Source organism: Pseudaeromonas sp. HNCC25DJ180, from assembly GCF_055413345.1.
In genome coordinates this window covers 115,344-173,014 of record NZ_JBVAYF010000006.1, presented here as the reverse complement: position 1 = coordinate 173,014, position 57,671 = coordinate 115,344, and the positions used below count along the sequence as shown (strand labels likewise).

The window sequence follows — 57,671 nt, the reverse complement described above, 5'->3', positions numbered from 1 at the left end:
ATATGCGATTGGGCGCGAGCCCGCTCCACAAAGCCGGCGACTCTATCCCGGTGGGCGCCATAAATCAGCGGGCCCAGCTCTGTGGTCGGGTCATCTTGTAATCCCATCTTGATAGTGCTGACGGCACTGCCCAGGTCGGCGACCAGTTTGTCGTAGATCCCCTTCTGGGCGTAGATGCGGCAGGCGGCGGTGCAGTCTTGCCCCGCATTGTAGAAGCCGAAGGTGCGGATACCGGCTACCACCTCGTCGAGGTTGGCGTCATCGAGGACGATCACCGGCGCCTTGCCGCCCAACTCCATGTGGGTGCGTTTCATGGTCTGGGAGGCGATCTCCACCAGTTTGCGCCCTGTGGCGATGGAGCCGGTCAGGGAGACCATACGCACGCGTGGGTGGCTGACCAGCGGCATGCCCACCTCGCCACCTCGGCCATGCACTATATTCACCACGCCCGGCGGCAGCAGCTCGGCCAGCAGTTCGCCCAGCGCCAGTGTGGTCAGCGGTGTAACTTCCGAGGGTTTGAGCACCACGGTATTGCCTGCCGCCAGGGCGGGCCCCAGCTTCCAGGCTGCCATCATCAGCGGGTAGTTCCAGGGAGCGATAGAGGCCACGACGCCCAGCGGGTCGCGGCGGATCATGGAGGTGAAACCAGGCAGGTACTCTCCGGCCGCCGACCCGCCCAGGCAGCGACAGGCCCCGGCGAAGAAGCGGAAGGTGTCGGCTATGGCCGGGATCTCGTCATTTAACGCGGCGCTGTAGGGCTTGCCGCAGTTGAGGGATTCCAGACGGGCGAAGTGTTCTCCCTTGGCTTCGATGGCATCGGCTATGGCCAGCAGGCGGGCGGCGCGCTCCCGAGGCGGCGTGGCGGCCCAGCCCAGAAAGGCGGCATCGGCGGCCGCTACCGCCGCCATGACCTGCTCCGGGCTGGCTTCGGCTATGGCGATCAGCTCACTACCGGTGGCGGGGTTCATCACCGGGATCGCGGCACCTGTCCCCGGGGTTAGTTGACCGTTGATCAGAAGTTGGGTCTGCATCTTATTCGCTCCAGTATCCATATCCATGCCTCTAAATGGTGGGCGATGGCTCTGCGCTCCGATGTGGAGCAGTGGCATGAGATCGCCTCTTGATTATGGAAACTATCCAAGGGCTGTGCCAAGAGTCGGCTTTAGGGTCATAAGCGGGCGCCATACGCCATGGATGCTGGAACGTCGTGAGGCTGAAGAGGAGTGATGCTTCGTTACCACAAAGAGAGTGCTTGATGGTTAATAGATTGATTTATAGACTTAAATATCCTGTTTGATGCCAAGAGGCGGGATGAGCAAGGGCATCTCATCTGGCTACTCTGTGGTATGGTCAGATTGGGGTGAACGGCCTAGGGGCGGCGAGGGGTGCATCATTTCTGTGCATGCCGCTGGCGATGCACCGCTATGGTGCTGGTGGCTGACGATCGGGTCAGTATGATTATGAGGAGAGCAGAAATGAATCAGGGGCTGAAGGCCCCCGATCTCTGATATCACACGGCTTACAGCTGCCAGCGGCGGTGTTGAATGGCCCGCAAAGAGAGGTTGCAGTTCTCCATCTCCCGGCTCATGGTGGGAACATACTCCTGCAGCATATGGTCAACACCGAGCACCAACTTCTCTTTGACTGAGACAATGGGCTCTTTCCAGGCATGTTTGCAGGCGTGCTCAGGGATCAGTAATAACCGATACTCTTGCAGCAGCGCATCCGGCCAACGTTCCAGTACCAGAGCGTGACAGTCGAGATAGGCGTCCAGCGGCCCACGGACAAACAGGAACTTCACCTCTGCCAGATCCCGCTGACTCAGCGCCTGATCGTGAATTTGGCAGGTCTGCTGACGTCCATTCCGGATGTTTTGGAACAGACCCCGTTGCCGACACTCGACAATCCGGTACCAAGGTAGTGGGTCAGCTTCGGCATACCCATCCAACTCCCGTTGCAACCACTGCTTCAGGCTGAGTTCGAGGGTGGTTTGGTGCAGCCATTTCAGGCGTTCTACCAGTTCACCGCATTGGATGGTTGATACAGTACCCATAAGATCATCCTCCTCTCCTTTAACAAGTATGGTTGCAGCCGAGACAATGGTCGTTGTGACTCATTGACGGTGGTCAAAGTTTAGTCGAAAAACAGGCTTCTTGCTGTCTCTCGCGGGGGTGGTATCCCGTTGTTTGACCCGTTGGTCCCACCTGGTTCCCCTCTCGCCTCTGTGTCTGTGGTGAATTCGCCTCCTCATATGCCGTTGGTGTTCGTGGTCGCATCGCTCTACAATAGCCGCCCTATGATCCCCGCCTTCGACGAGTTGCCTACGGGCACATATCTGCCTTCGTCACCCACACCTTTGCAGGTGTTACGGGAGGTGTTTGGTTATCAGGAGTTTCGCCCAGGACAAGATAGGGTTGTGGAGCACCTGATAGCAGGCCGGGACGGCTTAGTGATCATGCCGACAGGGGGCGGTAAGTCACTCTGCTATCAGATCCCCGCATTAGTTAGACCGGGTTTAGCGGTAATAGTTTCACCACTCATTGCTTTAATGAAAGATCAGGTGGATGCCCTGCGTGCTAACGGGGTGGCGGCCGCCTGTATCAACTCCTCCTTGCCGCGCGAAGAGCTCTACACCATCTACAACCAGTTGCGACAGGGTGAACTCAAGCTGCTCTATGTGGCGCCTGAGCGTCTGCTGCTGCCGGATTTTCTGCAGCGGCTGGCCGAGCTGCGGCTCTCGCTGTTTGCCATTGATGAGGCCCACTGCATCTCTCAGTGGGGCCATGATTTCCGCCCTGAATATGCGCAACTGGGCTGCCTGAAACAGCGCTTCCCGCAAGTGCCGCTGATTGCCCTCACCGCTACCGCCGATGATGCCACCCGGCAGGATATTCTGGCGCGGCTGGGGCAACAGGATCCGCTCATCCATTTGGCTAGTTTTGATCGCCCCAATATTCGCTACAGCCTGCTGGATAAGTACCGGCCCAACGAACAACTGGCGGCCTACGTCGACAAGCAGCAGGGGCAGTGTGGCATCGTCTACTGCACCAGCCGCAATCGCACCGACGAGGTGGCGCGCTTTCTGCGAACGCGGGGAGTGCGTGCCGCCTGTTACCACGCCGGGTTGCCAACGGCGGAGCGCGGGAGCGTGCAAGAGGCTTTCCTGCGCGACGATCTGGAGGTGGTGGTGGCCACTGTGGCTTTTGGCATGGGCATAGATAAGCCCAATGTGCGTTTCGTGGTGCATTACGACATGCCGAAGAATATTGAGGCCTACTATCAGGAGACAGGCCGTGCCGGTCGTGATGGGCTGCCAGCCGAGGCGCTACTGCTCTATGATCCGGCCGATACAGAGCGGTTGCGTCGTATGCTGGCGGGTGCTGAACCCGGGAATAATTCCGAGCAGCAGAAGGTAGAGCAGTACAAGCTCAACCTGATGGCGGCCTTCGCCGAGGCGCAGACCTGCCGTCGCCAGGTGTTGCTCAACTATTTTGGCGAGTACCAGAGTGAGCCCTGCGGCAACTGCGATGTCTGCCTGGATCCACCCCGTACCTACGATGGCAGCGAGGATGCGCGCAAGGCGCTCTCCTGTGTTTACCGTATGGGGCAACGCTTTGGCATAGGTTATGTCATTGATGTGTTGCGTGGTGCCCAGAGCCAGCGCATCCGCGAACAGGGTCACGACAAGCTCTCTACCTATGGTATCGGCAAGGAGCAGAGCCATGAGCACTGGCTCTCGGTGTTTCGCCAGCTGATCCATAAGGGGTTGCTCAGCCAGAACATCACCCGACATCTGACGCTGCAGCTCACCGAGGCGGCCAGGCCCATCCTCAGAGGTGAGCAGGCGCTCCAGCTGGCGGTGCCGCGTTTGCAGATGGTCTCCCAGAAAAAAGGGCGAACCCGACGCAGGGAGGAGAGTGGGGGCGATTACGATGCCGAGTTGTTGCGGGAACTGAAAAAGCTGCGCAAGCAGATCGCCGAAGAGGAGCAGATCCCCCCTTATATCGTCTTCAACGATGCCACCCTGATCGAGATGGCCCAGCTTCTCCCGCGTGATGCCAGCGCATTGCTGGGGATCAACGGGGTGGGGCAGCGCAAGCTGGAGCGGTTTGGCGAACTGTTCCTAGAGTGCATCGCCAGCTATCGCTGCTTCAACCACCAGTAAGCCTGCTGTGGCTGGGTGCTTGCCACTGCCGAGACAGTGGCCGTCTGGTGGGTCATTTGCCGCAGCCAGGCCATGGCCTCACTCCCCGATTTGATACGGCTTTCCTGTCGGCATAGCGCCCAATCCACTCGGGCTTGGGGCCCTTTGCGCCATTGGGGACGTTGGCTTATTTTTCGGCAGTAGAGCCGCATTTTGCCTAATGGTTTCTTCTGATATTGAGTATTTTACCTATTCCTTTACCCGCCTATTTGATGCTGCGCACGAAATAGCGCTGGCTTTCATGATGCAGTGGGCGCGCTTTCGCACGCGCCATATAGGCTTGTTCTCAATTGAACACATGTAACCTACTGATAATTTAATAAAAATAATAAATGGCTTTCTGTTACAAGTTTCCGGTACGACGCCTGAAGGTAGGCGCTCAGATCGCGCTTCGCTGATGAGGTCGGCCTCCAGTGGCCCGGTATGACGGTCACAGGGCGGAATAATACTTTAGTGTTGAACGGGATATGATTTTTCAAATGGAGTTCATGATGAAATTCAAGCCAATAGCTCTCCCTGCCGTCATGGTTACCGCCTTGCTGACTACAGCTTGCGGTGGTGGGAGTTCATCATCGACCTCAATTAAAACCACAGAGGCCAGCAGTAGTCGGCTTAGTGGCATGGTGGCCAAGGGCATGGTGCAGCATGGTCTGGTGGTGGTGTCAGAATGGGTGAATGGCAAGTGGATCACCCGGGCCGAAACCGAAACCGATGATGCGGGAGCTTACGCGGTTGCGCTGACTAACTACCAGCAAGGGCCACTGAAGTTGGCCGCCTTTGCTCGTAGCACCAGCAGAATGAAGTGTGATGCCGAGTGGTGCGGTTCGGTGCCATTTGGCGAGCCTGTTGCGCTTTACTCCTCGGGGAGTACCACCTTTGAGATGGATACCATCATTCCTGGTCCGGTATCGACGCCCATCCCTGTGACGCCCTATACCCATATGGTGGCCGCTTATCTGGAGCAGTTGGCCGCAGACAAGCCTGCGGCGCTGACTAGCCAGGCGATTGCGGCGGTGGGGGATGGTCTATCGCAATTTACCGGCTTTCCCGTCTTGACCACGCCGGTTATCGATATTACCAACCCGGAGACATTTGCGGCGGCAGCGCGCAACCAGCAGTTGGCCGGACTCTTGGGGGCTGCTGTCATCAAGATAGCCAACCGCCAGGCGACATCCCCGGCCGATGTACTGCAACAGTTGGCGCAGAGCTACCAGAATGGGCAGTTTGACGCCGATGATGCCGTACCTATCAATAGCCTGCTGGAGGCTTGGCGAGAGGTTGCCTCCGATCCTCAGTTACTGAAGGTGGTCGCCGCGGGCAAACAGGATGTGATTGGGCTGCTGAAGAGCCAGATCATGGATGTAGCCGGGCAGTGCCAGGTGACCAACAGTTGTGCTCCGCTGGTGGTGGATAACAGCAGCAAGAGTGATCTGCAGAAGGCCAAGGAGCTGGTGGGCAACAGCCGCAGCTTCATCTACAACCTGATTGAGGCGAATTCGGATAAGGCGCTGAAGAATTTGGGTGGTGAGCTCAATAATTCGTTCTTCGAGCGCAACTCGGCAGCCATGGTCCAGTTGATGGGGACAGTGGTGGGCAAGGTGGTCACTACCCTGAGCAGCGATAGTGCGCTGCAAGATGAGATAGTCGAGATGCGCAAGGGCCATCGCGACAGCGTGGTGCGCACCATAGAGATCAAAGCTGCAGATGCGGTGCTGGGAGCGTTAACCTTGACTGCAACTCAGGACACCCACTTCAAGGTGGCGGTGACGGGGTCATTGCAGGGGGATAAGACCGCCGGTCGTGAGGTGGCCATCAATCTAGCCGTGACCACGGATTTTGACTTGCTCTCCTTGATGTTGACTACCGCAGCCGATGAGACCTTCAAGTTAGGATTAAGCGGTTCGCTTAGCGATTCTACCTCCTCGCTTACGATCAATGGCGGGGATGTGCTGGCAAGGATTAATGGACCGGTCAGCAGCAACAGTGATAGCTCCTTGCTCAACTCCTTGCAGCTACAGGATCTGGCGCTGACCCTGCGCAGCGCGACCGGGGTCTTGAGCGGTAAGGCCGATGTGGATCTGGTGGCAGTAGATAAGAGTCTGCTCTCCAGTTATTTCTATGATGGCTTGCCCCCCCTGTCTTTGGCGCGCCTGGCGGTAGATGGCGATTTGAGTACGACCGCCGGCACCAAGGTCAAAGCCAATTTTGAGCTCACCCTGGATGAGGCCGACAAGTTGGACATGTTGGCCTATCTCAATGGCGAAGAGGTGGTGGAGTACAAGCGCAGTAATGTCTTGAGTCAAGCCGAGATCCGCGCTCTTCGCAACAAGAGCCTGGCACTGAATGTGCCCGGTAATTGGGCCATCAACTACGGCGAGAGCAACGTAAAGGAGGGCTCAGGGGCGATAGTCCATCAGGAGTATGCCGAGTCTCTTGATGTGGCACAGGAGTTGAGCATGCTCGAAGAGTATGGTGCCTTTAGCTCGGTGTTTGATCTCACCACTCAGTTGAGGAGTGAGTTTGTATCCGTTCCGGATCTGCGGATCCAGAAGGTTCGCATGCATGTGACCGGTAAGGGCAATACAGCAACTGGGAGCACCCTCTCTGGCCGGATCAATTTGGGCGCCTATGAAAACGACAAGCGCTTTCTGAAGGCGGAGTTGACCAGTAGTCTGGATCTTGCCGGTATTGATGAGTTGCCGACGGCCAAGCTGAGCGCCTGGGTTAAACGCGATAAGCTAAAGGGCGGCAGTCTCAATCTCTTGGCCCGTTGGGAGGGTAAGACCTACAACTTCTATCTGCAGGACCTGGACTTACGGAATAATAAGTGTGCGCTGACGGTTAGTGATCCCTATGGCAGCGAATTGGTGCTCGACAGCATAGACTTCGATAGCGGTAAGGGGAGTGGTGCCATTTATGTCTCCGGTAAGAAAATGGCGGATGTAGAAACCATCAGGCGTGTCTTGAAGATCAGTTATATCGACGGCTACTTTGAAACCTTGCAATAAGTGGTGACTCTTTTGAACTCTGTATTTCCTTTTCGTGCTTATGTTAGTGGGCGCGTATTTATCGCCCTGGCCTTGGGAGTGTATGGCGCGGCGGCACAGGCCGAGTGGCGCCCCTATTTTCTCAGCGAAGCCTTTGCCCGTAGTGAACCGATCTCGGTGATGGATGCTGTCGACAACTGGAAAGGGGATTATGAGGGGGGGGAGCGGCAATATCTGTGGAGCCGTTTCGAAGCCGGGGTGAAAAGCGACCATTGGGGCATGGGGTTACAGTACCGCCGCGATTATGGCTTGAAGTTCACCTCAGATACGGCCGAGCTGTATGGTGCCGTGCGCAATGATGACAATCTTGAAGCTGGCCGGGTCTACGATGTCGATCTGGATGCCAATATCATAGAGACCACAGGCTTGCGCTTTAGCTGGCATGATTTGATGTTGCCTACTCTTAAGACCGAGTTCGGCCTCACCCTGCTGCGCAGCCATTACATGATGGATGGTACGCTAACCGGGCAAGCAACGGCGACCAGCGACAAGTCATACACCTACTCAGCTTGGGCCGATTACGCCTATACCGAGGATGTGCTGTTTGGTCGTGAAGTCGGCCCGCAGACAGGGTATGGTTTTTCGCTGGATGCCCATGTGGATTGGCAGTTCCAGCCTCAGTGGCGTATGGATCTGCAATTGCGCGATTTGCCGGGCTGGGTATGGTGGGATGATCTGCCCTACACCCAGGCCACAGCGCAGAGTAAGCGTACTCACACCGATAGCAATGGCTTCACCCATTGGGATCCTCTGGTTTCCGGCTATGAGAAAAATTACGGCACCTACCGCCAGACTCTGCCACTGAAGGCCATGGGCGATCTCTACTATTCCGGTTGGCCTCTGACCGTGGCGGCCGGGACCAGTTATCAGTTCGAGGATCTGGTGCCTCGTCTGGGGGCGGGCAAAGAGCAGGGGGATTGGAGTCTGTTCTGTTGGTATTGGCCCAAGGATCAGGCTCTGGGAGTGGATCTGGGTTGGCATGATTGGAAGGTGGGTCTCTCAATGGACGACTTCCGCTGGGATGATGCCCACTTCATCAATGTGACGCTGGCTTATAACTATTAAAGACATGAAGTGGGGGCTCATGTATAGCCCCGGCAAACCCCACTCTGGCCCTGGGGGAATTTACCTTCTGACCTCTTAGTCCTTGTGTAGCAGAACGTGGATGTTAGGCTCAGCCTCGATTCAGGGCTGAGCCTTTTGTATTTTTGTGGCAGAGTCATGATGTTTTTTTATTCCTTGCCATGGAATGTGAAGCGGATCGCTAGATAGCGAGCAGTCATGTCATGCCTAAGTCTGATTTTTAATTTCATAGTGCCTTTGTCAGGTGAAAGTGAAAGTGCGTTCGATGCTATTCAATGGTTGGAAAATAGAGCCGTCTCGCACTTTAGATCTAATTATTTCGCCTGATTCCTCTAACTATGGCCAGGGTTATTCCTCCTGTTTTTACATGCATGACTCATGCATAGACATGGTTGTCTATCTCATAAACCCCGTCATCATCACCTGCTTGTTCAGTAAAAAAACAATAATTATCAATGCGATACTGATTTATTTTGCCAGGGATTGATTTTGATGTCATCAGCGTAATGCAGCGCGTTCTGATGATTAGCCAGAGTGTTATGCCGTATCTTCACAATAAATTTTTGATAAAATATTAGGCGGGTTCAGCATGACATATGGGATGTTTAATATCTGAGCATGGCTTTTCTGTTAAGCGAAAAGCATGGGTTTTATGTACGAAATTAGCAGGGGGTGAATATATCCATCACTGCAGCTTGATTGTTTATTATGCGGCCGATTGTTTATCATGTTGCCTAATAACGCTTAATGCGTCATGCCGAGTAAATCTATTTAACGGAGTTAAAACATGGAATTCAGGAAGATTGCCTTACCGGCCGCCATTGCGGCTGCTCTGCTGACCTCAGCTTGTGGTGGCGGTGGCTCTTCAACCGCCCCCCATATAGATCCAGTAACCCCCAATACCAAGACCCTCTCCGGTATGGTAGCCAAGGGGATGGTCCGTAATGGTGCGGTGAGTGTGCTTGAGCTGGTGGGCGGTTCCTGGACTGAACGTGGCACGGGTCGTACCGATGCATCCGGTCAGTACAATATTCCGTTATCTAATTACCAAGGCGGCGCCCTGAAGGTGTTGGCCAAGGCGGATGATGCAACCCGCATGAAGTGCGATGCCGAGAAGTGCGGCGATACGGCGTTTGGTAAGGAAATAGCGCTGAGCAACAGCTTTGTCATGGAAACCATAATTCCGGCTTTTGTGGCGACGCCGGTTCCGGTTTCGCCCTATACCAATGTGCTGGCGGCGCGTCTGGAAGCCCTGAATGCTAGCAGCAAGGGAGGCGTAACCAAGGCACAGATCGAATCTGCTGCTGCCACCTTCAGCCAGTTTACCGGTTTCCCTGTGCTGACAACTCCGGTCGTGGATTTGACCGATAGCAAGCTGTTTGCTGCCGCAGAGGATAAGCAGAAGCTGGCGGCCCTGCTGGGTGCGGCCATCATCAAGATGGCGGCCACCAATAAGCAAGATCTGGCCACCGCCCTGAGCAACCTGGCCAAGGCCTATGAGGATGGTTCCTTTGATGGCGATGGGGCAACCATCAAGAGCCTGCTGGATGCCTGGGGCACGCTCTCCAGCGATGCCGAGCTGAATAAATTGCTGACGGCCAACAGCGCCGCTCTGGGGCTGCTGAAGACACAAGTTCAGGCCATTACCGAGCTCTGTACCAAGAACAAGTGCACCCTGGATCCTCAGCAACAAGACAAGGCTGACCTGGAGAAGGCCAAGTCACTGGCGCGTAACTCCTACAGCTTTATCGATAAGCTGATCAACACCAATTTTGAAGATCCGCTGAACAAGCTGGGTAAGAATCTGAGCGATGCCTTCTTCGATCGTAATGCGACTGGTATCACCCAGGTCATGGGCGCCTCGCTGGAAGGCGTGGTCACGGCCATGGTGGATGACAAGGAGTTCAAAGATGAGCTGTTTGCTATGCGTGATGCCATCAATACGGATAAGAATAGTACCCAATCGGTAACTCGTAACATTGAAATCAAAGATGATGGTGAGTTGCTGGGGACGCTGACTGTGGTGGCTGACTACAGCAAGGCAACCAGCACCAGCTCTGCCCGCTATTTTCAGATGGGCGTTAAGGGTGCACTGAGCGGTACCAATACCGATGGCCGTACTGTGAATGTGGATCTGGCACTCAAGGGTGACTTCGATCTGCTGGCTCTTATTGGAACAGATATCAGTGATAGAACGCTGAAGATGGCCGTGACCGGCTCCGTCAAGGATGCCATCACTGCCCTGAATATCATGGGTGGCAGCTTCCAGGCACGGGTCAATGGCCCTGTGGACGCGAATAGTAGTGCTTCTGTTTTGTCTAGCCTGAGTCTGAACGATTTGACCATGACCCTGAAGGGGCCCAAGGGTGACTTCAGTGGCCAAGGTGGCTTCAAGCTGGTCAGCAATGCCGATGCCCTGCTCTCCAGCTACCTCTATGAGGGCAAGCCCAAGCTGAGCCTGGCCCAAATCACTCTGAATGGTGGCTTGACCACGACAGATGGTAAGAGCATCAAGGCCAAGAGCACACTGGATGTGAGCAATGCCGATAAGCTGGATCTGCTGGCCTTCCTCAACAGTGAAGAGGTCATCGACTTCAGCCAGTCCTCTGCACTTACCGATGCCCAGGCTCTGGCCGTGCGCAAGGTGAGCTCGGTAGCCCAGGCGACGGGGACCTGGTCTCTGGGTTATGCCATCGATACCGCTGGTGTTATGACTACCAGCTTCAAGGATGGCGCTAACGACACCCAGAAGGATCTGGATGCGTACTCGGTACTGGCCGCTCAGTTCGAGCCTGTGGCTCAAATCAAGGCCCAACTGCAGAGTTTCCCCAATGCCGATGTGAAAGATGCTCGCGTCTTCATCAAGGGTAAGGGCGACACCATCACCAGCAGCACCCTCAAGGGTAAGGTTGATCTGGGCAGTTACGAAACCGATAGCAACTTCCTGCAGGCGGAGTTGACCGCTTCCTTCGACTTTACTGGCGTGGAAGGTTTACCGAGCCAGATGAATGCCTGGATCAAGCGTGACAAGTTGAATGGCGGCAGCGCTAACATCCAGGCCACCTGGAACGGCGAGTGGTACAACTACGCTCTGCAAGATGCCGATGTGAAGAAGAACCTGGGTAGCCTGACGGTGACCGATGTGTATGGCACCAAGTTGCTGCTGGACAAGATCAGCTATGATGATCGCATCAGCAGTGGCGTCATCTATGTGGGTACCAAGAAGATGGCCGAGGTGACCACCAATAAGGGTGTGGTGGATGTGACCTACAGCGATGGCTCATCCGAGCGCCTGCAGTAATCTTCCTCTGTAGTAACTGATACTATCTGGTGCCCACTTCGGTGGGCACCTTGTTATCTGGGATTAGCCGAAGTGTGTTGCGGTAATTGCAACATGCTGTTTCGAATATATCATTTCAGGCAACGCTGGCCATTAGGCTATAGTAGCCTGGTCGCGGCCCATAGTGGGCGCCAGGAATCACCGCTTTTTTACGGAGCTAACATGTCTAACTACTTCAACACCCTGAATCTGCGTCAGCAGCTGGCCCAACTGGGCAAATGCCGTTTCATGAACCGTGATGAATTCGCCACCGGTTGCGATTTCCTCAAGGGCAAGAAAGTCGTCATCGTTGGTTGTGGCGCCCAGGGGTTGAACCAGGGTCTGAACATGCGTGACTCCGGCCTGGATGTCTCCTATGCCCTGCGCGCTGAAGCCATTGCCGAGCGTCGCAAGTCCTGGCAACAGGCGACTGCCAATGGTTTCACCGTCGATACCTACGAAAATCTGGTTCCAACCGCTGACCTGGTGGTGAACCTGACTCCGGATAAACAGCACACCAGCGTGGTCAAGGCGGTTATGCCGTTGATGAAGGAAGGCGCTGCGCTGGGTTACTCCCACGGCTTCAACATCGTTGAGGAAGGTACCCAAGTCCGTAAGGATCTGACCGTGGTCATGGTCGCTCCCAAGTGTCCGGGTACCGAAGTGCGTGAAGAGTACAAGCGTGGTTTCGGTGTGCCGACCCTGATCGCCGTGCACCCGGAAAACGATCCGCGTGGCGAAGGCATGGCCATCGCCAAGGCGTGGGCTGCCGCTACCGGTGGTCACCGTGCCGGTGTGCTGGAATCTTCCTTCGTTGCCGAAGTGAAGTCTGACCTGATGGGCGAGCAAACCATTCTGTGTGGCATGCTGCAAGCAGGCTCCATCCTCTGCTACGACAAGATGGTAGCCGGTGGTATCGATGCCGGTTACGCCAGCAAGCTGATCCAGTTCGGTTGGGAAACCATCACCGAAGCGCTGAAGCAGGGTGGTATCACCACCATGATGGATCGCCTGACCAACCCGGCCAAGCTGAAGGCCTTCGAACTGGCTGAAGAGATGAAGGATCTGTTGCGTCCGCTGTTCCAGAAGCACATGGATGACATCATAGGTGGCGCCTTCTCCTCCGGCATGATGGCCGACTGGGCCAACGACGATGCCAAGCTGCTGGGCTGGCGCGAAGAGACCGGCAAGAGTGCTTTTGAGAACTCTCCGACCTTCGCTGGCAACATCAGCGAACAAGAGTACTTCGACCACGGCATTCTGATGGTTGCCATGGTCAAGGCCGGTGTTGAACTGGCGTTCGAGACCATGGTCTCTTCCGGCATCATCGAAGAGTCTGCCTACTACGAATCACTGCACGAACTGCCGTTGATCGCCAACACCATTGCTCGTAAGCGTCTGTACGAGATGAACGTGGTGATCTCCGACACCGCTGAATACGGTAACTACCTGTTCGCCAACGCCGCTGTGCCTTTGCTGCGTGACCATATCATGCCTAAGGTGAGCCTGGATGTGATCGGTAAGGGTCTGGGTGTTCAGTCCAACGGTGTGGACAACGTGGTACTGGTGCAAGTCAACGACAGCATCCGCAACCACCCCATCGAAGCGATCGGCAAGGTGCTGCGTGGCTACATGAAAGACATGAAGCGCATCGCCGTCGGCGGTTAACGTTTCTTCTTACCCTGTTTATTCCCTGTGGCGGGTTGTCGTTGAGCTGACCCGTCACATACCCCAAAAGGGTTTCTTGACCGCCTAATCCAGGCGGTTTTCTTTTTTCTTATCATCCGGCTACAGCCTACGCCCTTGGCCTCAACCCCCAGACTCCATCCCCCCTGTCGGTTGCATTCGCTCCTGGCTTGGCGTCTAATCCGCATGCAAGCTCTTCTCATCTTCACTCTGCATTCAGGTATCACATGGCTGAGACTCATACCCAGCCCAGGTCACTATTCAAGCTGACCTGGCCGCTATTTATCGATCTGGCATTTCACTTCCTGACCGGGGCGCTCAACACCTTCATGGTGGGCAAGGTCTCCTACCAGTCGGTGGCCTCCCTGGCGGTGGGTAACCAGATCTTCGACCTCTGTATCACCCTCTTCAACTTTATCGGCATCGGTTCCAGCGTGGTGATAGCCCAGTATCTGGGGGCCGGGGATAGGAGTATGGCTCGCCGCGTCGTGCATACCGCCATCGGTTTCAACCTGCTGGTGGGGGCTATCACCACTGTGGTGGTGATAGTGGGGGCGGATAATCTGCTTCATCTGATGAATATGCCCGACGACCTGATGGCCGATGGCCACACCTACCTGACGGTAATTGGCCTCTGCCTCGTACCCGAGGCGGCGACCCTCTGTATGGCGGCGGCGCTGCGGGCTCACGGCCACACCCGGGAGGCCATGTATGTGACCATGGTGGCGAATATCATCACCTTCGCGGGTAATGCCTTGCTGCTGTTCGGCTGGTTCGGTCTGCCGAAGATGGGGGTGGCCGGGGTGGCCTGGAGTACGGTCGTTGGCCGTCTGGTGGCGCTGGGGCTGATCATCTATCTGATGCAAAAGCGCACCGGCATCCGGCTGCTGCTGCGCCAACTCTTTGTCTGGCCACGCGAGGTGCTGGGCAAGATCATGCATATCGGGCTGCCGGCCGCTGGGGAGAACCTCTCCTGGATGTTGCAGTTTATGGTGGTGACCTCCTTCGTCGCCCTGATGGGGGACAAAGCCCTGGCGACGCAATCCTTCTTCTTCCAGATCTGCCTGTTTATCCTGCTGTTTGGTCTCTCCATCGGTCTGGGGACCGAGATACTGGTGGGTCATCTGGTGGGGGCGGGCAAGTTCGAGCAGGCCTATCGCCAGTTGTTACGCAGCCTGAAGCTGGGGTTGCTGGTGACCGCCGTGGTGGTGGTACCGGCGGCACTGGGTGGAGGGCGCTACCTGATGAGCCTCTTTACTGATGACAGTGAGATAGTAGCCCTGGCCAGCCAGCTGTTTCTGGTCAGTTTGATCCTGGAGCCGGGACGCACCTTCAATATTGTGGTGATCAACTCACTGCGTGCCACAGGTGATGCCCGCTTCCCGCTCATGATGGGGCTCATCTCCATGTGGGGGCTGGCCATTCCGCTGGCCTGGTTCCTGGGGTTGCATCTGGGGTGGGGTCTGGTGGGGATCTGGCTGGCCTTCGCCGCCGATGAGTGGACCCGGGGCCTCGCCATGTACTGGCGCTGGAAGAGCCGGCGTTGGGAGAAGAAGGTGCTGGTGCAACTTAAGCCCGATGCCGTGCTGCAGGAGCAGGGTTGTCACGGCTAATCTGACTTGAGCCCGCAAACGACGCAAACGCCTCCAGATGGAGGCGTTTGTCATTCTGGGGGTCAGGCGGCCTGGTGGTGACTCCACTCCAGCAGCTTGCTCTGCTCCTCGCCCTCAGCGAGCGGGTGCAGCGCCTGTTCCGATCCCAGCTCCGCCAGATGCGGCGGGTGCAGTAACCGCTCACCATAGTAGCGATGGGCCAGGACCAGGGCACGGCTGGCGGGAGCCATATTCGGGGTCAGCACCAGAGGCAGCAGCTCGGCAAAGCTGGCATCCAGCTGCCAGCGCTTGAGCATGGCCAGCCCCAGGGGCTGGCGTAGCTCCTCACACCAGCGCAGCAGGGTGGCACTATCCGGTAGGGTCTGGTTGAGCATCACCTGCCGATCCAGTTCGGCCAGTAGGGGCAGGCAGCCAATGTCCAGCAGCACAGAGGCCAGCATGATGAAGTCGGCGGCCTGTTGGGCGTGGTTAGGGGAGATCTCATCACACAGCGTCAGGGCAAAGCGACTGATGTAGATAGCCTTATGCTGCAGTTGGCGGCAGAGCTGGCATACCTCTGGCGAGTAGAAGATGAAGAGTTGGTGCATGGCCAGCGCCAGGGCCACGTTCACCGTGCCCTGCAGCCCGATCCGGGTGACTGCTATGGGCAGGGTGGTCACCGGATTGGTCGGATGGCTGTAGCGCATGGTCTGGGCCAAGCGGATGATTTGGCTGGCCATGGCCGGGTCGGCGGCCAGGGCATCGGCTATCTGCCGCAGGCTGGAGCGGGGATCCGCCGCCAGGCTCTGCACCTGCAGGGCCACCTCCGGCAGGCTGGGCAGCACCAGTTGGTCCCGTTGCAGCTGCAGTAGCAGGCGCTCTTTAAGATCGGCAAATAATGAGCTTTCGGTCACGATGGCATCCTATGGCAGGCGAATGGTTCCATTAGGACCGATCCACCATGAAGTTGGCAAGTATGAGAGCTGCAAAGTGCTAAGCGGGCAACAGTCGCTCACCTCGCCATATGCATGGCTACTAGGTTAACTGACTCTTGCTCCAGGCCAGCAGTTGTTCCTTGTCCTTGCCGCTGGGCAGGGGGCTCATGGCCTGCTCCATAGTGACGGGGATCTGCAGCCGCGGGCTCGCTTGCTGCTGCTGTAGTTGATAGTAGCGGCGGGCCTGCTGCAGGGCGCGCTCCGCGGGGGAGGCACCCTCCCGTTCATCCAGCGGCAGTATGGTGGCGAAGATGGGGTTAAACTGCCATTTATGGACCATGGCCTGGCCCATGGGCACCCGAATGGTCTCGCACCACTCCCGCAGAGTCGAGGGAGCCGGCAGGGTCAGAGAGCTGGTGGTCAGGCGATCCAGCTCCGCCAGCAGAGGCAGGGAACCCACCTCCAACAGCACAGCCGCCAGCATGATGAAGTCGGCATCCTGAGCCGAACGGGCCTTCCATTCATCAAACAGTGTGAGGGCGAAGCGGCTGATATGGCCACTCTGGTGTTGCAGCTCACGGCAGAGTTGGCAGATCTGTGGTGACTGGAAGATGAAGAGCTGATTCACCGCCAGGGAGAGCATGACGTTCATGGTGCCGCGCAGGCCGACCCGCACTATGGCTTCGGGTAGGGTGGTGACCCGATTCTGGGGGTGGCTGTAGCGCAGGGTCTGGGCCAGACGCAGCATCTGACTGGCGATGGCCGGATCCAGCGTGATGGCATCCGAGATCTCTTTCATGCTGGAGTTGGGATCCGCCGCCAGTCTCTGCACTTTCAACGCCACTTCCGGCAGGCTGGGTAGCACCAGCTTATCCTGCGCCAACTGTTGCAGCAGACGCGCCTGCAGGGCGGCCAATAAGGGGTCTGGCGTCGGCATGAAAAAGCTCCTCTACAAATCCGGCCTCTATTAATGGGGTCTGTTGGGTCGCTTGGCAAGCGCCATCCACAGAAAGTGCCACCGCGGCAACAGGGGTTGGACTCAGACGTAGAAGTCGCGATACCAGCTGACAAATTGGGTCAGCCCCAGGCTAAGCTCAGTGCTGGGTTTGAAGCCAATGGCGGCTTCCAGGGCCGAGGTATCGGCACTGGTCTCCAGCACATCGCCTGGCTGCATGGGCAACAGGTTCATTTTGGCTTCCACTCCCAGGGCGCGCTCCAGCTCCTGGATAAAGGCAGTGAGCTGCACCGGCTGGCTGTTGCCTATGTTGTAGACCCGATAGGGGGCGCTGCTGGTGGCGGGAGAGCCCGCTTCCACGCTCCAGCTGGGATCCGCTTGCGGTATCACACTGATCAGACGCACCACGGCTTCCGCTATGTCATCGATATAGGTGAAGTCCCGGCGCATGTCGCCGTGGTTGTAGACATCTATGGCCTGGCCCTGGAGTATCGCCTTGGTGAACTTGAATAGGGCCATGTCCGGGCGCCCCCAGGGGCCGTAGACGGTGAAGAAACGCAGGCCCGTGGTCGGTAGCTGATAGAGATGGGAGTAGCTATGACTCATCAGCTCGTTGGCTTTCTTGGTGGCCGCATAGAGAGAAACCGGGTGATCCACGCTGTCATCGGTCGAGAAAGGGGTCTTGCGATTGAGGCCATACACAGAGCTGGAGGAGGCGTAGAGCAGGTGTTCTATGCCGTGATGGCGGCACCCTTCCAGCACGTTAAGATGGCCCACCAGGTTGGCATCGGCATAGGCGTGGGGGTTATCCAGGGAGTAGCGTACCCCGGCCTGAGCCGCCAGATGGATCACCCGCGCAAAACCGCCTTTGGCAAAAAGCTCGGCCATCCCCGCCCGGTCGGCGAGATCCAGCTTCTGAAAGTGGAAGTGGGGGTAGGGCTGCAGCCGGGCCAGACGCGCCTCTTTGAGCCGCACATCGTAGTAGTCGTTCAGATTATCTATGCCCACCACCTGATGGCCCTGGGCCAGCAGCCGTTCGCTCACATGGTAGCCGATAAAGCCGGCTGCACCGGTCACAAGGATCTTCATACTCGCCTCTTGCTTATTGATAGCCGTGCTGGGGCAGATAACGGAATGGTTGGCTCTCTAACTTGGCCTGCCGGCAGGCCGGACGCAGAGCCTCGGCCCGATAGAGGGTCCAGACTTCCCCATGGCGCAGACCCAGGGCCTGACCCCGGGCGGCGTCGAAGCAGGGGTCCAGCATGCGGGCCGGTGCTAGCAGCCAACGCCGGGGGGCGGCCTGTATCCAGGCGGCGCTCTGCTCTATCTGCACCTGATCCTGCTCCTGGTAGCGCCAATGCTGGATGGGGCGATCGGCAAACAGCAGGAACTGCTCACGGAACTTGACGATCAGCAGTTCATCCTCAGCGGGCACCTTCTGACTCACTTCCGCCATGATGCCTTGGGGGGTGCGGACATCGTTGAGTAGGGGGTAGGCCCAGAGGCCGTAGTGGAGCCAGACCAAGGCCAGAGTAGCCAGGGTGGCGGTGAGGGGGGCGCGGCGCAGGCTCCAATTCAGCAGCAGACCCAGCAGGCCGAGGGAGAGGGCCAGGGGCCAGGGGTTACCCGCCAACTCGGCTGTCTTCTCTGCCAGTTTAGGGCTGAGGAAGAGGGCGATGGCCAGAGCCATAAATAGCAGGCTGATGAGCCAACCCAAACCCTGCAGCAGGCGGCGTGGCCAGGGGCGTTCCAGCAGTTGCGGCAACCAGGGGGCGGCCAGCAGCACGAAGGGGATGGTGCCTGGCGTGATATAGACGCCGCGCTTGCCCGGTGAAAAGGAGAAGAAGGCCAGCAATAGCAGCAACTGCCCTACCAGCAGGAAGACGGTACGGTTTCCCTGTTTGATGGCGCCCTTGCTCAACCAGACAAGCCAGGGTATGAGCAGTGACAGGGGTAGCCAGAAGGGGGGGATCACGTCGGTCAGGTAGAACCAGACGGGTTTGACGTGATGCCAGGCGTTGGCATAGCGGGTCACAGTCTGACGGAACAGTATGTTGTTGCGGTAGGCCTCCAGGGTGGCGTCATGGCTCGCCGCCACCGCCAGCACCATGGGCAGCAGCCAGAGGGCGATGGCCAACAGCATGGCCAGGGGGCCGGCCAGGGCCTTCAACCAGGCGGCGCGGCTGGCTTGACGTATCTCGGCTCTATGGGTCCAGAGGGCGGGGATCAGCACCAGGGCGGCTATGATGCCCACCCCCTTGGTGATGATGCCCAGGCCCGCGGCGAACCAGCCCAGGTAGTACCAACGCCAGCCGCCCCCGCACAGCAGGAAGCGCAAGAAGCCGTAGAGCCCCAGCGTGATGAAGCCGGTGACCAGGGCATCGATCTGGGCCGTCTTGGCTTGCAGGGTGAACTGAACGGTAAAGAGCAGCAACAGGCCGGCGCGAAAGGCCGTCTTTCTATCCCACAGGCGACGGGCTATGTCATAGACCAGCCCCAGCGTGCCGAGCCCGGCCAGCAGGCTGGGCAGCAGGAAGGCGATGCGCAGTGAGCCGGTCAGTTGGTAGAAGAGCGCGATGGCCCACATGAATAGGGGCGGTTTATCCGGGTAAACCTCGCCGCCGCGGAAGGGAAACAGCCATTGGCCGGATTCCACCATCTGCTTGGCGATCAGGGCAAAACGGGGCTCATCGGCGGGCCAGGGGTCGCGCAGGCCGATACCGGCACCCAGCACCACCAGGGCTAACAGCAAGAGTAACCACCCGCTCTGGCGCTCATCGGCAGGGCCATGCAGCGTCTTGTGATCCGAAAACATAATCCTTCCTTCAACTAGGCGGAAATAGAACAGGCGCTCGATTAGGCGCCTGGGTCAATCAGTGGGAGGCTTTCTCTCTGTGCCAGCCTCTGTGTTGGACATCCAGATAGAGGCTATAGAGGGCGGTGAAGGCGGGAAAGAGATTCTGCAACACGCCCACAGAGTCCTGCTTGGCCGAAAAGAGGAAGTAACTCAGGGTCATCAGGCTGCCCAGCACACTCATGTACCAGAAGAGGCGGGGGATGACGGGCTTGCCCGCCCGTTTGGAGGCGATAAATTGCACCAGCCAGCGACCGCCGAACATCAGGGCCCCCGTGTAGCCGATCAGCTTCCAACCCGTGATATGGACGCCGGTCCAGAGCAGCCAGGTAATGGGTAGATCCAGCCAACTCATGGTAACTGCTCCTTAATCACCACTACCTTGGCGCGGCGCTTGAGCCACCAGACACCCAGCACATCGACCAGTCCGACCCAGAGGCGATTCCAGACGCCGTAGTTGGATTTCCCCGCCATTCGGGGTCTGTGGTTCACCGGGTGTACCATCATGATGCCGCCCTGGGACTGCAGCAGGGTTGGAATATAGCGGTGCATATGATTGAAGGCGGGCAGGCGCAGATAACGCTCGCGCAGTACGGCCTTCAGGCCGCAGCCGGTATCGGGAATGCCGTCGTTGAGCATCATGTCGCGGAAGCCGTTGGCTACCTTGGAGGAGAGACGTTTGACCCAGTCATCCCGGCGGTTGACTCTGTGCCCGATCACGCCCCATACCTGGGGATCCTTGGCGTGGGCAGCCTGTACCGCCTCCAGCATGCCGGGGATATCGGCCGGATCGTTCTGACCATCGGCATCCAGCACCACCAGCCATTCACCACTGGCTTGCCAGGCGCCGCTTATGATGGCCAGGCTCTGCCCCACGCTCTGTTGGTGGCGCAGTACCTTCAATTCATTGACGCCCTCGGCGCGCAGCGCCTGCAGGGTGGCATAGGTGGCATCGTTACTACCGTCATCCACATAGATGAGCTCGAAGGGGAACTTGTCCGCCATGGCGGTGCGGATCTCGGCCACCAGAGGGCGGATATTATCTGCCTCGTTTTTGGCTGGAATGACGATGGAGACTACTGGATTAGGCCGCGTGTCGTGCATGGGGGATCCTGTGCTGGCTGCAGAATGTCGCGAATAAGGCCAGCATTGTGCCTTACCTACGTATTATCTGTAAATTCGGTGTAGGTAATCGCTGCGTAGTGGCCGGTGCCTTGTGGGGCAGAGCGCGGGCAATAAAGGTGAGTTGCGAGGGTTACACCTTATGGACGGGGACTGCCAGTACTTCGGCCTGTGCTACGGCATAGCCCTGCAACAGGTCGATACCCAGGGTCGTCAGTTCGGTCAGTTGGTGTTCATTCTCAACCCGATAGGCTAACAGGGGAATGTTGTGCATACGCGCCTCCTCTAGCCAGATAGGCCAGAGATCCCGCGCTTCCTTCTGCACATCCAGGCGGATCACATCGAAGGGGATGAACTGGGCGTAGGGTTGGCTGAGATCTTCTACCTCCAGCGCGAAGCGGATGCCGCCGCCATGGAGGCCAATCATGGAGCTACGCAGGTGAGGCATGTCCTGGATTTCGTTTAGCTCCAGCAGGTCGATCAGCAGAAAGTCGGGTTTGAGCTTGCGTGCCAACTCCAGCAGGGCGCGCTGCAACTCTGTGGTGCGCAGGGATTCGGCAAACAGGTTGAGGTTCCAGCAGCCGCTCTCTTTTTTCCAGTGCAGCAGGTGGTCGGCCAGGCGGCAGACATCCAGATCCAGATCTTGCTTCAGCCCCAGGTGGCGCACAATCTTCAGCAGGGCTTGGGGACCCTCGAAGTGTTTGAAGCGCAGCAGGATTTCATGACCATACAGGGCGCCGTCGCGGGTCAGGATAGGCTGAGCCACGAAGCGTAGGTCGGTCTGGCTGATGATAGTCGGGAGTCCCTGCAACATAAACTTTGGTCTGCATCGGCTGGGTGCTTATTTGAGTGTAAACCATGGGAATCAATTTGTGGCGTGATGGGGATCGAAGCTTGATTTGGGATCGCCTGGCGGCTTGCTATAATGGTGCCCCTCATGCTCCTGGATATGAACCATGACCCCTGAATATGAACAGCGCTTTGGCGGCATAGCCCGCCTCTATGGCCAGGCCGCTCTGCAGCAGTTTGCCGGGGCTCACGTCTGCGTGGTGGGCATAGGGGGCGTCGGCTCCTGGGCTGCCGAGGCGCTGGCGCGCTCGGGTGTCGGCGCCATTACCCTCATCGATCTGGATGATATCTGCATCACCAATACCAATCGCCAGATCCATGCCCTGCAACAGACGGTGGGGGAGCTCAAGGTGGAGGTGATGGCCGAGCGTATTCGTGCCATCAACCCGGAGTGTCGAGTGAGTGTGGTGGATGACTTCGTCACCGCTGACAACATGGCCGAACATATCCATGAGCAGTTTGACTATGTGATCGACGCCATTGATAGCCTGAAGGCCAAGGTGTCGCTCATCGCCTTCTGCAAATACCGCAAGATCCCCATCATAGTGGCGGGTGGCGCCGGCGGGCAGATGGACCCGACCCAGATCCAGATCGCCGATTTGAGTAAAACCATAATGGATCCGCTGGCCGCCAAGGTGCGCGGTGAGCTGCGCCGTCTGCACAACTTCAGCAAAAACCCCCAGCGCAAGTTTGGGGTGGAGTGTGTCTTCTCCACCGAACAGTTGCGCTATCCGGATGGTGCCGGTGGTGTTTGCCATGCCAAGGCCCAGAGTGATGGCAACATGAAGATGGATTGCGCCTCCGGTTTTGGTGCCACAACCGTGGTGACCGCCACCTTCGGCTTTACCGCCGTCTCACGCGTGTTGAAGAAAATTGCGGAAAGGGGGGCTCGCGCTCTGCACCAAGCCGAGGCGGTAATCGGGTAATCCCCGCGGCTACTCCGGGGTCTGTTGGCCGTAAAAAGGAAAAGGGCCAGCAGTGGCTGGCCCTTTTTGGCGAGAGGTGAGGCTCAGACCTTCAGCTTGGTGTGGTATTCGCTCTTAGTCTGCTTCATGGCTGCGGTGGCGGCCTTGGCCTCATCCAGCTTACCCGCATCCAGCAAGGCCTGGGCATCATCAATCTGCTTGATGAGCTTGGTCATGCCTTCGGTATAGGCCTTACGCTCCGGGCCATCGGCAGCTTGATCCTTGAAATCTGGCGGCACTTCGCCCTGTGCCTTGACCGCATACTCACGCATTTGGGTCAGCGCCTGCTTCAGGGCAGCGGCATCATCGGCCTGGTTGGCCGCTTTATAGCTCTTGGCGATGCCCTTCATTCCAGCCTCGACGCCACTATCCGCCATGGCTGGAGTCAGAACCGTGCTGGCCAACAGCAGGGAGCAACAGAGGGTAGCAACTTTCTTCAGCATTCTTTTTCTCTCCGTAGTGAGGTAATGGCCAGCTTGCCGCTGGCTACTCTCTTGTATAGCACATGCCATGTTAGCGCAGGAGAATTAACCCAAGCTTAACTCACCTTCTGTTTCACTCGCCTAGGGCGACTCATAGAATCCCTGCGGCGTGTAACTCGGGCACATAGCGTTTATCTATGCTGAAGATATGCCCGACCAGCCAGTTTTTCAGGAAGAAGACCACCTCCATCTCGATATCCGCCTCCTTGGCACGGAAACGCTGCAGTAGCTTATCCAGATCGGCCAGCAACTTCTGATGCACCAGCTTATGGGCGCTCAGATCCTGATAACCGGCCTGCTGCATCAGCTTCTCCTCATCGCTCAGATGTTGCTTGGCCAATTGGACCAGCGAGTCTAGCCGTTGTTGGATGAGCGAGCCGGCGGCTTCGTCGTGAATGGCCTGATACAGACTGTTCATGCTCTGAAACAGGCCATAGTGCTGTTCATCCACCTGGCGGACACCCACCTTGAAGGCATCGCTCCAGCGCACCACTTCACTGCTGCTGTAATCGTCACCGCCCTGTTCATCTTGGCTGACGCTAAATTGGTTAGTGAGCATGCCCACCTCCTGAGCGCCGAAGTTGACCTCGCGGGCAAAGCGGAAACTGGCATTGGCATCGTCACAGGCGGCGCGGGCAATATCGGCCACATCCACCACATTGCGCGAGGTCTCCTGGGCGACCAGCGACTGTTGTTCGGCGGCGGTAGCAATCTGCATGTTCATGTCGGTGATGCGGCTTACCGCCTGCACTATCTCGTTGAGCCGCGTGCCGGCCGCCTCGGCCTGCTCCACGGCCAGATCGCTGATCTGCGCCGTGTGGTGCATGATATCCACCGCATCTGTGGTGCTTTGCTGTAACTGTTGGATGCGCTGCTGTATCTCCACCGTGGCTTGCTGGGTGCGGCTGGCCAGATGGCGCACCTCATCGGCCACCACGGCGAAGCCGCGTCCCGCCTCCCCGGCGCGAGCGGCTTCAATGGCGGCGTTCAGCGCCAGCAGGTTGGTCTGATCCGAGATGGTTCGGATCACATTCAAGATGTCGCCGATCTGGGCACTCTGCTGATCCAGCTGATTGATGCTGGTTACCGCCTGTTCGATCTCGGTGGCGACCTTCTGGATCAGGTTAACGGCTTCGCCCACCTGACGTTGACCATCGGCAGCCTGCTCCTGGGCCATCTCAGTGTCCTGCTTGGCCTGCTCTGTGGTGTTGGCGATCTCCTGCACAGTGGAGGACATCTCCTGCGTGGCGGCGGCCAGGGCATCCGTGTTGCTCTGGACCTGATTCATGCCTTGCAGGGTCGCCTTGGAGCGAACCATCAGATTGGCCATCTGTTGGCTGGAGCGATGAGAGACCTGTTGCACTGTGCCCAGAATATGGTCGAGATCGCTGAGGAAGCGGTTAAAGGTGCTGGCCACCTGGGTAAATTCATCGCGTCCCACCTCGGGTAGACGGAAGCCGAGATTTTTCTCGCCTGTGGTGAGATCACGTAACTGCAGTAACAACTGGTTGAGCGGGCGGTTGACCTTGAGGTGGATGAGGAAGAGGGCACTCAACACCAGCAATAACAGCAGCAGAGCGCTGCCCCACTCCACCCTTTCTATGGTCTCCTGGCTCTGTTCGGCCAGCCGCTGCGAGGCCTCCATGCGCTCACTCTGTTGCGTCAGGGCGAGCTTGACCTGTTCATTGATGGCGCTAGAGAGTGCATCAAAGCCGGTCTGCGGACTCTTCATCAACCGATCACCCGCGGTCTTGTCGCCGCTGCTGTAGGCGGCCACCATCTTTTCACCCACGGTGACTTGCTGGGCCATCAGCGTGGTCAAGGAGCCTAACTCCAGTTTGCTTAGGGTTTGTAGCAAGGGCGCCGTGGCCAACTGGTGCGCTTTGGCCTCGGCAATGGCGCCACTGTCACCTGTGAGGGAGGCATCGGTCAGAAACTGCTGGAGCTGGACCGTGTGGTAGCGCAACTCCTGCAGTGTGATGGCATCATCATGCAGCTGGATCTCTGTGCTCACGGCGCGCTCCAGCTGTGCCAGAGCATAGAAACGATAACCACTGATGATGGCGACGGTCGCCAGGATCACCAAGGAGGCACAGAGGATAAAACGGCGAGTCGAGAGCTGAGACAACCAAGAGAACATGGGACCATCCTTATCATGAAGATGACAGGTGACGAACCTGTAGTGATAAGCCATGTTATGCGGTTAATTTTACCGCCGGAAGTATGAGTCGTAAAAAAAGCGTTATTGTTCAATTGCTTTTTTTCAATTCGTGCGGCAGCCCACAGCTGGTTGCTGATGCCCTATCCCTGTGAGTCTCACCTTTTTTCCTGCCCATTCACAGAGAGGATAGAATCCCCCGTTTAACTGGCACGATTCGTGGTAACAGTGAGGTTCACTCTCTTTTTGATGCCATGGATAGCGTCAGATGAGCCGCAATCTGTTGCCTGCCAGCTATCGTTCCATGGCGGGCGCTAACCTCTATAGCGATAAGCCCGGTGTCTTGCCCACCAAGGGATATCGTCTGGGCTCCAACAGCCTGGCGCTGGATGCCGGAGAGAGTAGCGTGGAGAGTGGTGCGACCGATCTGTATGGCAACCCGCGTCTGGTGGGGGCGAGCATAGATATAGGCGCTGCCGAACGACAGTAACCGCAGCAGGAAACGTGGTGTGTTGAAGGGGCCATTGGCCCCTTTTGGCTTTTTGACGATCAGCGCCAGCCGTAGGCGGCGAGGAAGACGCGCACGGCGCGCTCGACCACCCGCTCCAGGGCTGCCGCCTCCGGCACCTGGGCGATCCCCAGGGCACAGGGCTCCACCAGTTCGGCTTCCAGCAGCGCCTTCAGATGCATGGCGCAGACCCAGAGTTCCTCAAACTTGAGCTTCTTGCGTTCGGCCAGCTTCTGCAGATAGCTGGCCACCATCAACCATCCCTTCTTCGGCCCCTCCTCGTAATATTGACGCGAGATGGGGGAGCGGGCGGCTTCGTGCAGGGCCACGGTGCGTAGCGCCATCACCTCGGGGGTGAGCACAAAACTTAAATAGTGGACCCCCAGCTTCTGCAGCTCGGCGCTGACCTCGGCCTCCGGGTCCAGCGACATGAATGCCTCGGCAATCTTCTGTTTGCCAAAATCCTCCATCACGGCGGCGAACAGCTCCTCCTTGGAGGCGAAGTAGTTGTAGAGGGTGGCCTTGGAGCCTCCGAGCCGGCTGGCGATCTCCGACATGGAGGTGGTCTCGAACCCCTGTCGGGTGAAGGCTTCCCGGGCTATCTCTATGATGTTCTGGCGCCGCTCTTCGCTTTTAACTCGCATGATGGCTCGCTGATAAATGAACTGACCCGTCCAGTTTTCCTTGACGAATGGCGCTTGTCAAATTATAACCGTACTGTTCAGTACAGTTATAGGAATTCTCCACGCCATGCGAACCCCCTCTTTGCTGCTGCCGGTCCTCAGACCTCTGGCGGCGGGCCTGCTCTCCAGCGGTGCCCTGCTGCTCGCAGCCTGCTCCATTCAAGCCGATCTGCCGACCGATAAGGCGCTGGTGGCCAGTGACCTGGCCAGTCGGCAGAGTCTGACGGCACAACGACATGACAGCTGGCCGGTGGCGCGCTGGTGGCAGCGTTACGGGGATCGCCAACTCGACACGCTGATGACGCAGGCGCTGGCTGGCTCACCCTCCCTGGCCATGGCCCAGGCGCGGCTGGCCCAGGCTCGGGGCATGGCCAGGCAGGCCGGGGCGCTGCAGGGGCCGGAAATAGGCGCCAATGCCTCGGTCTCCGAGCAGAAGCTGAGTTACCACAACGGCAATGATTTTGTGCCGCGCGATTGGAACACCTATGGCTCGGCGACCCTCAACTTCAGCTACGAGCTCGATTTCTGGGGCAAGAACCGGGCGCTGGTGGAAGCGGCCAGCTCCGAATTGGCCGCCGCCGAGGCAGAAAATGCCGATGCGCGGCGCCTGCTGACCAGTTCAGTGGCGCAGGCCTATGCCGAGCTGGCGCATCTCTACGCCAATCGGGATACCGCCCAGACGGCGCTGCAGATCCGCCAGCAGACGGTGACGCTGTTCCGTCAGCGTTATCGCAACGGGTTGGAGACGCTGGGCTCGGTGCGGCAGGTGGAGTCGTTACAGGCTACCGCCGCCGCCGAATTGCTGGCGGTGGATGAAGCCATCGTCCTGCAGGGCCATGCCTTGGCCGCATTGCTGGGCCAGGGGCCGGATCGTGCCCTGGAGATCCACCGTCCCACCCTGCCACTCGATGCCCGTTTCGGGCTGCCCGAGGGGGCCAGTGCCGACTTGCTGGGCCACAGGCCGGATGTGACGGCGGCACGCTGGCGCGCCGAGGCGGCGGCGCGTCAGGTGGGGGTCGCCCAGACCCGCTTCTACCCGGATATCAGCCTGAGCGGTTTCATCGGCACCCAGGCCATGGGGCTGGAGAACCTGGGCAACTCGGGTTCGGAGGCGGGAGGCATCACCCCGGCACTCTATCTGCCGCTCTTCACCTCGGGTCGGCTCGATGGGCAGCTGGAGAGCGCCCGTGCCAGCTATCAGCTGGCAGTCAACGGCTATAACGCCACCGTGGTGCAGGCTTTCATGCAGGTGGCCAATGCGGTCACCAGTGCCAAGGCGCTGGATGGTCGCTTGACGAAGAGTCAGGAGGCGGTGACGGCGGCGGATGATGCTTACCAGATCGCCAACCGACGCTATCGCGGCGGTCTGGCCACCTATCTGGATGTACTCAGTGCCGAATCGGCGCTGCTGGCCAGCCGGCAGACGCTGGTGAACATGCAGTCGCGTGCCCTGTCGCTGGATATCGAGCTGGTTCATGCCCTGGGGGGCGGCGCCGGTGTGGCAAAAGCAACTAATGACGTTCGTTCTTGAGTGAGGATAAGAGGAAATGACACAGATCCATGCCGTTGTGCAACCGCTGGACGATCAGAATGAGCTGGAGCTGGCCCGCCGCCTGCGTGCCAAGCGCCGCAAGGGTTTTGTCGGCCTGGGGCTGGCCATCGCCCTGGCGACCGCTGGTTATGGCAGCTGGTGGTATCTGGTAGGCGCTCGCTATGTGAGCACAGATAACGCCTACACCGCCGCCGAAGTGGCCGAGGTGACGCCCGCTGTCGGTGGCATAGTGCAGCAGGTGAAGGTGGTGGACACCCAGCAGGTGAAGCAGGGCGATCTGCTGGTACAGATCGATGATACCGATGCGCGCATCGCCGTGGCCCAGGCCGAGGCGGATCTGGCGCTGGCCAAGCGACGGGTGCGCAGCTACTTTGCCAATGATGAGGGGCTGGCGGCCCAGGTCAAGGCGCGTGAGGCGGACGAGCGACGGGCGAGCGCCCAGTTGCAGGCGGCCCAGGCCGATCTGGCCCGGGCGCGGGTGGATCTGCAGCGGCGCGAAGCTCTGCAGGCTTCCGGTTCGGTGTCGGGTGAGGAGCTGACCAATGCCCGCAATGCGCTGGCACTGGCCGAGGCCAACCTCAACGGCGCCAAGGCTGGTACCGCCCAGAGCGTGGCCAATCGCCTCTCGACCATTGGTTCCAAGAAGGCCAATGCGGCATTGACCATGGATGCCACGGTGGAGACCAACCCCGAGGTATTGCTGGCCCAGGCGCGCCTCAAGCAGGCGCAGGTGGATCTGGCCCGCACCCTGATCCGCGCTCCCATTGATGGGGTGGTGGCCAAGCGTCAGGTGCAGGCCGGACAAAGAGTGCAGATCGGTGCGCCGCTGATGAGCGTGGTGCCGCTGCAGCAGGTGCATGTGGATGCCAACTTCAAAGAGGTGGAGCTGGGCAAGGTCAGAGTGGGTCAGCCGGTGGAGGTGGTGGCCGATCTCTACGGGAGTGATGTGGTCTATCACGGCAAGGTCAGCGGTTTCTCCGGCGGTACCGGCTCGGCCTTCTCCCTGATCCCGGCCCAGAATGCCACCGGCAACTGGATCAAGGTGGTACAGCGTCTGCCGGTGCGTATCGAACTGGATCAGCGTGAGCTGGCCGAGCGTCCGCTGCAGGTCGGGCTCTCCATGGTGGCGACCATAGACATCTCGGCGCCCGCCACGGGTCCGGCCCTGGCTCGCCAGAGCCGGCCGCAAGCGGACTCACAGGGTTAAGAGGGCATACTCATGCAACACGCAGCCGTCGAACCGGCGCCGCTTAGCGGGGGCAAGCTGGCGCTGGGAGCCCTGATGCTGGCGATGGCCAACTTCCTGGCCATCCTCGATACCACCATCGCCAACGTTTCGGTGTCGAACATCGCCGGTAGCCTTGGCACATCCACCAGTCAGGGCACCTATGTCATCACCTCCTATGCGGTGGCTGAGGCCATCTCGGTGCCGCTGACGGGCTGGCTCTCTTCGCGTTTCGGCGCGGTGCGGGTCTTTGTCACCTGTTTTATCCTGTTCGGGCTCTTCTCCATTCTCTGCGGCATGGCGAGCAGCATGAGCATGCTGGTGCTGTTCCGGGTCTTCCTCGGTTTCTCCGGGGGGCCATTGATGCCCCTCTCCCAGACTCTGATGATCCGCATCTTTCCCAAGGAGAAGAGCCACGCCGCCATCGGCCTCTGGAGCATGACCACCCTGGTGGCCCCCATCATGGGGCCCATACTCGGCGGCATTCTCTGCGATCAGTACAGTTGGCCCTACATCTTCTACATCAAGGCACCCTTTGCCCTGTTTGCCGGTTTTATGTGCTGGCAACTGCTGCGCAAGTTCGAGGCGCCGACCCTCAAGCTGCCCATCGACAAGATAGGTCTGCTGTTGCTGGTGGTCTGGGTGGCGGCACTGCAGATCATGCTCGATGAGGGGAAGGATCATGACTGGTTTGCCTCCACCCGCATTGTGGTGCTGGGGATAGTGGCGCTGATCGGCTTTGTCGCCTTCCTCATCTGGGAGCTGACCGAGCGTAACCCTGTGGTGGACCTGCGCATCTTCCGCCACCGTGGTTACAGCTGCAGCATGGTGACCCTGGCACTGGGCTTCGCCGCCTTCTTCGCCATTACCGTGCTGACGCCGCTCTGGCTGCAGATCTATATGGGCTACACCGCCACCATAGCCGGTTATGCCACCGCCATGATGGGGGTGTTGGCCATCTTCCTGGCGCCGCTGATTGCCAACCTGGCCTCCCGCATGGATCCGCGACCTCTGGTCTTTATCGGCGTGCTCTGGCTTGGCCTCTGGACCCTCTATCGCAGCCACGCCAACATGGAGATGACCTTCGGCCAGATCAGCCTGCCCATGCTGTTTCAGGGGATGGGGATGCCGCTGTTTTTCGTGCCGCTCACCGGGTTGGCGCTCGGCAGCGTGCTGACCCGGGAGATGGACTCGGCCGCCGGGCTGATGAACTTTATCCGTACCCTCTCCGGTGCCGTGGCTACCTCCATGGTGAGCACCAGTTGGGAAAACCAGAGCCGCTATGTGCGCGCCGAGCTGGCCGGACTCACCGATGCCCACGGGGTGGCGAGCCGCGCCATGACCGGCGCCGGGGTGCAGCTGGGACAGGTGCGCGGCACCCTGGAGTGGTTGCTGCAGGGGCAGAGCGTGATGGTGGCCACCAACAAGATCTTCATGGCCGTGGCTGCCCTCTTCACCATCGCCGCCTTCGTCATCTGGCTGGCGCCCAAGCCCACCAGACAGGTGGATATTTCCGCCGTTCACTGAGCCCCTGCCGGGCTTTTTGCCAGCCTCCGGAGGCTGGCTTTTTTTTTGGTTTATTTACGGAACAGCCACTATGGGATGCTCGGGAGGAGAGTTACGGGACATCCACAGGAGATTTACGGGACATCCACCGAGTAGGGTTAATACCGAGGTGGCTGTCCCCTTGGGGCGCTTTGGCGCCGAGGCCAAGCCAGGGGGGTAATAGTATGTAAGGCCTCGGGAGCCGCCGCTGGCCTGTGTGTATTCTGCCCTGGCGGGCTAGAGTTAGTTGTATGGTTGCCGGCTACAGACGGGTAGCGGCGGGTTGAATATGAGATTGGGGCATACTCAAATGCGGTATATATCTTTTTGGGGGCAGTTGCTGTTGGCAGGGCTGCTCGTGAGCGGGGGGCCCACTGCGGCCAATAGCGCCACACTACCTGTAGTCAAACCCCTTTTGGCTTGTGAACAGTTGGCCAAACAGCCCTTCTCGGCGGCGGCCGATGCCACTGTCACCGTAAGCTCGGCTACCCTGATTGCCACGGCGCAAGGGCAGTTTTGCAAGGTAACTGGCACCATAGCTCCAGCCATCGGGTTTGAGGTGAATTTGCCGACCGAGCGCTGGAGCTCGCGCTTCCTGCAATTGGGGTGTGGTGGCCTGTGTGGTTCCCTCTCGCTGAATCTGGTGAATGCCCATAGCTGTACGCCTGCTCTGCATGGCGAGTTTGTGGTTGCCAGTACCGATATGGGTCACAGGGGCAGCATGATGGATGCCTCATGGGCGGAGGATCCCCAGAAGCGCATCGATTTTGCCTATCGGGCCCAACACCAGACGGCGTTGGTCAGCAAGGCCATCATTCGAGCCTACTATGGTCAGCCACAGCGTTATGCCTACTTTATGGGGTGTTCCGATGGCGGGCGTGAGGCGTTGATGGCGGCGCAGCGCTTTCCGGAAGATTTCGATGGTATCGCGGCCGGGGCACCAGCCGGCTTTTTCCAATTCCAGAACTCCTTTTTCCATGGCTGGAATGTGGTTGCCAACCAGCGTGCGGATGGCAGCGCCATTCTGCTCAAGGATCGATTGCCCATTCTGCATCGGGCCGTGCTGGCACACTGTCCGACTCTCTCCGGGGTGCAGGATGGACTATTGCAGAATCCCTATGCCTGTCAGTTTGACCCGGCCTGGGTCCCCACCTGTGATGATAAGCAGAAGCCGGGGAGCTCCTGTCTGACGCGTGAGGAGATCAAGGCGGCCGGGCGGCTCTATGCCGGCGCGTCCGACGCCTCGGGTCAGCACTTCGTGCTTGGTGGCATGCCTCTGGGCTCCGAGCTGCAGTGGCCGGTGCCTGCTCGGCAGGGTGAGCCCTCCATGTCCCTCAGCATGGTGTTGCCTGCGCTGCAGCATGTGCTACTGCCCGAGTCCCAACGCAAGCCCAACTCCCTCGCCGATTTCCCGTTGACCCATGATAACTTCGGGCGTGTGGCACAACTGGCACCACTGAATAATGCCGCCAACACCAACTTGCGCCCCTTTATGCAGCGAGGAGGTCGGCTGATCCTCTGGCATGGGCTGGCGGATGACTCCATCAGCCCAGCGTTCTCGCTCGCCTACTATCGCGGTGTGCAGGCTGAGCTGGGCGCTAAGGCGACCGACCAGTTCCTGCGGCTCTTCCTGCTGCCGGGGGTTGGCCACTGTGGCCGTGGTGAGGGGTATGATCAGATCGATTTTCTCACTCCACTGCTCGCCTGGACCGAGGCCGGTAAGGCTCCTGGGCAGATAGTGGCCGACAAGGTGGCGCAGGCACAGTTAATCCAGCCACCGCTGGCCACGAGTACATCGGCAAGCCAACCGGCCGAGGCCCAGTTCCATGCCATGCGTCCGGCAAGCTCCCCCTTGCCCGTGCCGGGCAAGACGCCCCTGGCCAGTCGCCCGGTTTATCCTTACCCCAATATTGCCCGCTATACGGGAGAGGGGGATCCCAATCTTGCCAGGCATTACCGGCCGGAGAAGTCGGCAGCGTTTGCTCTCATTGTCTTCGGCCAACCGGCCATCTCGTATGTGGGGGCCGACAACCAGCGGACCTTCAGCGTGGTCGACGGCAAATTGGTCGAGGGGAGTCACTGAGTCGCAACGCCATGGAAAACTATGCTTATGTCGGTTGGGCTGTGCCTGAAAAGCCCAGTTACAGCCCAGCCGTCACTCCTTGTCCCAGCCAAAGCGTTTTGCGGGAAACCAGTATGATTTTTCGTGAGCTAGCATAGTTTGTCCTCTATCCACCTAGCTTCTTGCCTGACTCTACCTGTTCTTTGCGAAAGTGGCTGTCCCGTTGTGCTTCCTGCGGATCGTGATTGACGTAGGCGGAGACCATGGCGCCCTCCTTGAGCAGGCAGATGGCATCGAGGAGAGAGTCATCAGCGTCATAGGGTTTCCCCAGATGGGCGCGGATCAGCGCCCTGACTCTCAGCTTGTGTGCCTTGCAGTAGCTTGCGATGGGGCTGGCCGGATCGCGGCATTGGGCGGCGGTATTGATAAAGAGAGCAAGTAGAGCAGGACATCCACCGAGTAGGGTTAATACCACGGTGGCTGTCCTTACTCCTTCCGCTGTCCTTACTCCTTCCGTGGCGGCGGATACCGCCACGGCGTCGCTCGCTCCTTAATTGTCTGACGTGTTCTTACTTGCCGCTGCCGGCGACCGAGTCGGTGTCCCGGGTAAGGTAGTAGGCGCCGAGGATGGGCAGCACTGTGGCCAGCATGACGGCCAGGGCCACCACGTTGGTGATGGGCACGTCCCGGGGGCGGGACAGTTGGCCCAGCAGCCAGATGGGCAGCGTCTTCTCGTGTCCGGCGGTGAAGGTGGTGACTATGATCTCGTCAAAGGAGAGGGCGAAGGCCAGCAGGCCGCCAGCCAGCAGGGCGGTGGCCAGGTTGGGCAGCACCACATAGCGGAAGGTCTGCCAGCCGTTGGCGCCCAGATCCATCGAGGCTTCGATCAGGCTCAGGCTGGTGCGGCGAAAGCGGGCCAGCACGTTGTTGAAGACGATCACCACGCAGAAGGTGGCGTGGCTGACGATCAGCGTCAGCATGCCGGGCTCAATGCCCAGATGCTGGAAGCTGGCCAGCAGCGCCAGACCCGTGATGATGCCCGGCAGGGCGATGGGCAGCACCAGCAGCATGGAGAAGGCCTCCTTGCCGAAGAAGCGGTGACGCCAGATGGCCAGCGCCGCCAGGGTGCCCAGCATCAACGCCAGCAGGGTGGCGGCAGCGGCCACCTTCAGCGAGACCCATACCGCTTCCAGTACATCGGGACGCTGGGCGGTGGCGACAAACCACTTGAGGGTGAAGCCCTGCAGCGGAAAGCTGAAGGCGGCGCTCTCGGTATTGAAGGCGTAGAGGGCGATGACAATCAGCGGCAGGTGCAGCAGGGCCAGGCCGCTCCAGGCCAGCAGTTTGAGCAGGGGTGAGGCTTGACGGTCAGAGTGCATTGAAGGCCCCCAGTCGTTTGGCAAACCAGAGATAGAGGCTGATCAGCAGCAGGGGCACCACAGTGAAGGCGGCGGCCAGCGGCATATTGCCCACCGCGCCCTGCTGGGTGTAGACCATGGTGCCGATGAAGAGCCCGGAGGGGCCGACCAGGGTCGGGATGATGTAATCGCCCAGGGTCAGGCAGAAGGTGAAGATGGAGCCCGCCATGATGCCGGGCAGGGCCAGCGGCAGCAGAACCGTGGTCAGCACTTGGCGCGGACGGGCCCCCAGATCGCTGGCGGCCTGCAGCAGGTTGGGCGGGATGCGCTCCAGCGCCGCCTGGATCGGCAGTATCATAAAGGGCAGCCAGATGTAGCTGAACACCAGGAAGCGTCCCAGGTGCGAGGTGGCCAGGGTGTTGCCGCCGATGGGCGAGCTCAGCAGCCATTCGAGCAGGGGTTGCAGCCCCAGGCCATCCAGGATCCACTGTAGCAGTCCGCCCTTGGCCAGTATGGCGGTCCAGGCATAGGCCTTGACGATATAGCTGGCCCACATGGGCAGCATGACGCCGATGTAGAAGAAGGCCTTGATGCGTGGCGAGGCGTAGAGTGCCATATAGAGGGCGATGGGAAAGGCCATCAGGGCATCGGCCAGCGAGACCGCCAGGGCCATGCTGACGGTGCGCACTACTATATCCAGATTGCTGGCATTGAGCAGTTGCCGGTAGTTATCCAGGGTCCACTCCGGCAGCACCGACATGGTGAAGTCGTCGAAGGTGTAGAAGCTCTGGGCCAGCAGGGTAAGGAGTGAACCCAGATAGAGGCCCACCAGCCAGAGCAGGGGCAGGGCCAGCCAGATCAGCAGCAGGAGTCGGGGGCGCAGAAAGAGCCAGCGACCCAGGCGCCCGGCCCAGGAGAGGCCAGCCAGGGGAGCGGTGGGGGCGGCGCTGCTCATGACGGCGTACTCCCGGTGGCGCTATCCGGTTGCAAGGGCACCATGGCATGGCGCGCCCAGCCGCAGCTGATGCGGGTGCCGATATCCGGCAGCGGCGTCTCGTCACCATCCTTGTGGGGGACATGCAGGGCCAGCGACTGGCCCTGAGGCAGCTCCAGCTCCAGCCGACTGTAGGCGCCGTGGTAGTGGGCGTGGCGCAGTTTGCCCTCTACCTGCACCTCCAGTTGACCATAGGGCTGCACCAGTTGCACATGCTCGGGACGCAGGGCAAAAGGCTGGGATGAACCGCCCAGCTGCTCGGCCAGGGCGCCGTCGATGACGTTGGAGGAGCCGACAAAGCGGGCCACGAAGGGAGTAAGCGGGCGCACATAGAGGTTGCGCGGGGTATCCAGCTGCTCGATGCGCCCACGGTTGAAGACCGCCACCCGATCCGACATGGAGAGGGCCTCGCCCTGATCGTGGGTCACATAGACGAAGGTGATGCCCAGATGGCGGTGCAGGCGCTTGAGTTCGGACTGCATCTGCTCCCGCAGTTTCAGATCCAGCGCCCCCAGCGGCTCATCCAGCAGCAAGACCTTGGGGCGGTTGACCAGGGCCCGGGCCAGCGCCACCCGCTGACGCTGACCGCCAGAGAGTTCGGCGGGCTTACGCTCGCCATAGTCGCCCAGGGCCACCAGCTCCAGCGCCTCCTCGCTGCGGGCCATGCGATCGCCCCGGCCCACGCCCTTGATCTTCAGGCCATAGGCCACATTCTCTGCCACGCTGAGATGGGGAAAGAGGGCGTAATCCTGGAACACGGTGTTGACGTCGCGCAGGTAGGGGGGCAGGCCGACGGCATCAATACCGCCCAGACGCACCACCCCCAGATCCGGTTGTTCGAAACCGGCCATCAGGCGCAGACAGGTGGTTTTGCCGGAGCCTGACGGCCCCAGCATGGAGAAGAACTCCCCCTGTTCGATGCGCAGTGTCACCTGATCCACGGCCTTGACCCGGCCATAGAGGCGACTGACGGCGGAAAATTCGACAGCAAATGTCATGGTGCCTCTCCACGGTTAACGGCCACCCATGATGGCGATGTAATCCTGTACCCAGCGGCTATAGGGCACACAGGTTCCGCTGCTGCACTTGGCCTGGGGGGTCTTCCAGAAGGCGATCTTGTCGAAGTTATCCATGCCGTTGGTCTTGCACCCTTCGGCGCCCAGCAGGCTGGAGGCGCTGCAGGCGGCGGGCACGGACGGGACCGAGCCAAACCAGGCGGCCACATCCCCCTGTACCTTGGGCTCCAGCGACCAGTTCATCCACTGGTAGGCACAGACAGGGTGGGCGGCCTCGGCGTGCAGCATGGTGGTGTCGGCCCAGCCCGTGGCGCCCTCCTTGGGAATGGTGGAGGCGATGGACTGTTTCTCGGCCATCAGGGCGTTGACCTGGAAGGGCCAGGCGCCGGAGGCCACCACCCCTTCGTTCTTGAAGTCACTCATCTGCACGTTGTAGTCGTGCCAGTAACGGTGGATCAGGCTGTGCTGGCCGCGCACCAGCTCCAGTACCGCCGCATACTGGGTCTCGGTCAGCTCGTAAGGGTCTGTGATGCCCAGCTCCGGCTTGGCCTGCTTGAGGTAGAGCGCGGCATCGGCCAGATAGATGGCGCCATCATAGGCCTGTACCCGTCCCTGGTTCGGCTTGCTATCGGGCAGGTTCTGGGGGGTGAAGAGCACACCCCAGCTGGTGGGCGGGGTCTTGAATACCTTGGTGTTATACATCAGCACATTCGGGCCCCACTGGTAGGGGGTACCGTAGTGCTGGCCTGCCACCGTATTCCAGTCGGCGCTCTGCAGGCGGGGATCTATCTTGCTCCAGTTGGGGATCAGCGCCGGGTTGATGGGCTGCACCCGCTTGCCATAGATGAGGCGCAAGGAGGCATCGCCGGAGGCGGTGACCAGGTCATAGCCGCCCTTGGCCATCAGGGCCACCATCTCGTCCGAGGTGGCGGCTGTCTTCACCCGCACCTGGCAGCCGGTCTGCTTCTCGAAACCGGAGACCCAGTCGTAGGCCTTGTCGCTCTCGCCGCGCTCGATATAGCCGGGCCAGGCGATGATATCCAGCACCCCTTCCCCCTTGCCGAGACTCTGCAGTGGCGCCGCCTGACTCGCCGAGGTGGCGGCGACAATGGCAACAGCGAGCGGACAGACAAGAGCGGCAAAACGGGTGCGTGACTTCATGGGTGACTCTCCGAAAGGACCGGGCCAATGCCGGCGAGGCACCTCCCGACGGGAGGCGTGTTCGAAGAAGCCTATACAAGGGGTGTGCCATAACCGCCAAAGCCGATAACGGCGCGCCTTGGCGCCCTTTGCCCCCCGACGGTGCAGGGGGTTGGTGCGGCCCAATATGGTGCAAACGAGAGGCGGCAGGGAACCAGAGTAGCGCCGTGGCGCATCGAATGAACTCAATAAAATTATCAATAAAATCAAATAGATATAAATACATGAATAAAATCAATGATATATAACATATTGATTTTATTCATGTATTTATTCGTGTCGCGAGGTTGGGATTGGGCGGCAGCAACATCGACGCATAAAAAAGCCGCTCCGGAGAGCGGCTTTTGGCAGAAGGGGGAATTACTTCCAGGCCTTCCAGGTGTTGATCAGGCCGTTGGTGGAGCTGTCGTGGCTGCTGATGGCGTCAGCAGAGTTCAGCTCTGGCAGTATCTTGTTGGCCAGTTGCTTGCCCAGCTCTACGCCCCACTGATCGAAGGAGAAGATGTTCCAGATGGCGCCTTGGACGAAGATCTTGTGTTCGTACATGGCGATCAGGGCACCCAGCACCTTGGGAGTCAGGCTCTTGAAGAGGAGAGAGTTGGTCGGACGGTTGCCTTCGAACACCTTGAAGGGGACCAGATCCTTGACTTGCTCCAGGGTCTTGCCAGCGGCCAGGAACTCGGCTTCCACCTGTTCCTTGCTCTTGCCGAAGGCCAGGGCTTCGGTCTGGGCGAAGAAGTTGGCCAGCAGCTTGGGATGGTGATCGCCAATCGGGTTGTGGCTGATGGCCGGAGCCAGGAAGTCACAGGGGATCAGCTTGGTGCCTTGGTGGATCAGCTGGTAGAAGGCGTGTTGACCGTTGGTACCCGGCTCACCCCAGATGATGGGGCCAGTCTGGTAGTCAACCTTGTTGCCGTTGCGATCCACCTGCTTGCCGTTGGATTCCATGTTGCCTTGCTGGAAGTAGGCAGGGAAACGGTGCATGTACTGGTCGTAGGGCAGAATGGCTTCGGATTCGGCGCCGTAGAAGTTGTTGTACCACAGACCGATCAGGGCCAGCAGCACAGGGACGTTTTCGCCGTAAGCCTTGGTGGCGAAGTGCATGTCCATCTCGAAGGCACCTTGCAGCAGGGCTTCGAAGTTGTCGAAACCGACAGACAAGGCGATAGGCATACCGATGGCAGACCAGGAGGAGTAGCGACCACCCACCCAATCCCAGAATTCGAACATGTTGTCGGTGTCGATGCCGAACTCGGCCACGGCCTTGCCGTTGGTGGAGAGGGCGGCGAAGTGCTTGGCAACGTGGGCCTTGTCACCGGCGGTCTTGATAAACCAGTCGCGGGCGGTCAGGGCGTTGGTCATGGTCTCCTGGGTGGTGAAGGTCTTGGAGGCCACCAGGAACAGGGTGGTTTCCGGATCGATCTTCTTCAGGGTCTCGGCGATGTGGGTGCCATCGACGTTGGAGACAAAGTGCATCTGCAGGTGATTCTTGTAGGGGCGCAGGGCTTCGGTGATCATCACCGGACCCAGATCGGAACCGCCGATGCCGATGTTGACCACATGCTGGATGGCCTTGCCGGTATAACCCTTCCACTCGCCAGAGATGATCTTGGCACAGAAGCCCTTCATCTTCTCCAGCACGGCCTTCACTTCTGGCATCACGTCCTTGCCATCCACTTCCACCGGACGGTCGGAGCGGTTACGCAGGGCTACGTGCAGCACGGCACGGCCTTCGGTCTGGTTGATGGCTTCGCCGTTGAACATGGCGTCGATGGCAGAGCGCAGATCGGTTTCTTCAGCCAGATCGGTCAGCAGCTTGAGGGTCTCTTCGCTGATGATGTTCTTGGAGTAGTCGACCAGGATCTCGCCACCGAAGGTGGTGGAGAAGTTGTCAAAACGCTTGGGATCGGCGGCAAACAGATCCTTGATTTGACGATCCTTGTTGGCGGCGAAATGGGCTTCCAGCGCCTTCCAGGCCTTGGTCTGGGTCGGGTTGATGTTTTTCATCGGTTCGCATTCCTAAGAGTCGATTAATAAAACCTTTGCGTCCTGTGCGCCTTTGCTGACACCGGTTACCGCTGTGGGCGGCGCGCCAAGCCGAAAACCGGCGCTAGTTTACACTTTTTTGCCGGGATTATGCTGCAGAAGCTGCATTGTGCCTTTGCGTTAGCGCAGGAATATGCCTCGTTGACTCTAGCCATGAGGCAATTAAGAGCATGGCAAGGCGTGAGACGCGGTTAGCGGCGCCACCAATTGAGTTGGCCTGCCTGGTTGTTCCAGTAGAAGTGGAAGCCGTCGCAGGCGCCGTCACTCAGGGTAAAACCCTGGCAATTGGCCTTGGGCTGACAGTTGGGGATAGGGCCATTATCGCCCTTGCACTCCAGAGGATAGCTCTGGATCTGTACCGGCGTCTGGCAGAAGGCATTATCGGTTTCCGTGCCGACCGGGAAGGCTATGGGCGCCATCAGGGGGCGGCCTTGGATATTCCCCTGGCGCACACTGAGCCACACCTGGCTTTTGCCCTGATAGCCAAGCACCAGGATGTCAGGATGGCCATCACAGGTCACATCGGCACTGACGGCGCGGGCCACATCCCACTGAATGGGGGCGCGGGAGTCGGGGCGTAGAGGTTGAGTGTTGATATTGCCCTCATCGCTCTGCTCGGCGAGAAGGGACGTTGAGGCGAGCAGGGCCAGCAGAGCCGAGGCGAGACGCAAAGAGAGTAGGGACATGACAAACTCCTTGGGATGCAATCCAGGCGGCACCCGCTAAGGGTGTCATTCTACTCTTATCATAACGCGACTCATCCCGGCTTGCCCATGTGCTTATGGCTATGCCGCTTTGGCTCGTCGGCTGTGGCTCCAGCTCTCCCAACTGAACAGCAGCAGGGCAGACCAGATAAAGCCGAAGGTGAGCAATTTAGCGGGCTGTACCGGCTCGTCATAGTAGAAGAGCGCCAGCAGAAACATGATGCTGGGGCCCAGGTACTGGATAAAGCCCAGAGTCGAGAGCGGAATGAGGCGGGCTCCGGCGGTAAACAGCAACAGGGGGACTGTGGTGACGACGCCCGCGGCCATCAAGAGCAGATTGAGGGAGGAGGCGTTCAGGGTCAGGTCGCTGGTGCTGCTGTTGGCCAGAGTCAGCAGATAGATAAGGGCCAGCGGCAGCAGTAGCATAGTCTCTACGAATAACCCGGTCTGGGCATCCACCGCTATCTGCTTGCGGATCAGGCCATAGATGCTGAAGCTGGCGGCCAGGGTCAGGGCAATCCAGGGCAGATGACCCAGCAGCACCACCTGAATGATGACACCGACCCCAGCCAGGGCGACGGCGAGCGACTGGATGCGGCGCAGCCGTTCACCGAGAAACAGCATCCCCAGCAGGATATTGAGCAGGGGGTTGATGTAGTAACCCAGGCTGGCCTCCAGCAGGTGGTTGTTGTTTACCGACCAGATGAAGAGCAGCCAGTTGCCGGCTACCAGCAGGGCGGAGAGGGTGAGATTCAGCAACTGGCGTGGTTGGCGCAGCACAGCCTGCACCCGGTAGAGGCGGCGGCTGGCCAGCAGCAAGATCAGCAGCAGAACACAAGACCAGATGATGCGATGGCTGAGGATTTCACCCGGTGAGACGTGAGTCAGCAGTTTGAAGTAGAGTGGGCAGACGCCCCAGATGAGAAAGGCGCCGAGGGCAAAGAGCACCCCTTTGTTATGGCTGGGCATACAACCCCCTGATGAAGAAGAGAGCAGGAGTGTAACGCGCCATGTGAACTTGAAAAACGCTTTAACTGCTCAAGGTGGAAAAAAAAGATGAATGGGCTTATTAATTCCACCTAGAACGGTTAAATGGCTGGTTTGGTTGCTGTTTGTTAGTGTTTTCTCCGTGATGGCTTCACGGCCTTTCCACTGGGTTTACGGGTGGGGGGCCAGGTGATAGCGGGCAAATATCTCTGCGCCCTGTTCTTTTAAGACGTTATCCAGTGTTTGCTGCCACAGTTGGATTTGCTCATCCGGAGTCGATAGAGAGAATGCCAAATAGTAGTCAGCATGATATAGCTCGACTGGGCTGGCCGTGATGCGGTCTGCGGGGATCTGCAGTTTTTCCATCAGTGGCGGCAACGCTGTATCGACCATGACAACGCCGTCGATGCGCTGCATATCCAGCAGATGCAGACTCTCCTCGCGGCTATGGAGGCGGCGCAGATTGGTGAGCCCCAGGCTGGCGAGGTAATCATCGCTAGAGCTGCCAAGCAGTACCCCAATTTGCCGCAGCGCATATAACTCTTCGATATTATGCACCTGAGGTTGTTTGGCCAATTGGTAGAGGACGCCCCGACTCTTGAGGATAGGACCAACCCACTTGAATTTTGCTTCACGCTCCGGGGTGCGCAGGCAGGGGAAGAAGAGATAATTTGGGTTGGTTTGGGTGAGATAGAGGCCGCGCTTGAAGGGTAAAAATTGGGTGGGATAGGCCAGGCCAAGCTGAGTTTGTGTTGCCTGCACCAGATCATAGACAACTCCCTGGGCGCGACCATCTGCTTGCCAGGAGAGAGGGGTCAGCTCATGGCTGAGGATTTTCAGGGGGGGCTGGGCCATCGCCAGGCATGAGACTAAGCCGAGTAGCAGCAGCCAGGCAGAAGAGAGACGAGTCATGGTCACTACCTTTTTCACGGGGCCCTTTGACTGTCATGAGTATGGGTCAAAATTTGCTTTCCGTCACCGCACCCCCTCGGCTCTTTGGCCGGCTCCCGTATGCAGATAGTTCTTGAGCTAAGGAGAGCACAGGGGGCATGTGCTGAGGTCGCCATGGCGCAATAACCTGGCGTCGCTCTTCTCCCTCCCTTTTGTCAAGGGGAGGCTCGGGTCAGCTCTGCTGCTGGGCGATCTCCCAGAAGGCGCGGATCAGCGGCTCATCCAGGCGGCGTTTCTGGACACAGAGGCCCACATCGAAGGGTTTTAGTGCCGGTTTGACCTCCAGGCGACGTATCTTGTCGCCCATGGGGCTGTGGTCTATGACGGCATCGGGGACGACCCCTACGCCGCAGCCCAGTGCCACCATGCTGACTATGGCCTCATTGCCCGCCACTTCGGCATAGACGTTTGGGCTGATCCCCCTGTTGCGGAACCATTGGTCGGTGCGTTTGCGGGCCAACCCCTGCTCCGAGAGGATCACCGGCAGGTGCTCCCAGTCAGGTTCATTTTCCCGCAACCAGCGGGTCACAGGCCCAGCGGCGCGTGGCGCGATGAAGACCAGGGGCACCCGGCGCAGGGAGATGAAGTGCAGTTTGCCGGGCAGGGCATCGGGTCGGGCTGCGATGGCGATGTCCGCCTCCTCGGAGAGTACCTTCTCTACCGAGAGGGCCGGATCGCCGGTCTCCAGCTTGATCTCCAACTGGGGGTAGCGGGTTCGGAAGCGCCCCAATATATCCGGCAGTAGAAAGTAGCTGGCCGTCACCGAGCAGAAGACCTTGAGACGCCCCTGCAGGGGTTCGCCCACATGACGCAACTCATGACGCAACTTCTGCCACTCATCCAGCAGATGCTGCCCAAACTGCCGTAGCCGCTCGCCGCCAGGGGTCAGGGTGACGCTGCGGTTATCGCGCTCAAACAGCGGGCAGCCGACTTCCTGCTCCAGACGCTGAATGGCGCGGCTCAGGGTCGAGGGGCTGACCGCCATGGCATCGGCAGTGCGGGCAAAATGTAGGCTGTCTGCCAGATGCAAGAACAGCTCAAGGTTGCGTAACTCCATGTTTGCTCCGCTCAAGGATGGAACCTGCATGCTACCACTTAGTCCCTGAATGCGCCTATTGAGCGCGGGCAGACGCTAGGGGTAGCGATTCAATTGAATTCTTTTTTTTGCTTAAATTTACTAAAACCCTGCCTTTGTCATGCTTTTCTCATGCTTATTCATTTAACTTCATACCCCAGTCATGGATCGACCATGCGACGACACGGATAACTGGAGAATAACAATGATTATGAAGAAACTGGCTCTTAGCACGGCAATTACCTCGGCTCTTCTGCTCACGGCTTGTGGCGGTGGTGGCAGCAGTAGCACTAGCACTCAACCCACGCCTGTGACCAAAACCTCGCTCTCCGGGGTGGCCGCCAAGGGGGTTATCCAGGGTGGGGAGGTGACGGCCTATGAGCTGACCAGCAGTGGTTGGGTGGGGCGCGGTACCGCCACCACCAATGCCAAGGGCGAGTATCAGCTATCCATGACAGGTTATGCCGGTGGCGTGGTCAAACTGGAGATTAAGGCTGGCAGTACCAGCACCATGAAGTGCGATCTGACGGCCTGTGGTGATAAGAAGTTTGGCGAATCTGTAGCCTTGACTAGTGACTTCGCCCTTGAGGCTGTGTTGCCCCCCGTCACGTCCAGCCAGTTGGCTAACATCCCCATCACCCCCTATACCAGCCTGGCTGCCGCTTATGTGGACGCCCAGGTCAAAGCAAACCAGCCAGTCTCCACCGCTACTATCACCCAGACTCTCTCCCAAATTTCGACTCTGGTCGGCTTTGATGTGGCCGCTACCCAGGTAAAAGACATTACCGATGCCAGCCAGATGGCGACGGCCACATTGGATGAACAGCGTGCCGCGGCGCTGGGGGCCTCAGTGCTGGCATTAACGTCCAGCGACAAGCCGCTGGCGACTGTGCTCAACCAGCTGACTCGCTCATTTGCCGATGATGGTGGCTTCGATGGCGGTGACGAGGTGACTATCACTCAGTTGACCACAGCCTGGGAGCAGGTGCTCAGTGACAGCGCAGTGACGAACCAGTTGAGCCAGGAGGCCGAAGCGGCCGTGGCCGCTCAACAGCAGCTGGTTGAGAGTCAGATTGATGAGCAGGGCGGCTACACACCCAAGCCGGATCCGAGCCTGGGTAAGAGCGCAGTGGAAAAGGGTAAGGCCGTGGTGGGGGATACCCGTAGCTTCATCTACAACCTGATCAACAAGGCGAAAGAGGGCTCCTATGACCAGCCACTGGAGGCGCTGGGGGTGAATGTGGATGCCGCGGCCGAGGTGTTTGATCGCGACACTGCGGCCATGAGTGAGATCCTGGGGTTGGGTATAGAGCAGACGTTGACGACCCTGACCAACGATAGCGAGCTACAAGCCGAGTTGAAAGCCAACAACACGGTCAAGCGTGAGGTGACTATCACCTCAGGCGCCAATACCTTGGGTACCCTGACCCTGCAGGCGGATAACTACAATGGGGTCAAACTACATCTGTTTGGCACTCTGAAGGGGAGTGAGAGCGACGCACGCACAGTCACGGTTGATGTGAACGTTGACTCGACCCTGGATCTGGCGCAACTCATCGACAATGGTAGCAAGCAGACAGCTTTGACGTTGGCGTTGCAAGGCTCGGTGGGAGATGGCTCCACCTCGCTCACCATCAGCAAAGGAGCGCTCTCCGCCAGCCTGAGTGCGCCCTTGGCCAATGATAACCTGCAACAGGTGATGACAGGCTTGAAGTTGCAGGATCTGACCCTGAAGATTGTCTCAGACGGTGCCAGCTTCGCTGGGGTCGCGGGTTTTGAGCTCATCAAGGTGACCGAGCCTGTTTCCGAGTACTTCTATGATGGTGCCCCTCATCTGACGCTCAAGCAGGTAGCCCTGAGTGGCGCATTTGTCACCAAACAACAGGAGAGCATGAGCGCCTCCCTGGCGCTGGATCTGCTGAACGCCGACACCTTCGATCTGCTAGCCTTCCTCAATGGGCAGAATGAGTTCTATCTAAGTCTTTATAATATCATCCCGGTCGACAAGATGGCGGCGCTCAAGGCGGCCAGTCAGGTGGCGAATACGGCTAATTATTGGGAGTTGCGTTACGGCCAGGACCAATATGTCGATGATTCTGGCGTGGTGCAGTCAGGGCAGTATGCCTCCTCTTATGATTTGGATAATGGTATGGGCTCCCACGGTGGTGAGGAGAGCTACAGTGCGCTGGCGGCCATTTATGATCCCGCAACCGTGCTACTCGAGCAGTTTGCCTCTATTCCTGGGGCTGAGGTTAACAACAGCTATGTGTCGGCAGCCTGGTACGGCAACTGGGTCCGGGGGCAGGTGACGTTGCCAGAGTATGTGGAAACCGACAGCAACTTCCTGAAGGCCAATCTGACGGCCAGCCTGGAGCTGAAGAACGTAGAGGGGCTGCCTAATGCCAAGGTGTGGGCCAATGTGGAGCGGAATAAGCTCAACGGCGGTAATGCCAACCTGCTGGTCAGCTGGGATGGCGCCGCTTACACCTTCCGCATGAGCGACGTGGATGTGAAGGCGAAGAGCGGGGCCTTGAGTGTGACCAATGCCTATGGGGTGACGGTGGACTTTACCTCGGTCAATCTGAGCGATGGGGCCGTCGCCGGGGCTGTCTATGTCGAGGGCACCAAAGTGGGGGATATCACCACACTGAGCAATGGCCTCATCAAGGTGAAATTTACCGATGGCTCCTTCGAGGCGCTGCAATAACGTTGGTTTAGGCTGCTAAACGCGAGCCTGCGGTAAATAAACGAGCCCACTTGGTTGGGCTCGTTTTTTTGGTTGAGGCTGGCCGCGAGCCGGGCTGGCAAGCGGCTCTGGGCTGGGGCACAATGGCGCCACTGCCAAGGAGATGATCATGATAGACGCAAAGAAGATTGAAGAGATGGCTCGCCAGATCCACAACGCCCTACCGCCCGGTATCAAGAACCTGGGTGAAGAGGTGGACAAGAAGGTGAAGCAGGTGCTGCAGTCTCAGCTCAACAAGCTGGATATGGTCAGCCGCGAAGAGTTTGACGTGCAGACCAAGGTGCTGCTGCGTACCCGCGAAAAGCTGGCGGCGCTGGAGGAGAAACTGGTCCAGATCGAACAGCAACTGGCCGAGCGCGACTAAGGTCGCGGCACGAGCGCCAATACAGAGGCCACCCGCGGGTGGCCTCTGCAGTTATCTGCCGGAGGGATCCGCGTCAGATGAACTGATAGGCATCGCCGAACAGGTGCTCATCGCTGACACCGCGCAGATGCAGGGATTGGCGCACCACGGCGGCCATCTCGAAGCGCCCCGCCACATAGATGTCGTACTGATCCAGGGTGGCGAAATCGGCCAGCACGGCTTCGTGTATCATGCCCACGCGTCCTTGCCACTCATCGCTCGGGTGTTCAACCACGGGCACGAAGGTGAGGTGCTGGTACTCGTCGGCCCAGCTCATCATCTCATCACCCTCATAGAGCTGTGCTTCCTGGCGCACTCCCCAATAGAGATAGACGGGCCGACTCATGTCGGTGTCCATCAGGTATTGCAACAGGGCTCGGGCATAAGAGTAGCCTGTGCCACCGGCGATCAGCAGTATGGGGCGGAGCGACTCCTCCCGCAGCCAGGCTTTGCCTAAGGGGATCTCGACTTGGATCGCTCCCTCCTGGCGTAAGCGCTCCAGCACTTCGCCTGGATAGGGGTTACCCGGTGCGGCACCAATCTGCAGTTCAAGCCCTGTGCGGGTGGGGGAACTGGCGATGCTGAAGGGGCGCTTATCTTTTTCGCCCATCACCACCTGCAGATACTGGCCCGGTTTGAAGCAGATGGCCTGTTGGGGTTGCAGGTGGATGTGCCAGATGTGCTCGGCACACTCATTCATCTCTACCAGGCGGCATTCAATTCGTTGCATGCAATGTCCTTGTGGCCTCTCTGGCCTTAGTCGAAGATACCCAGTGAATCCCACAGGCGGTCGATACGCTGTTTCACCTCATGGTCCATGACGATGGGGCGCCCCCACTCCCGCTGAGTTTCTCCTGGCCACTTGTTGGTGGCATCTAACCCCATTTTAGACCCCAGGCCGGAAACCGGAGAGGCGAAGTCGAGATAATCTATGGGGGTGTGTTCGACAAGCGTGGTGTCGCGCGCCGGATCCATCCGGGTGGTGATGGCCCATATTACGTCATGCCAGTTCCGGGCGTTAACATCATCGTCACATACGATCACAAACTTGGTGTACATAAACTGGCGCAGGAAGCTCCAGACTCCCAGCATCACCCGTTTGGCGTGGCCCGGATAGCGCTTCTTGATGGTCACCACCGCCATACGATAGGAGCACCCCTCCGGCGGTAGGTAGAAGTCTACTATCTCGGGAAACTGCTTCTGCAGCAGGGGCACGAACACCTCATTGAGCGCCACCCCCAACATGGCGGGCTCATCGGGCGGCCGCCCGGTATAGGTGGAGTGGTAGATGGGGTTCTGGCGCATGGTCATGTGGGTGACGGTGAAAACAGGGAACTCGTCTACCTCGTTGTAGTAGCCGGTGTGATCGCCATAGGGCCCTTCGGGGGCCAACTCGCCTGGCATGATCACCCCCTCCAGTACGATTTCGGCACTGGCTGGCACCTCGATGTCGCAGGAGAGCGCCTTCACCACCTCGGTACGGCTGCCACGCAGCAGACCGGCGAAGGCGTATTCGGAGAGGGTATCCGGCACCGGCGTCACGGCACCGAGAATCGTGGCCGGATCGGCACCGATGGCCACCACCAGTGGGAAGGGCTGGCCTGGATTGAGCTCCTGGAACTCCCTCAGATCGATGGCGCCACCGCGGTGATCCAGCCAGCGCATGATGAGTTTGTTCTTGCCCAGCAACTGTTGACGGTAGATGCCCAGATTCTGCCGACTCTTGTAGGGCCCCTTGGTGATGGTGAGCCCCCAGGTGAGCAGCGGGGCCACATCGCCGGGCCAGCAGTGCTGAATGGGCAGGCGGGTCAAATCCACCTGGTCACCTGTGAGCACCTGCTCCTGACAGGGCGCCTTGCTGAGGCGCTTGACCGGCATATTCAGCACCTGCTTGAAGATGGGCAGTTTATCCATCAGATCCCGCAACCCCTTGGGCGGTTCCGGCTCCTTGAGCATGGCCATCCACTCGCCCACCTGACGCAGGGCACTGACCTGCTCCTGGCCCATGCCCAGCGCCACCCGCTCCGGGGTGCCGAACAGGTTGGTCAGTACCGGCATGCTGTGGCCCTTGGGGTTTTCAAACAGCAGGGCCGGGCCGCCGGCGCGCAGGGTGCGATCGCTGATCTCGGTCATCTCCAGATAGGGATCGATCTCTTGCTGGATGCGCTTGAGCAAGCCCCTTTGCTCCAGTAGGGCGATAAAATCACGAAGATCCTTATATTTCATATGGTTACTCTATCTCTGCGCCTTGATCAATTATACACGGCTACTTCAGGAGTGGGAGCGGAGCTTGCTCTTCCCCCTTGCCAAGAGGTGGGAGGGGGCTCCATGAATGGGAGGCATGAATGGGACACTTTTCCGTGAATGGGACAGCCACTTCGATGAAGCAAGGGTGAAGCAAGGGGACACCCACTTCGGAGTGAAGCAAGGAGACAGCCACTTCGGTGCCTATCAGCCCTGGTTGCCCAGCAGGGCCAACCGTTCACTCTTCTTCAGACCCGCGACAACCCGTTGCCAGGAGTGGTCTATCATCTCCTGCAGCAGGGTATCGGGCAGTGAGCCATCCAGGCGCACGGTATTCCAGTGCTGCTTGTTCAAGTGGTAGCCAGCGGTGACGGCGGGGTAGAGCTCGCGCCAGAGCAGGGCTTGTTGGGGCTCGGCCTTGAGCGAGAGAGCAAGGGGCAGTTCTTGCCAGGCCACCAGGGCAAACATCTTGCCTGCCACCTTCAAAACCAGTACTTCGGGGCCAAAGGGGAGATCTTCCATCGCTCCCGGTTTGGCTCCCAGATAGTCACGCAGTTGCGGCAGATCCATGGGGCCTCCTCGCGTTAATCCAGGCGATTAAATTTTCGCAGCAGCTGTTGGAAGCCTTGCTGGAAACCGTTACGCGTCTCTTCATCGATCTTGCGCCACTGCTCCTGGGGCTTGAAGGCGATCTCCTGCTTGGTATAGGCATCCGCCCCGGAAAGCGCCACCCAGCGCGGGTTGTAATAGCGCGCACTCTGCGCATCCCATGCCAAGACATGGTTGATCGTACTCTTGAGCTCATCCAGATGGGTCAGGCCATAGCGATTGACTTCGGCACCATACTGGCCGCTGAGCTGGGTGACCCCTTGCTGGGTAGTGGGATCCTGCGACTTGTTGGCATCGGAGCGGGCCCGCAGTTGGGCGGTATAAAACCAGAAGAGCGCCGGGGTGATCTCGCCCTGATTGTAGAGTTGTTGGGCCAGGGCGAAGAGCACGGGCGGCTCATAGCTGTTGGGGTCGGTAAGCACGGCCTCGAGTGCTTGATTGCTACCACTTTGCAGTTCGAAGATAGCGCGTTGGTTCTTCTCGTTGTTGAGAGCCTCAAAGACGGGCTGGAGTTTGGGCTGCAGGGCCTTTTGTTCGGCTTTGGGATCAACCGTCACACAGGCGCTCAACAACAGGGCGCAAAGCAGGCAGAGCAGACGCATGAGATTTCCTTGAGAGGCGCAAACCGTGGCCTCAAGGATAGGGAATTCACCGGCGCGGAGCAAATGGCCATCTTCTCCCCGCTTCACGCTTTCCCCACTTGCCCGGCATTGATAGACTGCCTGCTCTGATTGTCAGCCCGACCAGCGTGGCCGGCGCATTAGCGATGCAAGGAATCAAGCAATGAACAAGCACCATGTGCTCCTGATGTGTGGGGGTGGTAGCAGTGAGCATGACATCTCCCTGTTGAGTGCCAATTTTCTGGAACAGCAACTCAAGGCCCTGCCCGGTATCGAGGTGGTGCGCGTCGAATTATTCGCCGACCATTGGCAGGCGGCCGATGGTCGTCACTGCAGCCTGGGGTTGGATAAGCAACTGCTGGTTGCTGGCGAGAGCTGGCGCGTCGATTATGTGGTGCCCTGCATCCATGGTTTCCCCGGTGAAACTGGCGATATTCAATCCCTGCTCGAGCTGGCGGGTCTGCCCTATCTGGGTTGTGGCTCCGAAGGTAGCAAACTCTGCTTCAATAAGGTGAGCACCAAGCTGTGGCTGACGGCGCTGGGCATTCCCAATACCCCCTTCGTCTTCTTGAGTGAAAACGATGGTGCCGCTCATGCCGAGGCCCATCAGGCCATGCGCCGCTGGGGCGCGGTATTCGTCAAGGCGGCGAGCCAGGGTTCTTCCGTGGGTTGCTACAAGGTGACGGACGTGGCCGGACTCTCCGATGCCATCAACCAGGCGTTTGGTTATTCCGCCCAAGTGCTGGTGGAGAAGGCGGTCAAGCCTCGAGAGCTGGAGGTGGCTGTCTACCAATATGGTGATGAACTGGTGGCGACCAAGCCGGGTGAGATCTGTCTGCCCGGTGATGAGTTCTACAGCTTTGAAGAGAAGTACAGCAGCAGCAGCCACTCCACGACCCGGCTGGATGTGACGGATCTGAGTGCCGAGCAGGTGGAAACCATCCGTACCCTGGCGCTCAAGGCGTTCACCCAGCTCAAACTCAAGGGGCTGTCGCGGGTCGATTTCTTCCTCACCAGCGAGGGCGAAATTCTGCTGAACGAGATCAACACCTTCCCCGGCATGACGCCCATCTCCATGTTCCCCAAGATGCTGCAGCACCATGGCCATGATTTTGGTCAGTTCCTGCTGCAGAACGTAGAGAGCGCCGTGAGCAAATAGCCCAGACGCCCTTGCTTTCGAGGGGAGGGGAGCCGTCGTTATGAATAGGCTTTGAACAGCGGAAACGAAAAAGGGCGGGAAATTATCCCGCCCTTGGTTTAACCCATTGAATTGGGTTGCTTACTTTTGCTGACGCTTCATGGCTTCGAAGAATTCGTCGTTGGTCTTGGTCATGGAGAGCTTGTCGATCAGGAACTCCATGGCTTCGATTTCGCCCATGGGGTGGATGATCTTGCGCAGTATCCACATCTTCTGCAGCTCTTCCGGCAGTGCCAGCAACTCTTCGCGACGGGTACCGGAGCGAGTGATGTCGATGGCCGGGTAGACGCGCTTCTCGGCGATCTTACGCGCCAGATGCAATTCCATGTTCCCTGTACCCTTGAACTCTTCGTAGATCACTTCGTCCATCTTGGAGCCGGTATCGACCAGAGCGGTGGCTATGATGGTGAGTGAACCACCCTCTTCCACGTTACGGGCGGCACCGAAGAAGCGCTTCGGTCTGTGCAGGGCGTTGGCATCCACACCACCGGTCAATACCTTGCCGGAGGAGGGGATGACGGTGTTGTAGGCGCGAGCCAGACGGGTGATGGAGTCCAGCAGGATCACCACATCCTTCTTGTGCTCGACCAGACGCTTGGCCTTTTCGATAACCATTTCGGCTACCTGGACGTGACGGGTGGCCGGTTCATCGAAGGTAGAGGCGACGACTTCGCCCTTGACCATGCGTTGCATTTCGGTCACTTCTTCCGGACGTTCGTCGATCAGCAGCACTATCAGTTCACACTCTGGGTGATTTCTGGTGATGCTCTGGGCAATATTCTGCAGCAGAATAGTCTTACCGGCTTTTGGCGGTGCGACGATCAAGCCACGCTGTCCCTTGCCTATGGGTGAGGCCAAATCCAGCACACGGGCGGTAATATCTTCGGTCGAACCATTGCCGCGCTCCAGACGCATCCGTTTGGTGGGGTGCAGCGGGGTCAAGTTTTCGAACAGGATCTTGTTGCGGGCATTTTCCGGTCGGTCATAGTTGACGGTGTCGACCTTCAGCAGCGCGAAGTAACGTTCACCCTCTTTCGGCGGGCGGATCTTGCCGGAGATGGTATCACCGGTGCGCAAGTTGAAGCGGCGCACCTGGCTGGGGGAGACATAGATGTCATCCGGGCCGGCCAGATAGGAGCTGTCGGCACTGCGCAGAAAGCCGAAACCATCCTGCAGGATCTCCAGCACACCATCACCGAAAATATCTTCCCCGCTCTTGGCGTGAGCCTTGAGGATGGCGAAAATGATGTCTTTTTTATGCAAACGAGCCAGGTTTTCCAGGCCCATGTTTTCGCCAAGCTGTACTAGCTCAGAGACAGGAGTATTTTTAAGTTCAGTAAGATTCATGGTGATGAATGTGTTTCAAAGGAAGTGAAGCGGTTAGACGGTCGCTGGATTGAGGCTGCTTTCGATAGGAGAGAGCGCAGGTCAGCGCGAATGGGTTGTTGCTAAGCTCGTTGTATAAGTTAGCATCAAATAGACGAGGCGTCTATTCCGGCAGCTATAAAAAGCAGGGGCGCTAGAAACGCGCCCCTGTTATGCAATTAGAGGTTGGCGTCCAGGAAGTCTTTGAGCTGTGACTTGGAGAGCGCGCCTACCTTGGTCGCCGCCACGGCGCCGTTCTTGAACAGCAGCAGAGTCGGGATACCGCGAATACCGTACTTAGGTGCGGTCTCGGCATTCTGGTCGATATTCAGCTTGGCAACAGTCAGTTTGCCTGCATACTCATCGGCCACCTCATTCAGGATAGGGGCAATCATTTTGCAAGGGCCACACCATTCAGCCCAGAAGTCGACCAGTACCGGGCCTTGGGCCTTGATCACGTCTGCTTCGAAGCTGGCATCGGTCAGTTGAACAATCTTGTCACTCATCTACCACTCCAGTCTAGTGTTGAACAGCTGTTGGCAAACATAGCCAATAGATGTAAATAAAAGGCAAATAGTTGCCCTATTTGAAATGATCCTGTTTATTATTGCAAGTCTAACCTGATAACCTGTCCGCCATGAGCAAAACACACTTAACTGACGTAAAATTCGCCCAGATGGGGCTAGAGCCACAGGTTCTGGCCGGTCTGGAAGCCAAGGGATTTCATTACTGTACGCCGATCCAGGCGCTCTCCCTTCCCATTCTATTGGCAGGTAAGGATATCGCTGGCCAAGCGCAAACCGGGACCGGCAAGACCATTGCCTTCCTGGCGGGTATCTTTAACCACCTGCTGATGCATCCTGCTGCCGAAGGGCGCCAAACCAATCAGCCGCGCGTGCTGATCATGGCGCCGACTCGTGAGCTGGCGGTGCAGATCTATAATGATGCTGAACCTATGGGCGAGAGCACCGGCTTCAAGCTGGGTCTGGCCTATGGTGGCGATGGCTACGATAAGCAACTTGCCGTCCTGGAGAAGGGCGTGGATGTGCTGATCGGCACCACAGGCCGCATCATTGACTATATGAAGCAAGGCATCATAGATCTGTCACGCATCCAGGCCGTGGTGTTGGATGAAGCGGATCGCATGTTCGATCTGGGCTTCATCAAGGATATCCGCATGCTGTTCCGCCGCATGCCGCCGCCTGCCCAGCGTCTGAATATGCTCTTCTCCGCCACCCTGTCGCTGCGCGTGCAGGAGCTGGCCTATGAGCATATGAACCAACCACAGCATGTACAGATTGAACCCGAACAGATGACGGGAGTACGCATTCAGGAGGAGCTCTTCTACCCCTCCAACGAAGATAAGATGCTGCTGCTCTTGACCCTGATCGAAGAGGAGTGGCCGGATAAAGCCATCGTCTTTGCCAACACCAAGCATGTCTGTGAAGAGGTGCATGGCTGGCTGGAGCAGGATGGCCACCGAGTCGGTCTGCTGACCGGTGATGTACCCCAGAAGAAGCGGTTGAAGATCCTGGAGGATTTCACCAAGGGCACGCTGGACATACTGGTGGCGACTGATGTGGCCGCTCGTGGTCTGCACATCCCCGATGTGACTCACGTCTTTAACTATGACTTGCCCGATGATTGCGAAGACTATGTGCATCGCATCGGCCGGACCGGTCGTGCTGGCAAGAGTGGGCACTCCATCAGCTTTGCCTGTGAAGATTATGCCTTCAACCTGCCGGGTATCGAAGAGTACATTCGCCATCCGATCCCGATGAGCAAATATGATCGCCAAGCGCTGCTGCAGGATGTCACTGCGCCGAAGCGTATCCATCGTCATCGTGCGGGCGTGAATCGTAATATGCGGGACAGACAACCGAGTGCGGGTCGTCGTCGTGGGCCCAGAAAACCCTGACAGGATGTCACAGTGAACCAGTCACCTCTCTATGCGGCCATAGATCTAGGCTCCAACAGCTTTCATATGCTGGTGGTGCGAGAGGTGGCCGGCGCTATCCGTACAGTCGCCAAGGTTAAACGCAAGGTTCGCCTGGCGGCGGGCCTGGATGCCAACAACAGTCTGAGCCATGAGGCCATGGCGCGGGGTTGGGACTGCTTGCGTCTGTTCGCCGAACAGTTGCAGGACGTGCCTAAAGAGAATACCCGTATCGTTGGCACCGCAACCCTACGTCTGGCGGAGAATGTCGCCGATTTCCTGATCGAAGCCGAGCGCATCCTGGGTCACCACATTGAGGTGATCAGCGGTGAAGATGAGGCGCGCACCATCTACCAGGGGGTCTCCTGGACCTCTAGCGGTGAAGGCAAGCGACTGGTCATCGACATAGGCGGCGCCAGTACCGAGCTGGTGATTGGCGAACAGAACGATGCCAAGCTACTCAACAGTCTGCATATGGGGTGTGTCACCTGGCTCAAACGCTATTTCAGCGATGGCCTGCTCAACGCCCATAACTTTGATGCGGCGATACTCGGCGCCAAAGCGATACTGGCTGATGTGCAACAAAGCTATGTGGATATGGGCTGGATCACCTGTGTCGGTGCCTCCGGTACTGTGCAGGCGCTGCAGGAGATCATGATTGCCCAGGGGCGTAGTGAGCGAGTCACCTTGCCCAAGCTGCTGGAGCTCAGGGCCCAGGCTGAGTTGTGCGGCCGTACCGAGCAACTGGCCCTGCAGGGCTTGGCGCCCGAACGGCTGACGGTGTTTCCGACCGGCCTCGCCATCCTCATCGCCATCTTCGAAACCCTCAAGATCGACAACATGACTCTGGCTGGCGGCGCCCTGCGCGAAGGCTTGATCTACGGCATGGTGGGACGTAAGCGAGATTGTGATGCGCGGGAACGTACCGCCGAGAGTCTGATCACCCGCTACCAGCTGGATCGTGAACAGGCGGAGCGAGTGCGCAATGTGGTGCTGACGGCTTTCGTTCAGCTCAAGGCCGCTTGGCATCTGAGCGAGCAGTATGGGCGGCCTATGCTGCGCTGGGCTGCCATGCTCTACGAGCTAGGCTTGTGCATCGAGTACAAGAAGGCGCCCCAGCATGCGGCCTACATCATAGATAACATCGACATGCCGGGCTTCACTCCAGCCCAGAAGCAGCTGTTGTCGGCGCTGCTGTTAAATCAGCGTGATGATTTTAAACTGGATGCCCTGGAGCGCCAGAATGCGGTCTCCATGAATCAGGCCTGTCATCTGGCTCGCCTGCTGCGTCTGGCGATTATCCTCTGCATGCGCCGCACCGAAGGCACAGTGCCCGAGTTTCGCTTTGAGGCGGACGAGGATAAGCTCACCATCTGGCTACCCCAAGGGTGGCAGCAGGGCCATTACCTGCGTGCCTCGGAGTTGCAGGAAGAGGCTAAGCGACAGACCCTGATGGGTTGGCCGACCCGGATAGTCGAAGAGTAACCCTTTAGAATACCAAGGAGCCGAAAGGCTCTTTTTTAATGCCAGTTGCAGCGCGAATTAGAGTAAAAACGTATGAGGTGGCTGATGAGGTGGCTGATGAGTTGGCAGATGGGTGCTCAAGGTGGTGAATCATCATGGTGCCAGAGGGCTATTTTGGTGCAAAACGGCTTGTCTGCTGACCAGATCGGTAATTAATCATAAATCTAGCTGTCACAAAGGGCGTGTAATATACGCTCTGGATTGGATTTTCCTTTGGTCTCTCGGTAGCCTGATCTATTTCAACTAATTGATTGATAATGTTTTTTTTGACAATCCTGATCGGGCTGCAGAAAAGATGATCATGGCAATCAAAAAGTTGAGGAAAATTTGACAGAAGTCAGTAAAATTGGCATCAACCATGAATGTGGTATCAGTCGTGGTGGTTCTAAAGTGCTGGTAAGTGTTGACGCTTTAGACAAGAAGTGGCTTAGCAAAGCCAATAGAATTAGTAGCTGATCGGCTGCTGGTGCGAGAAGCTAGGAAGCCTAGCGCGGTACAGCCGGTTAACATTATGCAGAGAATCACCTGGCCAAAAGCCAACAGGGAGCAACAAATGAGCAAAGGATTGAATAACTGGCTTTCCGCCATCGCAATGTCGAGCATGTTGTTTGCTGGTGCTGCTAGCGCCAAGAGCTATACCTTGGCTGAGAGTCAGGGCAAAGGGTTTGCCGTAAACGCCAAAAGTGCTGTGACTATCCAGATTGCCAACGCCAATCTGGCGGATCTGGTCATAGGCTTTGATGCGACGACCACTAGCACTCCCGGCCGTTTGCTTTATACCCTCTTCTCCGAGCCGGATGGTTCCCAAGTCTTCTCTGATGGCATGACTGGTGCGGGCTCTTTCAGCCGCAGTGGGAAAAACAGTGCCAACATGCTGCGCCTGCAGATCACCTCTAACGATAGCTACGCTTTGAACGGTATTCGTATCAGCGGAGCTAACATCAATGACGTGACCGTGATTGGGGATGTCATCGTCTCCAATAATGTCACCGTGAATGGCAATGTGACGCCTGCCGTACCCGAGCCAGAGAGTTATGCCCTGATGGGTGTGGGTCTGCTGGGGCTGCTGCTGTCACGTGCTCGTAACAGAAAACGGGTATCAATGAGTTCCCGTTTTGCTGTTTAAAATAAAAATAAGAATAAGATAAAAGATTATTTGGTGTTGATATGCGCTCAGGATGAGTATGGGTATTGGCACCGTAAAATAAACTAACCGAGAAAAATATTATATCTGCTCAAGATGGCTTAAAGGTATTTACTGCTGTTGCCTTCGAGTAAATAGATTTGGAGATAATTGTTATGAAAAAAATGGTTAAATGGGCGGCCTCAGTTGTGGTTGCGACTGCGCTGTTGGGTGGTAATGCTCAAGCTGCCGTATACAAGGCAGATGGTAACCTGGGTCAAAGCTTGCTCGTTACCCTGTTGGGTGGTGATAACGGTTCTTGGGTTAGCTTCGTGACTCAAGTTGTAGGCAAATTTACTCTCTCTACAACCGGTGATGCTGAGGCTGGAGCTACAGCCTTGAATAAGCCCAAGACCAAATACTACGTTACTGGTTCATCAGAAGAGGGCAGTTCTGTTAGCTACTTCTCCCTGATACCGACGGCAGGTTCTTCCATCACAGTAAATGCCAATGGCATCTCTGGTGAGAACTTCACCATTGCCGCTGTGCCTGAGCCAGAAACTTATGCCCTGATGGGTGTGGGTCTGCTGGGGCTGATGCTGGGCCGTCGTCGCAAGAGTGCTGTTCAGGCGATTGCCTGATAGGTTGAGTGGGTGCCGATTTAGCAGTATAAAAAAATTAAGCTGACGCACCCAGATTTGAGTAGTAGATGTAGGCATCGTTGCTTGTATAGCTGGTTAATATGG

Annotated in this window: 47 protein-coding genes (1 of these 47 only partly in view); 19 read left to right on the top strand and 28 right to left on the bottom strand. The window is 58.4% G+C overall.

The window, feature by feature from the left end:
- Both ACZYTD_RS07480 and ACZYTD_RS07475 read right to left on the bottom strand, forming a co-directional pair.
- Positions 1–1,031, bottom strand: the 5' portion of a protein-coding gene (locus ACZYTD_RS07480; RefSeq protein ID WP_463890821.1) for a gamma-aminobutyraldehyde dehydrogenase. The gene continues 394 nt to the left of window position 1, outside the view; only the first 1,031 of its 1,425 coding nucleotides appear in the window; its start codon is at positions 1,029–1,031; its stop codon lies beyond the left edge, outside the window.
- Positions 1,032–1,519: 488 nt separating this feature from the next.
- On the bottom strand, positions 1,520–2,053 hold the full coding sequence (locus ACZYTD_RS07475) for an AbiTii domain-containing protein (RefSeq protein WP_463890819.1): 534 nt from the start codon (positions 2,051–2,053) through the stop codon (positions 1,520–1,522).
- Between the two features lie 243 nt (positions 2,054–2,296).
- Between ACZYTD_RS07475 and recQ the strand changes: the two genes are divergently transcribed.
- The 6 genes from recQ (at position 2,297) to ACZYTD_RS07445 (ending at position 14,952) form a co-directional block, all read left to right on the top strand.
- Positions 2,297–4,165 (top strand): DNA helicase RecQ, encoded by a 1,869-nt coding sequence (gene recQ / locus ACZYTD_RS07470; RefSeq protein WP_463890915.1) that lies wholly within the window; start codon positions 2,297–2,299, stop codon positions 4,163–4,165.
- 527 nt (positions 4,166–4,692) lie between these two features.
- The gene (locus ACZYTD_RS07465) at positions 4,693–7,212 is read left to right on the top strand and encodes a hypothetical protein (protein ID WP_463890816.1); all 2,520 of its coding nucleotides are present in this window, start codon (positions 4,693–4,695) and stop codon (positions 7,210–7,212) included.
- Between the two features lie 12 nt (positions 7,213–7,224).
- Entirely contained in the window at positions 7,225–8,316 is a 1,092-nt protein-coding gene (locus tag ACZYTD_RS07460) for a hypothetical protein (RefSeq protein WP_463890814.1), read from the top strand.
- A gap of 805 nt (positions 8,317–9,121) precedes the next feature.
- Positions 9,122–11,635, top strand: coding sequence for a hypothetical protein (locus ACZYTD_RS07455; RefSeq protein ID WP_463890811.1), 2,514 nt, complete (start codon positions 9,122–9,124; stop codon positions 11,633–11,635).
- 201 nt (positions 11,636–11,836) lie between these two features.
- Positions 11,837–13,321 (top strand): ketol-acid reductoisomerase, encoded by a 1,485-nt coding sequence (gene ilvC, locus ACZYTD_RS07450; protein WP_463890810.1) that lies wholly within the window; start codon positions 11,837–11,839, stop codon positions 13,319–13,321.
- A gap of 245 nt (positions 13,322–13,566) precedes the next feature.
- Entirely contained in the window at positions 13,567–14,952 is a 1,386-nt protein-coding gene (locus ACZYTD_RS07445) for an MATE family efflux transporter (protein WP_463890806.1), read from the top strand.
- A 62-nt stretch (positions 14,953–15,014) separates the two neighbouring features.
- On the opposite strand, the gene ACZYTD_RS07440 is transcribed toward ACZYTD_RS07445, so the two are convergent.
- From ACZYTD_RS07440 to ACZYTD_RS07410, 7 genes are all read right to left on the bottom strand, one after another.
- Complete coding sequence (locus ACZYTD_RS07440; protein WP_463890803.1) at positions 15,015–15,845, bottom strand: HDOD domain-containing protein; 831 nt, start codon at positions 15,843–15,845, stop codon at positions 15,015–15,017.
- A gap of 121 nt (positions 15,846–15,966) precedes the next feature.
- Entirely contained in the window at positions 15,967–16,803 is an 837-nt protein-coding gene (locus tag ACZYTD_RS07435) for an HDOD domain-containing protein (RefSeq protein ID WP_463890802.1), read from the bottom strand.
- A gap of 102 nt (positions 16,804–16,905) precedes the next feature.
- Entirely contained in the window at positions 16,906–17,910 is a 1,005-nt protein-coding gene (locus ACZYTD_RS07430) for an NAD-dependent epimerase (protein ID WP_463890800.1), read from the bottom strand.
- 13 nt (positions 17,911–17,923) lie between these two features.
- A complete protein-coding gene (locus tag ACZYTD_RS07425) occupies positions 17,924–19,636 on the bottom strand; it encodes an ArnT family glycosyltransferase (RefSeq protein ID WP_463890797.1) in 1,713 nt (570 codons plus the stop codon).
- Positions 19,637–19,694: 58 nt separating this feature from the next.
- Complete coding sequence (locus ACZYTD_RS07420; RefSeq protein ID WP_463890795.1) at positions 19,695–20,030, bottom strand: lipid-A-disaccharide synthase N-terminal domain-containing protein; 336 nt, start codon at positions 20,028–20,030, stop codon at positions 19,695–19,697.
- Positions 20,027–20,779 carry a glycosyltransferase family 2 protein gene (locus ACZYTD_RS07415; RefSeq protein ID WP_463890793.1) on the bottom strand — a complete coding sequence of 251 codons (753 nt, stop codon included), beginning with the start codon at positions 20,777–20,779 and terminating at the stop codon, positions 20,027–20,029. The genes ACZYTD_RS07420 and ACZYTD_RS07415 overlap by 4 nt, the downstream gene beginning before the upstream one ends.
- A gap of 151 nt (positions 20,780–20,930) precedes the next feature.
- A complete protein-coding gene (locus ACZYTD_RS07410; RefSeq protein ID WP_463890790.1) occupies positions 20,931–21,611 on the bottom strand; it encodes an EAL domain-containing protein in 681 nt (226 codons plus the stop codon).
- Between the two features lie 142 nt (positions 21,612–21,753).
- On the opposite strand from ACZYTD_RS07410, the gene tcdA reads away from it, so the two are divergent.
- The gene (gene tcdA / locus ACZYTD_RS07405; protein ID WP_463890788.1) at positions 21,754–22,572 is read left to right on the top strand and encodes a tRNA cyclic N6-threonylcarbamoyladenosine(37) synthase TcdA; all 819 of its coding nucleotides are present in this window, start codon (positions 21,754–21,756) and stop codon (positions 22,570–22,572) included.
- An 83-nt stretch (positions 22,573–22,655) separates the two neighbouring features.
- Here the strand turns inward: tcdA and ACZYTD_RS07400 are convergent, their stop codons facing one another.
- Positions 22,656–23,054 carry a cytochrome b562 gene (locus tag ACZYTD_RS07400; RefSeq protein ID WP_463890785.1) on the bottom strand — a complete coding sequence of 133 codons (399 nt, stop codon included), beginning with the start codon at positions 23,052–23,054 and terminating at the stop codon, positions 22,656–22,658.
- 130 nt (positions 23,055–23,184) lie between these two features.
- Positions 23,185–25,233: a bacteriohemerythrin gene (locus tag ACZYTD_RS07395; protein WP_463890783.1), complete on the bottom strand. Its 2,049-nt coding sequence runs from the start codon at positions 25,231–25,233 to the stop codon at positions 23,185–23,187.
- A gap of 286 nt (positions 25,234–25,519) precedes the next feature.
- Between ACZYTD_RS07395 and ACZYTD_RS07390 the strand changes: the two genes are divergently transcribed.
- Positions 25,520–25,741, top strand: a complete 222-nt coding sequence (locus ACZYTD_RS07390; protein ID WP_463890781.1) for a choice-of-anchor Q domain-containing protein — start codon at positions 25,520–25,522, stop codon at positions 25,739–25,741.
- 59 nt (positions 25,742–25,800) lie between these two features.
- Here the strand turns inward: ACZYTD_RS07390 and ACZYTD_RS07385 are convergent, their stop codons facing one another.
- Positions 25,801–26,403: a TetR/AcrR family transcriptional regulator gene (locus tag ACZYTD_RS07385; protein WP_463890778.1), complete on the bottom strand. Its 603-nt coding sequence runs from the start codon at positions 26,401–26,403 to the stop codon at positions 25,801–25,803.
- Between the two features lie 106 nt (positions 26,404–26,509).
- On the opposite strand from ACZYTD_RS07385, the gene ACZYTD_RS07380 reads away from it, so the two are divergent.
- From ACZYTD_RS07380 to ACZYTD_RS07365, 4 genes are all read left to right on the top strand, one after another.
- Positions 26,510–27,973 carry an efflux transporter outer membrane subunit gene (locus tag ACZYTD_RS07380; protein WP_463890776.1) on the top strand — a complete coding sequence of 488 codons (1,464 nt, stop codon included), beginning with the start codon at positions 26,510–26,512 and terminating at the stop codon, positions 27,971–27,973.
- 16 nt (positions 27,974–27,989) lie between these two features.
- Complete coding sequence (locus tag ACZYTD_RS07375; protein WP_463890774.1) at positions 27,990–29,201, top strand: EmrA/EmrK family multidrug efflux transporter periplasmic adaptor subunit; 1,212 nt, start codon at positions 27,990–27,992, stop codon at positions 29,199–29,201.
- 12 nt (positions 29,202–29,213) lie between these two features.
- Positions 29,214–30,746 (top strand): DHA2 family efflux MFS transporter permease subunit, encoded by a 1,533-nt coding sequence (locus tag ACZYTD_RS07370; protein ID WP_463890771.1) that lies wholly within the window; start codon positions 29,214–29,216, stop codon positions 30,744–30,746.
- Positions 30,747–31,074: 328 nt separating this feature from the next.
- Entirely contained in the window at positions 31,075–32,847 is a 1,773-nt protein-coding gene (locus ACZYTD_RS07365) for a tannase/feruloyl esterase family alpha/beta hydrolase (RefSeq protein WP_463890768.1), read from the top strand.
- Between the two features lie 145 nt (positions 32,848–32,992).
- Here ACZYTD_RS07365 and ACZYTD_RS07360 read toward each other — a convergent pair whose 3' ends face one another.
- The 10 genes from ACZYTD_RS07360 to ilvY all read right to left on the bottom strand — a co-directional run bounded on the left by ACZYTD_RS07360 (position 32,993) and on the right by ilvY (position 43,139).
- The gene (locus ACZYTD_RS07360) at positions 32,993–33,301 is read right to left on the bottom strand and encodes a hypothetical protein (protein WP_463890766.1); all 309 of its coding nucleotides are present in this window, start codon (positions 33,299–33,301) and stop codon (positions 32,993–32,995) included.
- Between the two features lie 94 nt (positions 33,302–33,395).
- Complete coding sequence (locus ACZYTD_RS07355; RefSeq protein ID WP_463890763.1) at positions 33,396–34,205, bottom strand: ABC transporter permease; 810 nt, start codon at positions 34,203–34,205, stop codon at positions 33,396–33,398.
- Positions 34,195–35,139 carry an ABC transporter permease gene (locus tag ACZYTD_RS07350; RefSeq protein WP_463890761.1) on the bottom strand — a complete coding sequence of 315 codons (945 nt, stop codon included), beginning with the start codon at positions 35,137–35,139 and terminating at the stop codon, positions 34,195–34,197. The genes ACZYTD_RS07355 and ACZYTD_RS07350 overlap by 11 nt, the downstream gene beginning before the upstream one ends.
- Positions 35,136–36,176 carry an ABC transporter ATP-binding protein gene (locus tag ACZYTD_RS07345; protein ID WP_463890759.1) on the bottom strand — a complete coding sequence of 347 codons (1,041 nt, stop codon included), beginning with the start codon at positions 36,174–36,176 and terminating at the stop codon, positions 35,136–35,138. Before ACZYTD_RS07345 ends, ACZYTD_RS07350 begins: the two co-directional genes overlap by 4 nt.
- A gap of 15 nt (positions 36,177–36,191) precedes the next feature.
- Positions 36,192–37,355: an ABC transporter substrate-binding protein gene (locus tag ACZYTD_RS07340; protein WP_463890756.1), complete on the bottom strand. Its 1,164-nt coding sequence runs from the start codon at positions 37,353–37,355 to the stop codon at positions 36,192–36,194.
- A 399-nt stretch (positions 37,356–37,754) separates the two neighbouring features.
- Positions 37,755–39,401 (bottom strand): glucose-6-phosphate isomerase, encoded by a 1,647-nt coding sequence (gene pgi / locus ACZYTD_RS07335; protein WP_463890753.1) that lies wholly within the window; start codon positions 39,399–39,401, stop codon positions 37,755–37,757.
- A gap of 230 nt (positions 39,402–39,631) precedes the next feature.
- Positions 39,632–40,126, bottom strand: coding sequence for a hypothetical protein (locus ACZYTD_RS07330; protein ID WP_463890750.1), 495 nt, complete (start codon positions 40,124–40,126; stop codon positions 39,632–39,634).
- 99 nt (positions 40,127–40,225) lie between these two features.
- Positions 40,226–41,113 carry an EamA family transporter RarD gene (rarD, locus tag ACZYTD_RS07325; RefSeq protein WP_463890747.1) on the bottom strand — a complete coding sequence of 296 codons (888 nt, stop codon included), beginning with the start codon at positions 41,111–41,113 and terminating at the stop codon, positions 40,226–40,228.
- 189 nt (positions 41,114–41,302) lie between these two features.
- Positions 41,303–42,043 (bottom strand): substrate-binding periplasmic protein, encoded by a 741-nt coding sequence (locus ACZYTD_RS07320; RefSeq protein WP_463890745.1) that lies wholly within the window; start codon positions 42,041–42,043, stop codon positions 41,303–41,305.
- Between the two features lie 211 nt (positions 42,044–42,254).
- Positions 42,255–43,139 (bottom strand): HTH-type transcriptional activator IlvY, encoded by an 885-nt coding sequence (ilvY, locus tag ACZYTD_RS07315; protein WP_463890744.1) that lies wholly within the window; start codon positions 43,137–43,139, stop codon positions 42,255–42,257.
- A gap of 223 nt (positions 43,140–43,362) precedes the next feature.
- Here ilvY and ACZYTD_RS07310 point away from each other — a divergent pair, with 223 nt between their 5' ends.
- Positions 43,363–45,864, top strand: a complete 2,502-nt coding sequence (locus ACZYTD_RS07310) for a hypothetical protein (RefSeq protein WP_463890743.1) — start codon at positions 43,363–43,365, stop codon at positions 45,862–45,864.
- Positions 45,865–46,012: 148 nt separating this feature from the next.
- A complete protein-coding gene (ubiK, locus tag ACZYTD_RS07305; RefSeq protein WP_463890740.1) occupies positions 46,013–46,267 on the top strand; it encodes a ubiquinone biosynthesis accessory factor UbiK in 255 nt (84 codons plus the stop codon).
- Positions 46,268–46,340: 73 nt separating this feature from the next.
- Here ubiK and fre read toward each other — a convergent pair whose 3' ends face one another.
- From fre to ACZYTD_RS07285, 4 genes are all read right to left on the bottom strand, one after another.
- On the bottom strand, positions 46,341–47,036 hold the full coding sequence (gene fre, locus ACZYTD_RS07300) for an NAD(P)H-flavin reductase (RefSeq protein ID WP_463890737.1): 696 nt from the start codon (positions 47,034–47,036) through the stop codon (positions 46,341–46,343).
- A 26-nt stretch (positions 47,037–47,062) separates the two neighbouring features.
- Positions 47,063–48,532, bottom strand: a complete 1,470-nt coding sequence (ubiD, locus tag ACZYTD_RS07295) for a 4-hydroxy-3-polyprenylbenzoate decarboxylase (protein WP_463890734.1) — start codon at positions 48,530–48,532, stop codon at positions 47,063–47,065.
- Positions 48,533–48,757: 225 nt separating this feature from the next.
- Positions 48,758–49,120, bottom strand: coding sequence for an MmcQ/YjbR family DNA-binding protein (locus ACZYTD_RS07290; RefSeq protein ID WP_463890731.1), 363 nt, complete (start codon positions 49,118–49,120; stop codon positions 48,758–48,760).
- Between the two features lie 14 nt (positions 49,121–49,134).
- The gene (locus ACZYTD_RS07285) at positions 49,135–49,761 is read right to left on the bottom strand and encodes a hypothetical protein (RefSeq protein WP_463890728.1); all 627 of its coding nucleotides are present in this window, start codon (positions 49,759–49,761) and stop codon (positions 49,135–49,137) included.
- 181 nt (positions 49,762–49,942) lie between these two features.
- Between ACZYTD_RS07285 and ACZYTD_RS07280 the strand changes: the two genes are divergently transcribed.
- Positions 49,943–50,938, top strand: coding sequence for a D-alanine--D-alanine ligase (locus tag ACZYTD_RS07280; protein ID WP_463890726.1), 996 nt, complete (start codon positions 49,943–49,945; stop codon positions 50,936–50,938).
- 120 nt (positions 50,939–51,058) lie between these two features.
- Here ACZYTD_RS07280 and rho read toward each other — a convergent pair whose 3' ends face one another.
- Positions 51,059–52,324 (bottom strand): transcription termination factor Rho, encoded by a 1,266-nt coding sequence (gene rho, locus ACZYTD_RS07275; protein WP_463890724.1) that lies wholly within the window; start codon positions 52,322–52,324, stop codon positions 51,059–51,061.
- 197 nt (positions 52,325–52,521) lie between these two features.
- Complete coding sequence (gene trxA, locus ACZYTD_RS07270; RefSeq protein ID WP_463890721.1) at positions 52,522–52,848, bottom strand: thioredoxin TrxA; 327 nt, start codon at positions 52,846–52,848, stop codon at positions 52,522–52,524.
- Between the two features lie 131 nt (positions 52,849–52,979).
- On the opposite strand from trxA, the gene rhlB reads away from it, so the two are divergent.
- The 4 genes from rhlB (at position 52,980) to ACZYTD_RS07250 (ending at position 57,566) form a co-directional block, all read left to right on the top strand.
- Positions 52,980–54,260: an ATP-dependent RNA helicase RhlB gene (gene rhlB / locus ACZYTD_RS07265; protein WP_463890720.1), complete on the top strand. Its 1,281-nt coding sequence runs from the start codon at positions 52,980–52,982 to the stop codon at positions 54,258–54,260.
- A 12-nt stretch (positions 54,261–54,272) separates the two neighbouring features.
- Positions 54,273–55,763, top strand: coding sequence for a guanosine-5'-triphosphate,3'-diphosphate diphosphatase (gppA, locus tag ACZYTD_RS07260; RefSeq protein WP_463890719.1), 1,491 nt, complete (start codon positions 54,273–54,275; stop codon positions 55,761–55,763).
- Positions 55,764–56,355: 592 nt separating this feature from the next.
- A complete protein-coding gene (locus ACZYTD_RS07255; RefSeq protein ID WP_463890717.1) occupies positions 56,356–56,928 on the top strand; it encodes a PEP-CTERM sorting domain-containing protein in 573 nt (190 codons plus the stop codon).
- 173 nt (positions 56,929–57,101) lie between these two features.
- Positions 57,102–57,566 (top strand): PEP-CTERM sorting domain-containing protein, encoded by a 465-nt coding sequence (locus ACZYTD_RS07250; protein WP_463890716.1) that lies wholly within the window; start codon positions 57,102–57,104, stop codon positions 57,564–57,566.
- Positions 57,567–57,671: the final 105 nt, after the last annotated feature.

What these genes read in the sequence shown, in the direction of transcription:
- ACZYTD_RS07375 (WP_463890774.1), top strand. Translation starts at nt 27,990, where the DNA reads ATGACACAGATCCATGCCGTTGTGCAACCGCTGGACGATCAGAATGAG.
- ubiK (WP_463890740.1), top strand. Translation starts at nt 46,013, where the DNA reads ATGATAGACGCAAAGAAGATTGAAGAGATGGCTCGCCAGATCCACAAC.
- ACZYTD_RS07320 (WP_463890745.1), bottom strand. Translation starts at nt 42,043, where the DNA reads ATGACTCGTCTCTCTTCTGCCTGGCTGCTGCTACTCGGCTTAGTCTCA.
- ACZYTD_RS07415 (WP_463890793.1), bottom strand. Translation starts at nt 20,779, where the DNA reads ATGCACGACACGCGGCCTAATCCAGTAGTCTCCATCGTCATTCCAGCC.
- rho (WP_463890724.1), bottom strand. Translation starts at nt 52,324, where the DNA reads ATGAATCTTACTGAACTTAAAAATACTCCTGTCTCTGAGCTAGTACAG.
- ilvC (WP_463890810.1), top strand. Translation starts at nt 11,837, where the DNA reads ATGTCTAACTACTTCAACACCCTGAATCTGCGTCAGCAGCTGGCCCAA.
- ACZYTD_RS07410 (WP_463890790.1), bottom strand. Translation starts at nt 21,611, where the DNA reads ATGTTGCAGGGACTCCCGACTATCATCAGCCAGACCGACCTACGCTTC.
- ilvY (WP_463890744.1), bottom strand. Translation starts at nt 43,139, where the DNA reads ATGGAGTTACGCAACCTTGAGCTGTTCTTGCATCTGGCAGACAGCCTA.
- ACZYTD_RS07475 (WP_463890819.1), bottom strand. Translation starts at nt 2,053, where the DNA reads ATGGGTACTGTATCAACCATCCAATGCGGTGAACTGGTAGAACGCCTG.
- rarD (WP_463890747.1), bottom strand. Translation starts at nt 41,113, where the DNA reads ATGCCCAGCCATAACAAAGGGGTGCTCTTTGCCCTCGGCGCCTTTCTC.
- ACZYTD_RS07430 (WP_463890800.1), bottom strand. Translation starts at nt 17,910, where the DNA reads ATGAAGATCCTTGTGACCGGTGCAGCCGGCTTTATCGGCTACCATGTG.
- ACZYTD_RS07425 (WP_463890797.1), bottom strand. Translation starts at nt 19,636, where the DNA reads ATGTTTTCGGATCACAAGACGCTGCATGGCCCTGCCGATGAGCGCCAG.
- ACZYTD_RS07365 (WP_463890768.1), top strand. Translation starts at nt 31,075, where the DNA reads ATGCGGTATATATCTTTTTGGGGGCAGTTGCTGTTGGCAGGGCTGCTC.
- ACZYTD_RS07420 (WP_463890795.1), bottom strand. Translation starts at nt 20,030, where the DNA reads ATGAGTTGGCTGGATCTACCCATTACCTGGCTGCTCTGGACCGGCGTC.
- ACZYTD_RS07310 (WP_463890743.1), top strand. Translation starts at nt 43,363, where the DNA reads ATGATTATGAAGAAACTGGCTCTTAGCACGGCAATTACCTCGGCTCTT.
- ACZYTD_RS07250 (WP_463890716.1), top strand. Translation starts at nt 57,102, where the DNA reads ATGAAAAAAATGGTTAAATGGGCGGCCTCAGTTGTGGTTGCGACTGCG.
- ACZYTD_RS07385 (WP_463890778.1), bottom strand. Translation starts at nt 26,403, where the DNA reads ATGCGAGTTAAAAGCGAAGAGCGGCGCCAGAACATCATAGAGATAGCC.
- fre (WP_463890737.1), bottom strand. Translation starts at nt 47,036, where the DNA reads ATGCAACGAATTGAATGCCGCCTGGTAGAGATGAATGAGTGTGCCGAG.
- ACZYTD_RS07290 (WP_463890731.1), bottom strand. Translation starts at nt 49,120, where the DNA reads ATGGATCTGCCGCAACTGCGTGACTATCTGGGAGCCAAACCGGGAGCG.
- ACZYTD_RS07280 (WP_463890726.1), top strand. Translation starts at nt 49,943, where the DNA reads ATGAACAAGCACCATGTGCTCCTGATGTGTGGGGGTGGTAGCAGTGAG.
- ACZYTD_RS07455 (WP_463890811.1), top strand. Translation starts at nt 9,122, where the DNA reads ATGGAATTCAGGAAGATTGCCTTACCGGCCGCCATTGCGGCTGCTCTG.
- ACZYTD_RS07285 (WP_463890728.1), bottom strand. Translation starts at nt 49,761, where the DNA reads ATGCGTCTGCTCTGCCTGCTTTGCGCCCTGTTGTTGAGCGCCTGTGTG.
- ACZYTD_RS07350 (WP_463890761.1), bottom strand. Translation starts at nt 35,139, where the DNA reads ATGAGCAGCGCCGCCCCCACCGCTCCCCTGGCTGGCCTCTCCTGGGCC.
- ACZYTD_RS07390 (WP_463890781.1), top strand. Translation starts at nt 25,520, where the DNA reads ATGAGCCGCAATCTGTTGCCTGCCAGCTATCGTTCCATGGCGGGCGCT.
- ACZYTD_RS07465 (WP_463890816.1), top strand. Translation starts at nt 4,693, where the DNA reads ATGATGAAATTCAAGCCAATAGCTCTCCCTGCCGTCATGGTTACCGCC.
- rhlB (WP_463890720.1), top strand. Translation starts at nt 52,980, where the DNA reads ATGAGCAAAACACACTTAACTGACGTAAAATTCGCCCAGATGGGGCTA.
- recQ (WP_463890915.1), top strand. Translation starts at nt 2,297, where the DNA reads ATGATCCCCGCCTTCGACGAGTTGCCTACGGGCACATATCTGCCTTCG.
- ACZYTD_RS07330 (WP_463890750.1), bottom strand. Translation starts at nt 40,126, where the DNA reads ATGTCCCTACTCTCTTTGCGTCTCGCCTCGGCTCTGCTGGCCCTGCTC.
- ACZYTD_RS07340 (WP_463890756.1), bottom strand. Translation starts at nt 37,355, where the DNA reads ATGAAGTCACGCACCCGTTTTGCCGCTCTTGTCTGTCCGCTCGCTGTT.
- ACZYTD_RS07395 (WP_463890783.1), bottom strand. Translation starts at nt 25,233, where the DNA reads ATGTTCTCTTGGTTGTCTCAGCTCTCGACTCGCCGTTTTATCCTCTGT.
- pgi (WP_463890753.1), bottom strand. Translation starts at nt 39,401, where the DNA reads ATGAAAAACATCAACCCGACCCAGACCAAGGCCTGGAAGGCGCTGGAA.
- ACZYTD_RS07435 (WP_463890802.1), bottom strand. Translation starts at nt 16,803, where the DNA reads ATGCCGACGCCAGACCCCTTATTGGCCGCCCTGCAGGCGCGTCTGCTG.
- ACZYTD_RS07400 (WP_463890785.1), bottom strand. Translation starts at nt 23,054, where the DNA reads ATGCTGAAGAAAGTTGCTACCCTCTGTTGCTCCCTGCTGTTGGCCAGC.
- ACZYTD_RS07255 (WP_463890717.1), top strand. Translation starts at nt 56,356, where the DNA reads ATGAGCAAAGGATTGAATAACTGGCTTTCCGCCATCGCAATGTCGAGC.
- ACZYTD_RS07355 (WP_463890763.1), bottom strand. Translation starts at nt 34,205, where the DNA reads ATGCACTCTGACCGTCAAGCCTCACCCCTGCTCAAACTGCTGGCCTGG.
- ubiD (WP_463890734.1), bottom strand. Translation starts at nt 48,532, where the DNA reads ATGAAATATAAGGATCTTCGTGATTTTATCGCCCTACTGGAGCAAAGG.
- ACZYTD_RS07345 (WP_463890759.1), bottom strand. Translation starts at nt 36,176, where the DNA reads ATGACATTTGCTGTCGAATTTTCCGCCGTCAGTCGCCTCTATGGCCGG.
- tcdA (WP_463890788.1), top strand. Translation starts at nt 21,754, where the DNA reads ATGACCCCTGAATATGAACAGCGCTTTGGCGGCATAGCCCGCCTCTAT.
- ACZYTD_RS07370 (WP_463890771.1), top strand. Translation starts at nt 29,214, where the DNA reads ATGCAACACGCAGCCGTCGAACCGGCGCCGCTTAGCGGGGGCAAGCTG.
- ACZYTD_RS07445 (WP_463890806.1), top strand. Translation starts at nt 13,567, where the DNA reads ATGGCTGAGACTCATACCCAGCCCAGGTCACTATTCAAGCTGACCTGG.
- trxA (WP_463890721.1), bottom strand. Translation starts at nt 52,848, where the DNA reads ATGAGTGACAAGATTGTTCAACTGACCGATGCCAGCTTCGAAGCAGAC.
- ACZYTD_RS07380 (WP_463890776.1), top strand. Translation starts at nt 26,510, where the DNA reads ATGCGAACCCCCTCTTTGCTGCTGCCGGTCCTCAGACCTCTGGCGGCG.